This is a genomic window from Bacillus sp. FSL R5-0820 (assembly GCF_038593385.1).
In the GTDB taxonomy this organism is placed as follows: Bacteria; Bacillota; Bacilli; order Bacillales; family Bacillaceae; genus Bacillus; species Bacillus altitudinis.
Genome location: NZ_CP151991.1, coordinates 3,236,472 through 3,293,611, shown reverse-complemented (window position 1 = coordinate 3,293,611; position 57,140 = coordinate 3,236,472). Strand labels below are relative to the sequence as shown.

The 57,140-nt window shown below is 41.3% G+C and carries 61 protein-coding genes (2 of these 61 cut by a window edge); 27 read left to right on the top strand and 34 right to left on the bottom strand.

What is annotated here, in order from left to right; translation table 11 throughout:
• Positions 1–391, top strand: the 3' portion of a protein-coding gene (gene fdhD / locus NST15_RS17025) for a formate dehydrogenase accessory sulfurtransferase FdhD (RefSeq protein ID WP_017360031.1). 398 nt of this gene lie to the left of the window's left edge; only the last 391 of its 789 coding nucleotides appear in the window; its start codon lies off the left edge, out of view; the stop codon is at positions 389–391.
• Positions 392–401: 10 nt separating this feature from the next.
• A complete protein-coding gene (gene moaA / locus NST15_RS17020; protein WP_017360030.1) occupies positions 402–1,409 on the top strand; it encodes a GTP 3',8-cyclase MoaA in 1,008 nt (335 codons plus the stop codon).
• 254 nt (positions 1,410–1,663) lie between these two features.
• On the opposite strand, the gene rpsN is transcribed toward moaA, so the two are convergent.
• From rpsN to NST15_RS17000, 4 genes are all read right to left on the bottom strand, one after another.
• On the bottom strand, positions 1,664–1,933 hold the full coding sequence (gene rpsN, locus NST15_RS17015; RefSeq protein ID WP_008343369.1) for a 30S ribosomal protein S14: 270 nt from the start codon (positions 1,931–1,933) through the stop codon (positions 1,664–1,666).
• 16 nt (positions 1,934–1,949) lie between these two features.
• Positions 1,950–3,146, bottom strand: coding sequence for a GTP-binding protein (locus NST15_RS17010; protein WP_008343361.1), 1,197 nt, complete (start codon positions 3,144–3,146; stop codon positions 1,950–1,952).
• An 80-nt stretch (positions 3,147–3,226) separates the two neighbouring features.
• A complete protein-coding gene (gene rpmG, locus NST15_RS17005) occupies positions 3,227–3,376 on the bottom strand; it encodes a 50S ribosomal protein L33 (protein ID WP_003214771.1) in 150 nt (49 codons plus the stop codon).
• 140 nt (positions 3,377–3,516) lie between these two features.
• Complete coding sequence (locus NST15_RS17000) at positions 3,517–3,939, bottom strand: DUF5362 family protein (protein ID WP_058213515.1); 423 nt, start codon at positions 3,937–3,939, stop codon at positions 3,517–3,519.
• Between the two features lie 516 nt (positions 3,940–4,455).
• On the opposite strand from NST15_RS17000, the gene NST15_RS16995 reads away from it, so the two are divergent.
• Positions 4,456–4,854: a hypothetical protein gene (locus NST15_RS16995; protein ID WP_007497596.1), complete on the top strand. Its 399-nt coding sequence runs from the start codon at positions 4,456–4,458 to the stop codon at positions 4,852–4,854.
• Positions 4,855–4,902: 48 nt separating this feature from the next.
• Here NST15_RS16995 and NST15_RS16990 read toward each other — a convergent pair whose 3' ends face one another.
• Complete coding sequence (locus NST15_RS16990; protein WP_058213516.1) at positions 4,903–5,412, bottom strand: hypothetical protein; 510 nt, start codon at positions 5,410–5,412, stop codon at positions 4,903–4,905.
• Positions 5,413–5,510: 98 nt separating this feature from the next.
• On the opposite strand from NST15_RS16990, the gene NST15_RS16985 reads away from it, so the two are divergent.
• The 3 genes from NST15_RS16985 to NST15_RS16975 are packed head-to-tail and all read left to right on the top strand — an operon-like array spanning position 5,511 to position 8,408.
• Positions 5,511–7,310, top strand: coding sequence for an ABC transporter ATP-binding protein (locus NST15_RS16985; protein ID WP_058213517.1), 1,800 nt, complete (start codon positions 5,511–5,513; stop codon positions 7,308–7,310).
• A gap of 1 nt (position 7,311) precedes the next feature.
• Complete coding sequence (locus NST15_RS16980; protein ID WP_058213518.1) at positions 7,312–7,881, top strand: MauE/DoxX family redox-associated membrane protein; 570 nt, start codon at positions 7,312–7,314, stop codon at positions 7,879–7,881.
• Complete coding sequence (locus tag NST15_RS16975; protein ID WP_007497592.1) at positions 7,878–8,408, top strand: thioredoxin family protein; 531 nt, start codon at positions 7,878–7,880, stop codon at positions 8,406–8,408. The genes NST15_RS16980 and NST15_RS16975 overlap by 4 nt, the downstream gene beginning before the upstream one ends.
• Positions 8,409–8,441: 33 nt before the next feature.
• Here NST15_RS16975 and NST15_RS16970 read toward each other — a convergent pair whose 3' ends face one another.
• On the bottom strand, positions 8,442–8,939 hold the full coding sequence (locus NST15_RS16970; protein WP_008343345.1) for a GNAT family N-acetyltransferase: 498 nt from the start codon (positions 8,937–8,939) through the stop codon (positions 8,442–8,444).
• Positions 8,940–9,066: 127 nt separating this feature from the next.
• On the opposite strand from NST15_RS16970, the gene NST15_RS16965 reads away from it, so the two are divergent.
• Positions 9,067–9,963 carry a M23 family metallopeptidase gene (locus NST15_RS16965; RefSeq protein ID WP_008343344.1) on the top strand — a complete coding sequence of 299 codons (897 nt, stop codon included), beginning with the start codon at positions 9,067–9,069 and terminating at the stop codon, positions 9,961–9,963.
• 83 nt (positions 9,964–10,046) lie between these two features.
• On the opposite strand, the gene NST15_RS16960 is transcribed toward NST15_RS16965, so the two are convergent.
• From NST15_RS16960 to NST15_RS16940, 5 genes are all read right to left on the bottom strand, one after another.
• The gene (locus NST15_RS16960; protein WP_007497589.1) at positions 10,047–10,394 is read right to left on the bottom strand and encodes a P-II family nitrogen regulator; all 348 of its coding nucleotides are present in this window, start codon (positions 10,392–10,394) and stop codon (positions 10,047–10,049) included.
• An 18-nt stretch (positions 10,395–10,412) separates the two neighbouring features.
• Positions 10,413–11,621, bottom strand: a complete 1,209-nt coding sequence (locus tag NST15_RS16955) for an ammonium transporter (RefSeq protein WP_008343343.1) — start codon at positions 11,619–11,621, stop codon at positions 10,413–10,415.
• Between the two features lie 192 nt (positions 11,622–11,813).
• Positions 11,814–12,554: an amino acid ABC transporter ATP-binding protein gene (locus NST15_RS16950; protein WP_008343342.1), complete on the bottom strand. Its 741-nt coding sequence runs from the start codon at positions 12,552–12,554 to the stop codon at positions 11,814–11,816.
• A 10-nt stretch (positions 12,555–12,564) separates the two neighbouring features.
• A complete protein-coding gene (locus tag NST15_RS16945) occupies positions 12,565–13,242 on the bottom strand; it encodes an amino acid ABC transporter permease (RefSeq protein WP_081298176.1) in 678 nt (225 codons plus the stop codon).
• Between the two features lie 41 nt (positions 13,243–13,283).
• Positions 13,284–14,171 carry a transporter substrate-binding domain-containing protein gene (locus NST15_RS16940; protein ID WP_058213520.1) on the bottom strand — a complete coding sequence of 296 codons (888 nt, stop codon included), beginning with the start codon at positions 14,169–14,171 and terminating at the stop codon, positions 13,284–13,286.
• A 179-nt stretch (positions 14,172–14,350) separates the two neighbouring features.
• On the opposite strand from NST15_RS16940, the gene NST15_RS16935 reads away from it, so the two are divergent.
• Positions 14,351–15,742, top strand: coding sequence for an MFS transporter (locus NST15_RS16935; RefSeq protein WP_058213521.1), 1,392 nt, complete (start codon positions 14,351–14,353; stop codon positions 15,740–15,742).
• Between the two features lie 33 nt (positions 15,743–15,775).
• On the opposite strand, the gene NST15_RS16930 is transcribed toward NST15_RS16935, so the two are convergent.
• The 3 genes from NST15_RS16930 to NST15_RS16920 form a co-directional block, all read right to left on the bottom strand.
• Positions 15,776–16,375 carry an undecaprenyl-diphosphatase gene (locus tag NST15_RS16930; RefSeq protein WP_008343330.1) on the bottom strand — a complete coding sequence of 200 codons (600 nt, stop codon included), beginning with the start codon at positions 16,373–16,375 and terminating at the stop codon, positions 15,776–15,778.
• Between the two features lie 109 nt (positions 16,376–16,484).
• Positions 16,485–17,672, bottom strand: coding sequence for an MFS transporter (locus tag NST15_RS16925; RefSeq protein ID WP_007497577.1), 1,188 nt, complete (start codon positions 17,670–17,672; stop codon positions 16,485–16,487).
• Between the two features lie 15 nt (positions 17,673–17,687).
• A complete protein-coding gene (locus tag NST15_RS16920; protein ID WP_008343328.1) occupies positions 17,688–18,101 on the bottom strand; it encodes a MarR family transcriptional regulator in 414 nt (137 codons plus the stop codon).
• 347 nt (positions 18,102–18,448) lie between these two features.
• On the opposite strand from NST15_RS16920, the gene spoIIID reads away from it, so the two are divergent.
• The 4 genes from spoIIID to NST15_RS16900 all read left to right on the top strand — a co-directional run bounded on the left by spoIIID (position 18,449) and on the right by NST15_RS16900 (position 21,737).
• A complete protein-coding gene (gene spoIIID / locus NST15_RS16915) occupies positions 18,449–18,727 on the top strand; it encodes a sporulation transcriptional regulator SpoIIID (RefSeq protein ID WP_008343327.1) in 279 nt (92 codons plus the stop codon).
• A gap of 185 nt (positions 18,728–18,912) precedes the next feature.
• A complete protein-coding gene (gene mbl, locus NST15_RS16910; RefSeq protein WP_007497573.1) occupies positions 18,913–19,914 on the top strand; it encodes a cell shape-determining protein Mbl in 1,002 nt (333 codons plus the stop codon).
• Between the two features lie 134 nt (positions 19,915–20,048).
• Positions 20,049–20,888, top strand: coding sequence for a flagellar hook-basal body protein (locus NST15_RS16905; protein ID WP_017360018.1), 840 nt, complete (start codon positions 20,049–20,051; stop codon positions 20,886–20,888).
• Positions 20,889–20,918: 30 nt separating this feature from the next.
• The gene (locus NST15_RS16900) at positions 20,919–21,737 is read left to right on the top strand and encodes a flagellar hook-basal body protein (RefSeq protein ID WP_007497568.1); all 819 of its coding nucleotides are present in this window, start codon (positions 20,919–20,921) and stop codon (positions 21,735–21,737) included.
• A 14-nt stretch (positions 21,738–21,751) separates the two neighbouring features.
• On the opposite strand, the gene NST15_RS16895 is transcribed toward NST15_RS16900, so the two are convergent.
• Positions 21,752–22,807: a tetratricopeptide repeat protein gene (locus NST15_RS16895; protein WP_035389769.1), complete on the bottom strand. Its 1,056-nt coding sequence runs from the start codon at positions 22,805–22,807 to the stop codon at positions 21,752–21,754.
• A 219-nt stretch (positions 22,808–23,026) separates the two neighbouring features.
• Between NST15_RS16895 and fabZ the strand changes: the two genes are divergently transcribed.
• Both fabZ and mscL read left to right on the top strand, forming a co-directional pair.
• The gene (gene fabZ / locus NST15_RS16890) at positions 23,027–23,461 is read left to right on the top strand and encodes a 3-hydroxyacyl-ACP dehydratase FabZ (protein WP_007497564.1); all 435 of its coding nucleotides are present in this window, start codon (positions 23,027–23,029) and stop codon (positions 23,459–23,461) included.
• Positions 23,462–23,587: 126 nt separating this feature from the next.
• The gene (mscL, locus tag NST15_RS16885) at positions 23,588–23,983 is read left to right on the top strand and encodes a large conductance mechanosensitive channel protein MscL (protein WP_007497563.1); all 396 of its coding nucleotides are present in this window, start codon (positions 23,588–23,590) and stop codon (positions 23,981–23,983) included.
• 192 nt (positions 23,984–24,175) lie between these two features.
• On the opposite strand, the gene NST15_RS16880 is transcribed toward mscL, so the two are convergent.
• Positions 24,176–24,586, bottom strand: a complete 411-nt coding sequence (locus NST15_RS16880) for a YwpF-like family protein (protein WP_003215215.1) — start codon at positions 24,584–24,586, stop codon at positions 24,176–24,178.
• A gap of 117 nt (positions 24,587–24,703) precedes the next feature.
• Between NST15_RS16880 and NST15_RS16875 the strand changes: the two genes are divergently transcribed.
• From NST15_RS16875 to NST15_RS16865, 3 genes are all read left to right on the top strand, one after another.
• Entirely contained in the window at positions 24,704–25,060 is a 357-nt protein-coding gene (locus NST15_RS16875; RefSeq protein ID WP_008343305.1) for a hypothetical protein, read from the top strand.
• A 391-nt stretch (positions 25,061–25,451) separates the two neighbouring features.
• Positions 25,452–26,312, top strand: coding sequence for a Cof-type HAD-IIB family hydrolase (locus NST15_RS16870; RefSeq protein WP_029575441.1), 861 nt, complete (start codon positions 25,452–25,454; stop codon positions 26,310–26,312).
• Between the two features lie 153 nt (positions 26,313–26,465).
• Positions 26,466–27,254, top strand: a complete 789-nt coding sequence (locus NST15_RS16865) for an STAS domain-containing protein (protein ID WP_019743575.1) — start codon at positions 26,466–26,468, stop codon at positions 27,252–27,254.
• A 73-nt stretch (positions 27,255–27,327) separates the two neighbouring features.
• Here NST15_RS16865 and NST15_RS16860 read toward each other — a convergent pair whose 3' ends face one another.
• Together NST15_RS16860 and NST15_RS16855 are read right to left on the bottom strand one after the other, a co-directional pair.
• Positions 27,328–30,105, bottom strand: a complete 2,778-nt coding sequence (locus NST15_RS16860; protein ID WP_008343293.1) for a DEAD/DEAH box helicase — start codon at positions 30,103–30,105, stop codon at positions 27,328–27,330.
• A complete protein-coding gene (locus NST15_RS16855) occupies positions 30,092–31,699 on the bottom strand; it encodes an SWIM zinc finger family protein (RefSeq protein WP_008343292.1) in 1,608 nt (535 codons plus the stop codon). Before NST15_RS16855 ends, NST15_RS16860 begins: the two co-directional genes overlap by 14 nt.
• Positions 31,700–31,885: 186 nt before the next feature.
• On the opposite strand from NST15_RS16855, the gene NST15_RS16850 reads away from it, so the two are divergent.
• Together NST15_RS16850 and NST15_RS16845 are read left to right on the top strand one after the other, a co-directional pair.
• A complete protein-coding gene (locus NST15_RS16850) occupies positions 31,886–32,029 on the top strand; it encodes a hypothetical protein (RefSeq protein WP_003214884.1) in 144 nt (47 codons plus the stop codon).
• Between the two features lie 114 nt (positions 32,030–32,143).
• Entirely contained in the window at positions 32,144–33,463 is a 1,320-nt protein-coding gene (locus tag NST15_RS16845; RefSeq protein ID WP_255234111.1) for a UDP-glucose/GDP-mannose dehydrogenase family protein, read from the top strand.
• Positions 33,464–33,503: 40 nt separating this feature from the next.
• Here the strand turns inward: NST15_RS16845 and NST15_RS16840 are convergent, their stop codons facing one another.
• From NST15_RS16840 to alsS, 5 genes are all read right to left on the bottom strand, one after another.
• On the bottom strand, positions 33,504–34,037 hold the full coding sequence (locus NST15_RS16840) for a chromate transporter (protein WP_007497548.1): 534 nt from the start codon (positions 34,035–34,037) through the stop codon (positions 33,504–33,506).
• Positions 34,037–34,597 (bottom strand): chromate transporter, encoded by a 561-nt coding sequence (locus tag NST15_RS16835; RefSeq protein WP_041091499.1) that lies wholly within the window; start codon positions 34,595–34,597, stop codon positions 34,037–34,039. Before NST15_RS16835 ends, NST15_RS16840 begins: the two co-directional genes overlap by 1 nt.
• Positions 34,598–34,634: 37 nt before the next feature.
• Positions 34,635–35,111, bottom strand: a complete 477-nt coding sequence (locus NST15_RS16830; protein WP_017360010.1) for an Lrp/AsnC family transcriptional regulator — start codon at positions 35,109–35,111, stop codon at positions 34,635–34,637.
• 153 nt (positions 35,112–35,264) lie between these two features.
• The gene (gene budA / locus NST15_RS16825; RefSeq protein WP_024718720.1) at positions 35,265–36,017 is read right to left on the bottom strand and encodes an acetolactate decarboxylase; all 753 of its coding nucleotides are present in this window, start codon (positions 36,015–36,017) and stop codon (positions 35,265–35,267) included.
• A gap of 53 nt (positions 36,018–36,070) precedes the next feature.
• Positions 36,071–37,771 carry an acetolactate synthase AlsS gene (gene alsS / locus NST15_RS16820; protein ID WP_017368183.1) on the bottom strand — a complete coding sequence of 567 codons (1,701 nt, stop codon included), beginning with the start codon at positions 37,769–37,771 and terminating at the stop codon, positions 36,071–36,073.
• Between the two features lie 150 nt (positions 37,772–37,921).
• Here alsS and alsR point away from each other — a divergent pair, with 150 nt between their 5' ends.
• Both alsR and NST15_RS16810 read left to right on the top strand, forming a co-directional pair.
• Positions 37,922–38,809, top strand: coding sequence for an acetoin biosynthesis transcriptional regulator AlsR (gene alsR / locus NST15_RS16815; RefSeq protein WP_008343276.1), 888 nt, complete (start codon positions 37,922–37,924; stop codon positions 38,807–38,809).
• A 59-nt stretch (positions 38,810–38,868) separates the two neighbouring features.
• Positions 38,869–39,486, top strand: a complete 618-nt coding sequence (locus NST15_RS16810; RefSeq protein ID WP_173408354.1) for a flavin reductase family protein — start codon at positions 38,869–38,871, stop codon at positions 39,484–39,486.
• 36 nt (positions 39,487–39,522) lie between these two features.
• Here NST15_RS16810 and rbsB read toward each other — a convergent pair whose 3' ends face one another.
• From rbsB to NST15_RS16765, 9 genes are all read right to left on the bottom strand, one after another.
• On the bottom strand, positions 39,523–40,440 hold the full coding sequence (gene rbsB / locus NST15_RS16805; RefSeq protein ID WP_268432314.1) for a ribose ABC transporter substrate-binding protein RbsB: 918 nt from the start codon (positions 40,438–40,440) through the stop codon (positions 39,523–39,525).
• A gap of 13 nt (positions 40,441–40,453) precedes the next feature.
• Positions 40,454–41,407 (bottom strand): ribose ABC transporter permease RbsC, encoded by a 954-nt coding sequence (rbsC, locus tag NST15_RS16800; RefSeq protein WP_007497532.1) that lies wholly within the window; start codon positions 41,405–41,407, stop codon positions 40,454–40,456.
• 1 nt (position 41,408) lies between these two features.
• Positions 41,409–42,890, bottom strand: coding sequence for a sugar ABC transporter ATP-binding protein (locus NST15_RS16795; RefSeq protein WP_342498687.1), 1,482 nt, complete (start codon positions 42,888–42,890; stop codon positions 41,409–41,411).
• Positions 42,891–42,905: 15 nt separating this feature from the next.
• A complete protein-coding gene (gene rbsD / locus NST15_RS16790) occupies positions 42,906–43,298 on the bottom strand; it encodes a D-ribose pyranase (RefSeq protein ID WP_017360008.1) in 393 nt (130 codons plus the stop codon).
• A complete protein-coding gene (gene rbsK, locus NST15_RS16785; RefSeq protein WP_342498686.1) occupies positions 43,295–44,173 on the bottom strand; it encodes a ribokinase in 879 nt (292 codons plus the stop codon). The genes rbsD and rbsK overlap by 4 nt, the downstream gene beginning before the upstream one ends.
• Positions 44,170–45,156 (bottom strand): LacI family DNA-binding transcriptional regulator, encoded by a 987-nt coding sequence (locus tag NST15_RS16780; RefSeq protein WP_007497527.1) that lies wholly within the window; start codon positions 45,154–45,156, stop codon positions 44,170–44,172. Before NST15_RS16780 ends, rbsK begins: the two co-directional genes overlap by 4 nt.
• A gap of 117 nt (positions 45,157–45,273) precedes the next feature.
• Entirely contained in the window at positions 45,274–46,416 is a 1,143-nt protein-coding gene (locus NST15_RS16775; protein WP_058213526.1) for a Ger(x)C family spore germination protein, read from the bottom strand.
• Positions 46,406–47,503: an endospore germination permease gene (locus tag NST15_RS16770; protein WP_342498685.1), complete on the bottom strand. Its 1,098-nt coding sequence runs from the start codon at positions 47,501–47,503 to the stop codon at positions 46,406–46,408. Before NST15_RS16770 ends, NST15_RS16775 begins: the two co-directional genes overlap by 11 nt.
• On the bottom strand, positions 47,493–48,974 hold the full coding sequence (locus NST15_RS16765) for a spore germination protein (RefSeq protein ID WP_113746912.1): 1,482 nt from the start codon (positions 48,972–48,974) through the stop codon (positions 47,493–47,495). The genes NST15_RS16770 and NST15_RS16765 overlap by 11 nt, the downstream gene beginning before the upstream one ends.
• Positions 48,975–49,721: 747 nt before the next feature.
• On the opposite strand from NST15_RS16765, the gene pgsB reads away from it, so the two are divergent.
• The 5 genes from pgsB to NST15_RS16740 all read left to right on the top strand — a co-directional run bounded on the left by pgsB (position 49,722) and on the right by NST15_RS16740 (position 54,050).
• Complete coding sequence (gene pgsB / locus NST15_RS16760) at positions 49,722–50,903, top strand: poly-gamma-glutamate synthase PgsB (RefSeq protein ID WP_007497522.1); 1,182 nt, start codon at positions 49,722–49,724, stop codon at positions 50,901–50,903.
• Between the two features lie 15 nt (positions 50,904–50,918).
• On the top strand, positions 50,919–51,368 hold the full coding sequence (gene pgsC / locus NST15_RS16755) for a poly-gamma-glutamate biosynthesis protein PgsC (protein ID WP_007497520.1): 450 nt from the start codon (positions 50,919–50,921) through the stop codon (positions 51,366–51,368).
• An 18-nt stretch (positions 51,369–51,386) separates the two neighbouring features.
• A complete protein-coding gene (locus NST15_RS16750) occupies positions 51,387–52,553 on the top strand; it encodes a CapA family protein (protein ID WP_017360004.1) in 1,167 nt (388 codons plus the stop codon).
• Positions 52,550–52,720, top strand: a complete 171-nt coding sequence (locus NST15_RS16745; protein ID WP_008343253.1) for a hypothetical protein — start codon at positions 52,550–52,552, stop codon at positions 52,718–52,720. The genes NST15_RS16750 and NST15_RS16745 overlap by 4 nt, the downstream gene beginning before the upstream one ends.
• Before the next feature lie 106 nt (positions 52,721–52,826).
• The gene (locus NST15_RS16740) at positions 52,827–54,050 is read left to right on the top strand and encodes a C40 family peptidase (RefSeq protein WP_035702253.1); all 1,224 of its coding nucleotides are present in this window, start codon (positions 52,827–52,829) and stop codon (positions 54,048–54,050) included.
• Positions 54,051–54,106: 56 nt separating this feature from the next.
• Here the strand turns inward: NST15_RS16740 and NST15_RS16735 are convergent, their stop codons facing one another.
• On the bottom strand, positions 54,107–54,988 hold the full coding sequence (locus NST15_RS16735) for a Cof-type HAD-IIB family hydrolase (protein WP_342498684.1): 882 nt from the start codon (positions 54,986–54,988) through the stop codon (positions 54,107–54,109).
• 347 nt (positions 54,989–55,335) lie between these two features.
• Positions 55,336–56,301, bottom strand: coding sequence for an LCP family protein (locus NST15_RS16730; protein WP_035389731.1), 966 nt, complete (start codon positions 56,299–56,301; stop codon positions 55,336–55,338).
• Between the two features lie 271 nt (positions 56,302–56,572).
• Here NST15_RS16730 and NST15_RS16725 point away from each other — a divergent pair, with 271 nt between their 5' ends.
• Positions 56,573–57,140, top strand: partial view of a sugar porter family MFS transporter gene (locus tag NST15_RS16725; protein WP_100218329.1) — the start only. 797 nt of this gene lie beyond the right edge of the window; the window shows 568 of its 1,365 coding nt (coding positions 1–568); the start codon lies at positions 56,573–56,575; its stop codon lies beyond the right edge, outside the window.

The following is a 57,140-nucleotide window of genomic DNA, read 5'->3' as shown; positions in this document are numbered from 1 at the left end:
TGAAACTTGTATTCATTTAATGAAATGTTTACAGGAGGAAAGTCAGTTATTTCAACATACTGGTGGTGTCCATAATGCTGGACTATGTGATACAGAAAAGCTATTCATCACTAGGACGGATATAGGACGGCATAATGCGTTGGATAAAATCTATGGATATTGTTTACTTCATAAAATCCCACTGAGAGATAAAATCCTTGTATTTAGCGGCCGGATATCGTCTGAAGTTCTGTTGAAGGCAGCAAAATTAGGGGTATCAATTGTCATATCAAAATCAGCTCCTACTGAGTTAGCACTTAAAATGGCAGAAGAATTAAATATAACAACAGTTGGATTCGTAAGAGGAGAATCTTTTAATATCTATACTCATCATCAGCGTATTACAGAATAGGAGGCTAAGTATGGTCAGTATTTTGGATAAAAGACATCGACCATTGCGCGATTTAAGAATATCCGTAACAGATCGCTGTAATTTTAGATGTACGTACTGTATGCCTGCTGAAATCTTTGGACCAGATTATCCTTTTTTAGATAAAGAAGAGCTGCTTAGCTTTGAGGAAATTGAACGACTTGCTGCGCTTTTTGCAAAGGAATTAGGTGTGGTGAAATTACGTATTACGGGTGGTGAACCTTTAATGCGTAAAGATTTGCCCGTTTTGATAGAAAAACTCGCAAAAATTCCAGGTATTGAAGACATCGCGATGACAACCAATGGAACGCTGTTACCTTTGTACGCAGATAAGCTAAAGAAAGCAGGTCTGAATAGAGTCACCATTAGTTTAGATTCTTTAAATCCAGATCGTTTTAAGCAGATGAATGGAAGACACATTTCTATCCAAAAAGTATTTGATGGGATAGAGGCTGCAAAAAAAGCTGGACTTGCTATTAAGATCAATATGGTTGTCCAAAAAGGTGTGAATGATCAAGATATCTTACCAATGGCAGCCTATTTTAAAAAAGAAGGACACATTCTACGATTTATTGAATTCATGGATGTTGGCAATACGAACAAATGGAATCTCAAGCATGTATTGACGAAAAAAGAGATTATGGAGCTAATTCATTCAAAATACCCTATCAAACCAGAACCCCCTCGATATCAAGGTGAAGTAGCCAAGCGTTATTTTTATGAGGATGGGTCAGGAGAGATTGGCATTATTTCTTCCGTTTCAGATGCTTTTTGTGGATCGTGTAATAGAGCTAGACTATCTGCACGTGGCGAATTATTCACCTGTCTTTTTGCATCATCGGGTTTTGATCTGAGACGATTCATCCGTAATTCAGAAAATGATGAATATCTAGTGAACATATTGAAGGAACTTTGGTCAAACAGACAGGATCAATATTCAGCTGAGAGAGAGCAAAAGAAAGATCAGAAAAAAGTTGAGATGTCCTACATCGGCGGGTAATGACAACAAAGTATCATGATCATCGATTTTTGAAAAGAAGAGAAAATGCTATAATCACTGTTGAAAATCTTCTTTTAACATCAGGACAATCTTTCCTATAAGCTCATCCCCATAAAAAAACAGCAGAGATTCTGCTGTTTTTTTAAAATGCTATTTTGTACCTCAAAATTGACGGAGTAAGGATGAAAAAAAGATTTTTATTCATTTTGTCCTGCTTTACATTTACAGGAACTATGCTAAGATCAAATCAATCTTTACCAACTCGATTTTTTCACTCCTGGAATCTGTCCTTTATAGGCAAGCTCACGAAAAGCAATTCGAGACATTTTAAATTTTCTCAAGTAACCTCTAGGACGGCCAGTTAATTCACAGCGGTTTTTTAAGCGAGTGGGTGAAGAGTCTCTAGGTAGTTTCTGCAAAGCTTCATAGTCACCTTTTTCTTTTAGCTCTTTCCTTAATTGTGCATATTTCAAAACGAGCTGCTGCCGCTTTTTTTCTTTTGCTATTTTTGATTTCTTTGCCATTTAAAACCCTCCTGGTTTAAGTGTGTATGTTCCATTGAAAGGGGTCTTCAAACGTTGTCCAATCTTGATCAAATTCTTCAGGTGTGAGTAAGCATTGATCTAGTGTACGAATAATATCTGCTTTAGGTAAATCTACACCGATAAAGACAAGTTTTGTATGTCGATCACCAAACTCTGCATCCCACTCATCTAAAATTTCTGGTTCCTGATTTAAGATCCGTGATCGTTCTTGCTCAGGCAAGGCAGCAATCCAGTATGCGATTGGTTCAATTGCAACAGATTTTCCGGCTTGTGAAATTAAAATGGTTAAATCATGATGTGTCGCTAGCCATGTAAATCCTTTCGCTCGAACAATCTGCTCTGGCATTTGATCTAACCATGCATTCAGTCTGCCAGTATGAAAAGGAAGCCTTCTTTCATAAACAAAAGATGAGATTTGGTATTCTTCTGTTTCAGGCGTATGCTGAGAGTGTCCAGCATTAATTTCTTTGATCCAGCCCGCAGAAGCACTAGATTTTTCAAAATCGAATAAACCAGTATTCAAAATATCACTAGGCTGTACGTTACCTTTAGAGGTTCTAATAATGGCTGCTTCTGGTTGAAGTTTGGTTAACACGTGCTCAAGCCGATCTAGTTCTGATGCTGATACAAGATCACATTTATTGATAATGAGCACATCACAAAATTCAATTTGATCAATAAGTAAATCGGAAATCTCTCGTTCATCATCATCTGAAACTGCTTCTTTACGATCCAATAAACTTTCTCCTGACTGGAAATCTGTCCAGAAACGGTTTGCATCTACCACCGTTACCATCGTGTCTAATCTGCAAAAACGTGTCAAATCTATGCCCATTTCTTCATCAATGTAAGAGAAAGTTTGAGCGACAGGAATTGGTTCACTAATACCTGTAGATTCAATGACAATATAATCGATATTCCCAGCCTTACAAAGGCGTTCTACTTCAATTAATAAATCTTCTCTCAATGTGCAACAAATACAACCATTAGATAGTTCAACCAGTTTCTCATCTGATCGAGAGAGTTCTCCGCCTTGCTTAACTAATTCTGCATCAATATTTATTTCGCTCATGTCATTGACAATAACAGCTACTTTTAGCCCTTTACGATTCTGTAGAACATGATTTAATATCGTGGTTTTTCCAGCTCCTAAAAAGCCGCTTAGAACTGTGACAGGTATTCTCTTATCCATTTGGTTTAGTCCTTTTGAACATAATCATTTTGTATGCCGCCTCGCTTAAATAGTAATTGTTACGATTTGAATCCCAAAAATTATTTTGTTTCCCGATGAAGGGTGTATTTCTTTAATCGTGGAGAATATTTTTTTAACTCCAATCTGTCTGGGTTCGTTCGTTTATTTTTTGTAGTGATATAGTTTCTGTCACCTGTTTCTGTACAGGCTAAGGTGATTTTCACGCGCATAAGTGCTATAACCCTCCTTTATTCCGTAATGATTACGATTTGTATTTTAAAATGATAAAGGCTGATTGTCAAGTTTAGTATCAAGGCTATGCCAACTCAAATAAAAAAGGGGTATCGCATTTTATTGATACCCCTTTCTATTAATAAAAGTCACCAAGTTCTTCTTCGTAATAATCTTCGTACTGTTGGACATCGGTAGGAAGCTCTTGGAGAAAGGCTAGCCCGCCTAGTATAAACATCAAAACGATAGCGATGAATGAGAGAATAACTGCGGCAATACTTGAAATGGCAAAAAGTGTCTGCATTTTCATCATCTTAGCATATTGTTCCAATAATTCTTCGTAAGAAGTATCAGACGCTTGAATCAATTGTTCAGCTGCTTTCACGGATTTTTGGACATGAATTCCCATCATAATCAAAAAAACGCCAATGGCAGCAGGAAGAACAAGCCAAAATCCACTGAGGATGGATAGACCACCTGAAATATAAAGAAAGATGCTCCCAACCTTTCCCCACTTTGTTATTGAATGAAGAGATTGAATGATTTTCTCAGTTTGTTGCAATTGTGTTCACTCCTTTATGTATTCACTCTATATCATACTTGAGCAAGTAGTACTTTAGGAAGAGTGAATTGACCTTATTTCTATCTTTTATTTACTTTTTATGGATAAATAAATTATTTTCGAATAAGAAAAAAGTAACAATTACTACAATTATAATCGAAAAATTTTGTCATAAATAAGAAAAGTAGTTTGAAGTAATTAGAAAATTTATCAAAATATGTTGTTAGTTGTCTATCAATTGGTTATTATTGTATTGTATTACCATAAAAATTGGAAGGTGGAATTCATATGTTAGATCGAATTTTAAACAAAATGACCAATGTTCAACCTGCAGCTGCTAGATGTATTTTGCAAAGATTGGTAACTTCTTGCCAATCAGCACCAACTTGTTTCCTTCAAGGCGTTGGAACTTTCCGTTACTATGTGGATCGTGACACAGGTGAGATTTGTACTAGCCAAGAACGCGTTAAATGTGGCTGCTAAATTTAAGTATCTTATTTATTAGGGTGTGAACGCATGAGCATAACTCCAATTTCATTAGTAACAAATGCTATGCAGACGTCAAATAAGCGTCAAGCTGGCCATACATCAAATTCTTTTTTGACCCAAGCAGCGCAAATTGTTCAAGGCGACCATTCTCCAGAAGAGAGAAAGGCGTTATTTCAACAACTGACTTTAGTTCAGCAAGGAAAAGATTTAGAGCTTCATGTTTCTAAATTAAAGGAACTAGAGAAAGAGGTTCAAAAAGAGGGGTCTTCTTCCGTTACTGTGAATCAGCACGGTGATCAAGTTGACATTTCAAATGAAGCTCGCAGTGAGTTTGAACAAGCTGAGGAACAAACATCCGCTTCAAGCGAAGCTAATGAAATCGCTGCAGAGGAAAAAGGGAAGGATGTTCAGCCAAATTCACAGTAATAAAAAATGAGGCATGTGTTTGATGCTCTTCACATGCCTCATTTATCTTTAGTTTGCAGCTAGTCTTGAATAAAGACCGTCTGGAAAAGGTGCTGCATATGAGATGGTATCATTGTCTTCTACCATGATGTAGAACGGAAACTCCTGAATTTGGAATGCGTTTATCAATTGTTCGTCTACCAGAATAATTCGCAAGTTTGTTTCGTTATCACGATATAATTCTTGGTCCTTTTTTTGCCCGTTTTTCAACAAAATACTCAATGAAACGTTTAGTTTACGCTGCTTTTTTGTTTCTAGGAATTGTTCGAGTGATGGAATGCAGTGCGGACATGCTGTGTCAGTGAAGATCAGTAATTGTTGTGTACGATTTGTTTGCAGCAGATCATTCATGTGAATGGGTGATGGCTGTTCGAGAAGTGGATGCGCAAGTTTCTGCCCCACGTGTTCTATAGGTAAGATGATAAGCTGCATCTGTTGTTTTAAATAGATGATAATTCCAGCCGTTAATAGAAGACTGCAAATCATAAGAGCGAGCTGTATAAGAAAAATTGAATTCATCGTATATCGTCCTCTCAAAGTGAAGTTACGCAAAGCTATCATATTACAAATATCAAAAATATGTCAATTATACTAAATGGTGTAAGGTGGAGCATCTCATGAGTACAGTGAACCATTGTTTATATGCAATCTCCTATACTTGGAAAAAAAGTCGTTCTTATCTTCTTTTAACTTTGTTCATTCAAGTGATCGTTGGTTTTATGCCTTTGGCTAGTGTCTGGATTATTCAAACTTTGATTAATGAAATTATTTTATTTATGACGTCTTCAGGTGACATCCAAAAGGTTTTGTGGTTATTTGGACTGCAAATGGTCATTGTGATTTTAGGATATGGACTTCAATTCATTCTTCAGCTTAGTCAACAGAAAGCGACAAATCTGATTGGTCTGCATTTGAAAGGTGAATTGCTTCAAAAAGCGATAAGACTGCCGTTTATTACGTTTGAGCACCCGTCCTTTTACAATGAAAGTCAACGTGTGATGAACAGTCATCAGCATGTTCTCAGTATGGTGAGAAGTATTTTTACAATGATGAGCGCGTTGATTACTGTTGTATCACTTCTTATTTATATGATCGGTATTCATTGGGGCTTAGCGGTCATATTGTTCTTGTTTACCTTGCCTGTATTATGGATTGAACTTTTCTTTGGAGGCGCACGTTATCGATTAAATCGTTTGTTAACGGCTAATGATCGAAGAGAAATGTATGTATCTGATCTCGTCGCACAGCGAGATTCTTTAAAGGAAGTTCGTTTATATGGAATAGGGAATTATCTTCTTCAAAAGTGGAGAGGTCACTACATTAAAAGTGCAGATGAAAAATATAATTTGCTGAAACGCCAAGTGCGCTGGGAGATGGCAGGCGGGTTGCTCATGACATTGGCCTATGTGTGCTGTGGTTTATTGATTGTCTTTCTTATTTTTCAAAAAAAATTAGCTGCGGGTACGTTTGTTGCAGTGCTACAAGCTGTACAAAACATTCAAAGTGGGTTTCAAGATTTAACGAGGGAATGTTCTAGTTTATATGAAACGAGCCTATATGTTGATGAAATGAGAGCTTTTCAAAAGAGAGAAGAGGAAATGCATGAACAGACGGAAGAGGCAGCGTCGCTTCAGGGAATTGAGCATATCCAGTCCATTACATTAGACAATCTCTCTTTTACTTATCCGAATATGAAAAAACCAGCGATTGAGCATATTCATTTTCATATGAATAAAGGTGAACGAATTGCATTAGTAGGAGATAATGGGTCCGGTAAAACCACTTTAATCAAATGTTTAACCGGCTTATACGATCCAGATCAACAGAATATGCACAAAGTCAATGGAGAGGATATTTCCACCATCCATAAAAAGACCTATCATGCGAGAATGGCTGTTCTTTTTCAAGATTTTATGAAGTACGAGTTCACTGTGAGAGAAAACATAGGGTTTGGCCGTATTGATGATATAGAAGAGGAAGAGCGGTTGATTTCAGCCGCCCGTCAAGCAGGTATAGAGAAAAGAATTAATGAAATGGAAGACACATATGATGCGCAGCTAGGTCGCTTTTTTGAAGAGGGACATGAATTGTCTGGCGGACAATGGCAAAAGCTTGCGATGGCGAGAACCTTCTTTAGAGAAAGTGATTTTATTATTTTAGATGAACCGACCTCTGCTCTCGATCCATTGTCGGAGATCTCACTCATTCGAAAGTTGTTCGATCATACGCAGGATCAAGGTGTTTTGTTTATTACACATCGTATGGGAGCGGCCCGCTTAGCAGACCGTATCATCGTCATGAAAGATGGTGCTTTCATTGAAGAGGGCAACCATGATGAACTGATGGCATTACACGGAGAATACAGAAGGCTATACGAGGCACAATCTCAACTATTTCAACAAAAGGAGATGGTGTAAGGTGAGTGTCTTTTATTTCATAGGAGTCTATTTACTAGGAATCATTTTTGCAGGTGCATGGCTGGATAAAGCAAGGAAACAGAAGGCACATGTCCAGCAGATCAATGCTTATCGGCTGCTGCCGCCTTCTTTCGCGGCACCCATGTTTTATGTATTTTTGTTGATTGAGTTGGTTTGTACGATTCATTTGTTTATATGGAACATGTCTGTCCTGCCTGCAGTGGGCCTTACAGCTCTGTTATGTATTTACTCTGGAGCGGTTACGTTCAATTTAATGAGGGGGCATCGTGATATTTCGTGCGGTTGTGGAGGATTACTGGAAAATGATCGCCTGCATTGGGGGATTGTGATTCGTAATCTGCTGATGCTTACTCTTGTGGCAGGGTTATTTTATGTACATCCTAGTGTTGAAATGATTTCATTGCGGTTGAAAATGATTTGTTTTCTCATTGCAGCGGCTGTCTGTTTGATCATAGCGGTCAGCCAAGAAATTGTGCTATTGAAGCGAAAGTGGATCGACTCATTCCAGCTTGCAGATGGATCAATTATAGAAGGAGATAAAATGAAATGACAGATATTTTATTAATCATTGTGTTATTAATTGTCATTGCCCAGCTGGCTGTCGTGTTTTTGCTTGCCCGTTTTATCGGGAGATTTATGAATAAAATAAAATCTCTTGATGGAATTGAATTGAAGGAAGCGGATATTGGTGACCCGGCTCCGTTATTTCGCAGTTATTCGCATGTAGGTGAAAAGGTGATCTTGAAGGAGTATTTGCAAAATGGGCGAGCTGTGATGCTGTTATTTGTGAATTCTACTTGTATGACTTGTAAAAGTATTTTGTCTGATGTGCAGCCTCAAACTTCACATGATGATGCTCATGTGATTGTTATTAATGGAGATGAACAAGCCGATGATGCCTCGCTTCTTCAATTGCTGCCGGAGCAAGCTGTTTATATGCGCTCATCACAAATTATGGAGTTGTATGGAGTAACAGTTGTTCCGCAAGCGCTTCTGATTGATGAACATGGTATCATTCTGAAAAGAAAATCGCTTCAAAATGCGAAGCAATTTGAGCAGTTGGTGCATGCTTCATAAAAAAAGCGTCTCTTTCTTCAAGAGACGCTCAGTTTATAATTCTTTTCCTAAAATATCTAAGTCGTACCGATTGCCGTCCATTTCTGCGATGCGTGGCAAATGTCCCCAAGTCTCAAATCCGTGCTTCTTAAATAATTTGATGCTGGCTTCGTTGTGGCCGAAAATAAAGGCAAGTAACGTTCGGATGCCTAATGAGGGTGCCAATTCGAGCGCCTCTTGTAAGAACAGTGACCCTAAACCTTTTCCTCGATAGTTTTGGTTCAAGTAAATACTCATTTCAACAGTACCGTTGTATGCAGGTCTCCCGTAAAACGTTTCAAAACTGAGCCAGCCGTAGATATTTCCTTCCTCATCTGTTTTCACATAGAGAGGACGTTTCTCTGAATGATTCAAAAACCACTGACGGCGGTCTTCTACTGTAACAGGTTCTGTATCGGCCGTTACTTCTCTTGAAGCAATCGTTGAATTGTAGATATCGACGATCTCTTTGAGGTCATCTTCTGTTGCCATGCGGTTGAAAGTTTTCACCATATGTACCCCCATCTTTTTTCATTCATCATACATATTATTGATGCGATTGCGCAAAATAAAAAGAAAAATGATTTCGTGTGTATATATTTTTTGAAAAGTGTTCAGAATGTTGCTGAGGTGATGAAAAATGAGAGAGGAAGAAAAGAAACGTACTTCCAAAATCACAAAAGTTCAGCAATTTTTCCGTAAGCGCTGGGTATTCCCTGCTATTTACTTGGTCAGCGCAGCGGTCGTGTTAACAGCCGTTCTTTGGTATCAAGCTGTATCGAAAGATGTGAAAGACCAATTATCTGATGGAAATCAAACAGGACAAGAACAGCGTGATGATGCCGTTGAAGTTGGAAAGCCAATTGAAAATGTTGCTATGCCGGTCCAGAATTCTGAGAATGTTTCTGTCGTGAAAAAGTTCTATGAAGCAGATGCTGATCAAAAAGAAAAAGAAGCAGCACTTGTAAACTATAATAACACCTATACCTTAAGCAAAGGTATTGATCTTGCAGATAAAGATGGCAAAGTGTTTGATGTCACAGCTGCTCTTAGTGGAACAGTCGTTCAGGCGAAAAAAGATCCAGTTCTCGGTCACGTTGTTGAAATTGAACATGAAGATGGATTGTCTACTGTTTATCAATCATTGTCTCAAGTGAGTGTAAAAGAAGGCGATGAAGTGAAACAGAATGATGTCATCGGGGCTTCTGGTAAGAATCTATATGGTGCTGAAAGCGGCAACCATGTTCACTTTGAAATTCGTATGGAAGGTTTAGCGCTTAATCCACTTAGCTTCATTGATAAGCCTGTTTCTTCCATTGAAAAAGCAGCGCAAGAAGTGACGGAAGAAGCAAAAGAACCTGCTCAGCCAAAAGCTGATGACAAAATGAAGGAACCTGCTGCTGACGATAAGGCAAAAGAGCCGACTGAAGAAAAATCTGAAGATAAGTCTGATGAGAAGGGGAAATCCTCTGATCAAGAAAAGTCTTCAGATTCCTCTAAAGACCGCAGTCAGTCAGAAGAAACAAAACAATCTTAATGTCATGTCAGATCCTCTGTGTAGATAAATGCACAGAGGTTTTTTTCTCTTTAAAAAAACCTCCGCCATATGGCGGAGGGATGCTATAAGGCGGCAGGTCCTTCTTCACCTGTCCGAATGTTGATTGTATTTTCTATCTCATATATAAAAATCTTCCCATCCCCTGGTTCTCCTGTACGAAGTACCTTTTGAGCCGTTTCCACGACCTGTTCAACAGGTACTTTGCTTAAGACGATTTCGATCTTTAAACGTTCGTACACATTGCTTTCCTTTTTGACGCCACGGTATAGTTCCGTATGTCCCTTTTGTAATCCGCAGCCGTGCACATTGGAAAAGGTAATCGAGGTGACACCAATCTTTCCAAGCTCCACCTTTAATGTTTCAAAATTAGCTGGACGTGTGACAATCTCCACTTTATACATTTTGCTCATAGAGACACCCCTTTTTCTTTAATCTTGATATGCTTTTTCGCCGTGCATCGTTAAATCAAGACCGACTGATTCTTCTTCTTCAGTTGCGCGAATCTTGAAGAAGATGTTGACGACTTTGATGATCACATATGTGACAACTGCAACAAAGACGTATGTGGCCACGATGGCGACAACTTGTTTCCAAAGTAAGCTTGGATCGCCATAAAATAAGCCGTTGGCTCCGCCATCATTGACAGATGTAGTGGCGAAAAGGCCTGTAGCAATGCCTCCCCAAGTACCGCCGATTCCGTGGAGACCGAATGCATCCAGTGCATCGTCATAGCCGAACTTGGCTTTGAGTGAATAGACGCCCCAGAAACAAACGATCCCGCCGATGATTCCGATGATGATCGAAGCGAATGGTGTGACAAAGCCTGCGGCAGGTGTAATCGCTACTAGGCCTGCAATGGCTCCAGAGATTGCACCTAGCATCGTTGGTTTTTTGTTGATCATCCATTCGACTAACAGCCAGCCGATGATTCCTGCAGCAGCAGCTGTATTGGTGTTAATAAAGGCATACATGGCGACACTATCTAATGTGAGGGCACTTCCTACGTTAAACCCAAACCAGCCAAACCAAATCACAGCTCCACCAAGAAGTGTGTAGATCAAGTTATGCGGAGAAGAACTTGCCGCTTCTTTTCGCTTCCCGAGAACAATGGCTACGACTAGACCAGCCACACCGGATGATATGTGGACGACGTTTCCACCCGCGAAGTCAAGTGCTCCCATTTCTCCAATCCAGCCGCCGCCCCATACCCAGTGTGCGACTGGAGCGTATACAAATGTGACCCAAAGGAGTGTAAACACGACCACCGCTGAGTAACGAATACGTTCAGCGAAGGCACCAGAGATAATGGCTGTTGTGAGGACGGCAAAGGTCATTTGGAACATCATGAACAATGAATGTGGAATTGTATCACTATATGAACCAGGTTCAAAGCCAACGCCTTTTAGTCCAACCCAGTCAAAGCCTCCAATCCATGCATTGCCTGGCGCAAAGGCCAGTGAATAGCCAAACACGATCCAGACGATAGAGACAATGGCTAGTGAGGTTAAGCTGTGCATTGTCGTACTTAACACGTTTTTACTTCTCACAAGTCCTCCGTAGAATAAGGCTAAACCCGGTGTCATTAACCACACGAGTAGTGCGCAGAAGAACATAAATACTGTATCACCCATTTGCATGCTGCATTCCCCCGAATCATTCAGAATTAATAGATTTCTTAATTCTTCATTATAGAGAGAAAAGTCATATATAACATATTCATGTAAGTTTATCTAACATGGTTTTTGGTCATTATCAATATAAATGGATGAAAAGTTCGTAAAAAATGAGAATAAACGTGCATGAATCACGAAAAATAAAGGGCGTTTGACCTATAAAATCGAACTGAGAAACAATTTGGTTCGCTCCTCTTGAGGAGAATCAAATAATTCTGATGGGGTACCTTGTTCGACGATTCGTCCTTCATGCATATAAACAACTCGGTCAGCTACTTCTTTTGCGAAGCCCATTTCATGAGTGACGATGACCATTGTCATGCCTTCTTTGGCAAGACTTTTCATGGTTTGCAGCACTTCGCCTACAAGCTCTGGGTCCAGCGCAGAAGTAGGCTCGTCAAATAACATGACATCGGGCTTCATGGCGAGAGCTCGTGCGATGGCAACGCGCTGTTTTTGACCGCCTGATAGCTTTGAAGGGTACACTTTTGCTTTATCCGCTAGTCCGACTTTCTCTAATAAGACATTGGCTTCAGTTATCGCTTGTGCTTTCTTTGTTTTTTTCACCATGACTGGTGCTTCGATGATGTTTTCAAGCACGGTTTTGTGCGGAAAGAGATTAAAATGCTGAAACACCATGCCTATTTTCTGCCTCATTTCGTTTAATTGATCTCGTTTTGGATGAACGGGACTGCCATCAATGATGATCTGACCGTCATTTTTTATTTCTAAAAAATTCATACAACGGAGCAAGGTGCTTTTCCCAGAGCCGCTTGCACCAATTAAGACGACGACATCATTTTCATATACAGTGAGATCGATATCTTTTAAGACATGCAGCTCTCCAAAGTATTTATTCAGTTTTTCAACACGAATGATCTCTTTTGATTCTGTCATGCTTCTCCTCCTAATGATCACTGATTGAAAGTTTCTTCTCAACGGTTTGCACAGCGAATGTTAACAGCAGGACAAGAACTAAGTAATAGACAGCCACGACAAGTAAGTACGTCATGTTGTCAAAACTGTTGGAACCTTGAGTGGTGGCTATGTTAAAGAGTTCATTGACGCTGATGAAGGCGGCAAGTGATGAATCTTTTAAGCCGATAATAAATTGATTGCCAAGAGGGGGAAGGGCACGCCGCATCGCTTGCGGGAGAATGATACGTCTCATGGTTAGAAATCGCCCCATGCCAAGAGAACGTCCTGCTTCTTTTTGACCTTGATCGATTGATTGAATCGCACCTCTAAATATTTCTGCTATATAGGCACCGTTATGGAAGGCAAGCGCAATAGAGGCTGCCCAAAAGTCTGGTATATTTAATTCTGTAAGCCCAAAATACAGGATAAAAATCTGCACAATGAGTGGTGTTCCGCGTACAAGGAAGATATAGGCATTTGCGATATAACCGAAAACGGCCACGCGGGATATTTTTAGTAAGGCAAAGAAAAGCCCGATGAACATGCCGATGAAAATGCTGATGACAGTGAGTTGTAAGGTGAGCAGCATTCCTTCTAAGAAAACGCCTCTAGAATCAATCAGCGTTTGAAAAAAGTGTGATAAGGTAGGCAAAACAATCATCTCCATTTGAAGAAAGTGCGCCTAGAGAAAGGCGCACAATCGTGGTTTTAATCCTGTTTGACGGTAATATCTTCGTCAAAATACTTTTCGCTAATTTGTCTTAATGTTCCGTCTTTTTTGAGTGCATCAATCGCATCATTGATCTCTTTCATGAGCTCTTTATTGTCTTTAGAGACAGCGATTGCTTGCTCACTTTGCCCGAGTCTTTCTTGTGCTTCAATTTTAAGTTTTTTCTTCATGGCTTCTGCACCTGTGGCAAAATCAGTGACGACCGCATCGTGTTTGCCGTTGGCTAGTGCTTCTAAAGCGACAACATCACTGTCGTAATATTTTGGTTCCTGCCCGCTATGTTCTTTGGCAATATCCGCATAGGACGAACCTTTAGAGACAGCGATTTCCTTGTCTTTTAAGTCATCTGCACTGTGAATGTTTGCGCCGGGTCTTGTGAAGATTTGCGGACCGGAGTAGTAATACGGTTGAGAAAAAAGGACGTGTTTTTTTCGTTCCTCGTTGATGGTATGACTTGCAATGGCGGCATCAAATTTACCTGCTTTGACGCCTTCGACGATGCCTGCGAATTTATATTTTTTCTGTACAGGCTCGAGGCCCATCTTGTCACTAATCGCGTTGCCGACATCAATATCAAAGCCGGACATCTGGTTTCCATCCATGTAACTGAATGGGTGGAATTCACCTGATGCTGCAAAAATAAATTTCCCATCCTCCAAAATCGGCGACCCTTTCGCTGTAGAATTACGTTTATCTCCGTTCCCATTTGTTTCATTTGAACCACACGAAGACAGAAGTAATACTGCAACCGAGAAAAGGGCTGGGACCCAAAACCGTCTTTTTTTAATAATAAGCTTCTCCTCCTTTTCAGCCGTTCTCCGTATAAGGAGAAAGTAGGCTTTTAAATATGTGTAGCATCTTACCATTTGTTCCTCATATTCTCAATTTTATATGCGCTTTTCCAACACTTGCCCTTTTTAAAATGTATGTCTTGCTTTTCGGAGAGAGAACTTGAATTGATTAGGGTAAAAAAGGGAAATGAATCTCATAATAACGAGGAGATAGACAAAAAAGAACGTGTATGTCAAAAGAAGGGGGCGGGTGTATGATCAAATGGAAAAACAACCGAAAAGTCTTTTTAACGGCGATTGCTTTTGGCACGATGTTAAATCCATTGAATTCCTCAATGATTTCTTTAGCCTTGCATCAAATTCAGCATGAGTTCGGTTTGTCGTTTACGACGGTATCTTGGCTCATTTCAACCTTTTATTTGGCCAGCGCGGTCACGCAGCCGGTGAGTGGACGAATTGGAGATCATGTGATGAGCCGGAGAACCTTATTTTTATTTGGACTAGTTCTAGTGGCAGTCTCAGCCATTTGTGCGCCGTTTGCCCCGACTTTTGCGGTGCTGATTGTGATCCGGCTTCTTCAGGCGATTGGAAGCAGTGCGATCTATCCTTCAGGTGTTGGACTGATTCGGGATCATGTGAAGGAACGACAAGCTTCTGCTTTAGCGGTATTGTCCATCTTTGCTTCAGCGATGACAGCACTCGGGCCGACACTTGGCGGGTTTTTGATGACGATCGGCAGCTGGCCGGCGATCTTTTTAGTGAATCTGCCATTCATATTGATCAGTTTTTTTCTAGGATTCTCCTTATTTCCTAAGGAGAAGAAGAAGAAATTGCGTATAGGAGACACTGTCCGAAAGCTTGATTTGCCAGGGATGTTGCTATTTACAGTTTGTATTGTCCTTTTGCTTTCTTTTTTATTATCACTTTCTGATGGTATTCAGTATGTACAGGGCATTCTCTGTCTTGTGAGTGCGGGTGCTTTTATATGGTGGGAGCATCAGGTGGATGAGCCATTTATCCAAATTCGGATGTTCAGGCAGGAGAAACGGCTTTCACTTGTGTATGTGCAATTTATCATTTTAAATATTTTCTTCTATTGTCTCTTTTTTGGCTTGCCAAGTTATTTTCAGGATGAATTGGGCTGGCGTGTGGAGATGACGGGTCTCTTTATGCTTTGCATGTCTGGCGTGAGCATTATGGTATCGCCGCTGACTGGCAAGTGGGTAGATCGCGGCGATGAACGGCATCCTGTTTTGGCAAGTGCTGTGCTCATGCTGGCCGGCGCTTCCGCCATGACTTTCTTTTTTATTCCTGCGCCATTCTGGGGGAAAGGACTGGTTCTTGCTTTGCTTGGACTCAGTTACGGGATTGGAAATGTTGCGCTTCAAGCTGCGATGTTAAAAGCGAGCCCTCAACAAATGATTGGCACGACCTCTGGGCTTTTTCAAACATGCAGGTACCTTGGTTCTATTCTGTCGTCTGCTGTGCTTGGCATGCTGTTTGGTGAGGAAATTGCAGGTTCTCATTTTGAACAATTAGGCTGGACGTTGATCATGATTTCTCTTGTCGGCATTAGCGTCAGCCTTTATTTTTCGAGTATGGTCAGAGGAAAACAAACAATGAAAAAAGCGACTGGGATAAAGTAGAAGAGAGGTCTTCTATACTTTATCGCAAGCCGCTTAAGAGTTGGACAGGTCTGATCCTTGGTCCTTTTGCTTCCTTCTGAAAATTTTGCCCACAATGTTCTCGTAAAATGTCACGATACGATCAATAGGAGAGTCAAAGAACTTCCATAATTTATTCATGATAAAGACAACCACAATCGATACGATCAAGCTGCCTAATACATCAAATGGATAATGATGACCGACCCAGATGCGGGAGAACCCTGTCAGTAATCCAAAAACAAGCAAAATATTGCCGAGTTTTTTATTACGGGATCGAATGGCTAGTGAAAGAGCCAGTGCACCTGTTGTGTGGTCACTTGGGAAGGAAGCGTCTGCTGAGTGCGGGATGAGTGTGTCGACTTTGTGCGCCACAAACGGCCGCTCTTCATAATAAAACAGCGTAATGGCAAAATTGACGATGAGTGCCACGATGCCTGTTACACCAGAAAAGAAGACATGCTTCTTAAATTTGTGATTACCTAAAAACCAACAAATCAATAAGACGAGGGCATATACGAGAATGGCCTTTTTCGTAATGAAAATCATGGCCTGATCTAAAAACTCAGAATGATGAGCCATCCCGTGTATGACTTTAAACAATTCGTAATTCAAAACATCACCTATACTTTCGCTTAACGCCAACTATTTTTCAAAAGACCTATCTGTTCATTTGAAATATCCTATATTTTAGCATGTTTTCAGTGAAGTTTAAAACAGTATCCTATTCTGATAGGGAAACCTTTTGTGCTTTTGCTTCTTGCGGTTTTCGTTCGCTCCAATAAAAAACGCCCATGCTGAGTAACACGACAACGCCAGCAATGAGATATACATTTGAAAAATCTGTGAAGCTGACAAGCAGTCCGAAGACAAAGGATCCAGCGGCAATCCCCGTATCATACAAGGTAAAGAAAGTTGCTGTGGCGTAGCCTGTACGGTGTGCTGGTGAGTGCTGTATCGCAAGTGTTTGTAGACATGGCACCAAAGAGCCGTAGCCAAGGCCGATGACAGCGCCGGATAAAAGAAGCATGGTGGCTGTTTGGGTAGCGGTCAGCATCCATAAACCAATCGCAAAGAGAGCAATCGATGGATAGATCACAATATGAGGCCCGACTCGGTCAAACAGTCTTCCTGTAAATGGACGTGATCCAAGCATCGCAGCTGCAAAAACAATGAAGAAATAACTGCTTGCACCCATTAGGTTCAGGGAATTGGCATAGACTGAAATAAATGAAATGATCGGCGAGTAACAGAAGGAGATAATGATTCCAACTGCTGCCGTTTTTAAAGCACCTTTTTCAAACAGGTGAGAAAAAGTGAATCGAAAGATGACACTTCCGCCGTTTTCAGGCTCTGGCTGTCTAATCAGCATCGTGAAAGCTGCGCCGATGGAGACGATGATGGAAAAGAGCAGAAATAAAGAATGGAATCCTACTTTTCCGACTTGATTCAGTGCGATAAACGGACCGATGACCACGGCAAGGTTCATCGACATCACAAAGTATCCAAGACCCTCTCCTCGTTTATGTTTCGGAATCATATCAGCAGCAATGGCACTTGCTACGGTTGTCAAAATGCTGAAGAAGATTCCTTGCACGAAACGCAGCATGAGAAGTGTTTGGAATTGATCAATTGGAATGTATAAATAAGTGAGCAGGGCAAAAGCCGTTGAAGAAAAAATCGCCATGCGTTTCTTGCCGAATTTCTCAATAATGGCCCCTGAAAATGGCCTTGTCACAATTGCTGATAATAAGAAGACCGTCACAAGGAGGCCGCCCTGTGATTCTGTTCCATTTAATTCATCCATTGTGTAAATGGGGAGTAGTGTCAAAAGGGCATAAAAAGAGGTGAATGTAAATAAATTCACCAGGACAATCATGATAAAGTCTTTTGTCCAAATGCGTTCGTTCATGGTGTATGTCACTTCCTATTCAGTTGATAATTTGTGTAAAAGTGTATGGAGGAGTTGTTTTTCTTCGTAGGTGAAATCTGAAAGACATTCTTCTTCAAATTGTTCCATCGTCTGTTTGATTTTTTGAAACTTTGCTTTTGCATCGTCTGTCATGACGATGAGATTCTCACGTTTGTCTTTTCCTTGGACTCGTTTCACCCAGCCGTTTGCTTCTAGACGCGTCACGGTTCTGGTAATCGTCGGTGCTTCGACGTTCAAATAGGTCCAAATGTCTTTTTGCGTTTTAGGGCCGAATGTATCCAAACAAAAAAGTACAGTCCACTGGGACATGTACAAGTCATAAGCAGCAAGCGCTTCGTTCGCTTTTTTAGACAGCAGCCGCGCGCTTTGATGTATTTGATGTAAACACTCTCTGTTTAACGTATCCATAGGCTCACCTTTATTCATTATTTATCTAGGTAAATAAAATCACCTTTCCTATTTTACGTGTTACACCGATGCTTGTAAAGTGAAAATTTTCGCCACTCGAAATGATTTTTTGTTTTGTCTTTTCTGATAAATCCCTTGTCCCATCTTCATTTTTAGCATATTCCCTATGCAATGCTAATACACTGTTACAAACCTGACAAAGAGAGTGTTTGAGGTGAGGGATCGTGTTTGGCATTTGCTACCTAATGGATGAGAAATTAAGACGAACAAGCGCCGCTGAAAATGGATAATATTGATACGGATCTCATTTCACACTTCTCACATCCATTTTAGGGAGGTCGAGTGGTGTGCACGATTACATCAAAGAGCGAACAATCAAGATAGGAAAGTATATCGTGGAGACAAAGAAAACCGTTCGTGTAATTGCGAAAGAATTTGGAGTCTCTAAAAGTACTGTACACAAGGATCTAACAGAAAGACTGCCAGAAATTAATCCAGATCTGGCTAACGAAGTGAAGGAGATACTGGATTATCATAAATCAATCCGTCACCTGCGAGGGGGAGAAGCCACAAAGTTAAAGTATAAAAAAGAAGAAATTTTAGAAGGTGAGCCTGTAAAACAGTAAGCTTTAGTTCTTTGTTCATAAACATGATATATATATCTTCCTCTTATCGGTAGTTTCTAACCACAAATTTTGTAAAGACTTTTGTAAAGAAATATCTTTTTTTCTGCAAATTATGATAGAATATATAATTAGGGCAGAATGTGGTATTTGCTATGGAAACAGATTTTCAAGGAGGATATATATAGATGTTTGCTAGGGATATTGGAATTGATCTTGGTACTGCAAATGTACTGATTCATGTCAAAGGAAAAGGAATTGTGTTAAATGAACCATCTGTTGTCGCTCTTGATAAAAACAGCGGGAAAGTATTAGCTGTTGGAGAAGAAGCGAGACGTATGGTTGGACGTACGCCTGGGAATATTGTTGCGATTCGTCCATTAAAAGATGGCGTAATTGCTGATTTTGAAGTAACTGAAGCGATGCTCAAGCATTTTATTAACAAATTGAATGTGAAAGGGCTGTTCTCTAAGCCGCGTATGCTCATCTGCTGCCCGACAAACATTACATCTGTTGAGCAGAAGGCAATCAAAGAAGCTGCTGAAAAAAGCGGCGGGAAGCATGTATTTCTTGAAGAAGAGCCAAAAGTAGCAGCAATTGGTGCTGGTATGGATATTTTTCAGCCAAGTGGAAACATGGTCGTAGATATTGGAGGCGGAACGACAGATATCGCTGTCATCTCGATGGGTGACATTGTAACCGCCTCTTCTATTAAAATGGCTGGAGACAAATTTGACCTGGAAATTCTAAACTACATTAAAAAAGAGTACAAGCTGTTGATCGGTGAGCGAACTGCAGAGGACATTAAGATCCAAGTTGCAACGGTATTCCCAGACGCACGTCACGAAGAGATTTCGATTCGTGGACGAGACATGGTGACAGGATTACCAAGAACGATTACCGTCACAAGCAAAGAAGTAGAAGAAGCATTACGTGAATCTGTATCTGCCATTGTTCAGGCTGCGAAACAAGTTCTTGAAAGAACACCACCTGAATTATCAGCTGATATCATTGACCGCGGCGTCATCATTACTGGTGGCGGAGCGCTTCTAAACGGGCTTGATCAATTGCTTGCAGAAGAGCTGAAAGTACCAGTTTTCGTTGCAGAAAATCCAATGGATTGTGTAGCAGTTGGTACTGGCGTGATGCTTGATAATATGGACAAGCTGCCAAAGCGTAAACTCAGCTAATGATTTCCCTCATTCTTTTTAGAAAGAATGGGGGATTTTTATTAAAGAAGCCTGCCAATATGCCGATATATTTCATAGAAGATTGTGTACTGATGATTTTAGGTCATGTGAAAGAATTTGAATGAGGTGAGCACGTGTTAAAAGGACTATACACCGCAACATCTGCCATGATCGCTCAAGAGCGGCGGACAGAAATGCTTTCAAATAATATCGCAAATGCGAATACTCCAGGCTATAAAGCAGATGAAGGGGCCATGCGCGCATTTCCAGAAATGTTGCTAAGCCGAATGGAATCAGGACGTTTCCAAACATCTTCAGGCAAAGGCTTTAGTATCCCGCAGCAAACGGCGATTGGCGGAATTAATACGGGAACATACATGCAGGAATTGATTCCCCAATTTACACAAGGAACATTAAAAACAACGGATCAAACAACTGATATCGCATTAGTAGAAAATAATGTACCCATCAACCCGGAGACAAATCAAAAGTCAGCGCTTTTTTATGCTGTGAATACACCAGAAGGCGTTCGTTATACGAAAAGCAGTTCCATTACATTGAATGATCAAAATCAGCTGACGATCAATGGACGTGCCCTTCTTTCCGTGACGGGCCAGCCGATTACCGTTCAAAGTGAGAATTTCAAAGTGAACGCAGATGGAACCGTGAGTGAAAACGGACAAAACCTTGGACAAATTGATGTACGTGTTGCAATGGATACAAGAAACCTTGCGCGTGAAGGAAATGATTTATACCGTACAGCTGATAACCAGCCTCTTCCAAGTGCGGTCAATAACGGTCAAATGTCCTATACATTAAGCCAAGGTGTATCAGAGCTGTCGAACGTTGATGTGACGAAATCATATACAGAAATGACAACAGCCTACCGCGCATTTGAAACAAACCAAAAAGTGGTTCAGGCATATGATAAAAGTTTAGAAAAAGCAGTGAATGAAATCGGAAGAGTGTATTAATGAAGAAATGAAAGAGAGAGGAGGATTCTCATGCTTAGAACGATGATCAATGCAGCTGTGTCGATGAACGAGGTGCAAAAGCAGCTTGATATCATTAGTAATAACATCGCAAACAGTGAAACAACAGGGTATCGCGCGAAAAACACCCGTTTTTCAGAGCTGGTCAGACAACAGTTTAATCAGGTAGATGAAAAAAATGAGCAGGTGGCAAACAGTCGTCTGACACCTGCTGGTTTAAGGCTTGGAACTGGTACGATGGTCAATGCATCCATTAACTCATTGCAAGGGTCTATTAAAGAAACAGGCCGTGACCTTGATGTTGCATTTGGTGCGCCATCTCAGTATTTGCAGGTCAATGCTGGCGGTAACATCCGGTATACAAGAGATGGCTCTCTTTATTTACAGCCAGGAAATAATCGGAATCAAGTCCAGCTGGTGACAAGCGAAGGCCATCCGATTCTTGACGAAAACGGGAATGAGATTGTCTTAAATGCGAATTTCCGTGATATTTCTATCGATAAAAATGGCCGGCTTACAGCTATTTCTCGAGGCAATCAACCGAATCAGCAGGTGAATCTTGGGGTTGTTCAAGTGAATAATTCTTCAGCACTCATCTCTGAAGGAGAAAATTTGTTCTCAGTCGACGGCAACTATCAAGGCGCTTTAACGGCACTGAATGGGGCAAACCGTCAGGCCATTCAACTTCAGCAAGGTGCACTTGAAACGTCGAATGTGGACATGTCTAAAGAATTAACAGACCTCATGACAACACAGCGTTCGTATCAGATGAACTCAAGAACCATTACGATGGGCGATCAGATGCTAGGACTCATTAATACCATTCGATAATGAGCAGGCGGATGTCAGCCTCTCATGATAAAAAAGGCGGCTCGCTCAAAGTCGCCCTTTTTTTTATAAAAATCTGAGACATCTGCAAGCAGATCTTCAAGATCAATCCAGGCTTCTTTTCGTTCAAGACATGTGACGAGTGTAGCAATCTGTTCATCTGCCTTGGGCGTTTGGCTGTAGAGAAGGAATAAAATTTGGAACTTGATTCTTAATAGATCAAATTGGGCATCAACGGCTTCTTTTAGCCCTTTTTGAATATATTTCATTCCTTCATCAGTTAAATTCTCTTTAAAGCAGGAACGCACAGTTTCATAGAGACACGATACATAGGAGTGGGCAGACTTCCGGTATGCTGGGAGCCGAAGCGCTTTTTTAAAGTATTCTAGTGCTTCCTTATGACGATTCTGTCTCGACTTGATAAAACCAGCGTCATAATACACGATACCAAGCAGTTCTTGGTCATCAATCATTTTCACGTATTCAATAATTTCAATAAAAATAGCTTCTGCTTCTTCATATTTTTTTTGGTCACTAAAGTTAAGTGCGAGCACAATTTTGCACCGATAAATGCTGTGGATATCCCCGTGCTTTGCAAAGATATTCATGGCTTTTTCAACATGTCGAATGGATAACAGTGAATAGCGGTTGTTATAATAAACACCACTTGTACGGAAATGAAACTCTGCTTCCTCTAGCTCATCGTCTAGCAGGGGCAGTTTCTCTTCTGCTTTTTCAAGATAATGAATGGCATCATTTTGATCGCTCTTCAAAGATTCGTATAAACCGAGAAAAAAGTAAAAATAATATTGTAGTTGATCGTTCATTCGATCTTTGTGGAGCATGAGTTCATGCTTCAGTTTTTCTAAGTCTTCTGTTTGGTTCATCCAGAGCTGATGGCGAAAAAGCATAAGCTGATAATGTAAATGAAGCTCCTGTTTCTTTGACAATCTACGTTTATATTTGGTTAAGGACGTTTTGATCTCTTCAGCCTTCGAAAAGTGTCGATGTTTTAGCATTGTATACCACGAATGGAGAAGTTTTTTAATGGATTTATCGCTTATAAAATTCATTTTTACCCTCTTATTCAATCAATGATGTAATATATATTACCATATTTGTGAAAAAACGATGAGTGTAGAGTGGATTATATTTCATGACAATAGGTAATAATAGATGTTATTTTTTACCATAATTGTTGGCTAGACATTGAAAAATGACTGCATTCATAATATACTTCAATAGGAATCAAATGAAGATTAGCGATATAGAAAAGAAGGAGAGATCAAGACATGCTTGATGCTCAGCAAATTCAAGACATTATTCCACACCGTTATCCATTTTTATTGGTTGACCGTATTTTAGAAGTTGATGGTGAGAAAAGAGCGGTTGGAATCAAAAATGTCACAGTAAATGAAGAATTTTTTAATGGCCATTTCCCAGGATACCCCGTCATGCCAGGTGTGCTTATTGTAGAAGCGCTCGCTCAAGTTTTTGGGGTCATCATGTTAGGTAAAGAAGAGAACAAAGGGAAAATTGGTTTGTTTGCAGGGATTGACAGCTGCCGATTCAAAAGACAGGTCAAGCCCGGCGATCAGCTACGTTTAGAGGTTGAAGTCACGCGTCTTCGCGGTCCAGTTGCCAAAGGAAAAGCAGTTGCAACAGTAGATGGCGAAGTGGCATGTGAAGCAGAACTGACATTTTCTATCGGTCCGAAAGTATCGTAATGTGTCTGACGGTTCATCATGTATGAACCGTTTTTTATATGGAAACATTCAGCCAGAGCGGATGAGGACTTGCTTTTTTGACAAAAAAACGTCATATTAGACAAAAAAAGATGAAGGTGATAAACAATGCTGAAAGAATTTAGAGAGTTTGCCGTCAAGGGGAATGTGATTGACCTGGCTGTCGGTGTCATCATCGGGGGAGCATTTGGCAAAATTGTCACTTCTCTTGTGAATGATTTAATTATGCCGCTTGTTGGTATTATTGTGGGGGGGCATGATTTTAGTGGATTGTCTATTAAAATCGGTTCTGCTCAAATTTTGTATGGAAGTTTCATTCAAACAGTGGTCGACTTCTTGATTATCTCCTTTTCCATTTTTATCTTTATTCGTTATTTAAATAAATTAAAACGGAAAAAGGTAGAGGAAGAAGAAGTGGTTGAAACGCCAGATCAAACGGAAGTGTTGTTAACCGAAATTAGAGATTTATTGAAAAATCAAAGCCAATCGAAAGATGTGCAATAGAAAAAGAGCGGCTCATCCCGCTCTCAGCGTGTAGACAAACCCTCGCATTCTTTGTCAGGGCTGTGCTCCGGTGCTCGCCCTTCCTTGACTTCAAAGGTTTTCTATCACGCTGAAAAGGAAGACAAAGGGCTAAAATAAAGTTCATTTTAGCCCTTTGTCAACCATCTAAGAGCGGCTCATCCCGCTCTTTTTTTATGTGTTCTGTTTAAAAGCATCCAGCAGTTTTTCTCCTGACAGCCCCTCTTTGACGAGGTCTTTTAATACTTCTTCGGTTTCTGTTCTGTAACGATTTGTGATCATTTTACCGTCGAGTAATACAGATATGTTTTCTTCTAAGGCAACGATGTTTTTGACTTGGACCGATAGATGAACAGGGCGGTTGTTTTCTTTTGTAATCGTCACGAGAATCTTTACTTCTGTATGCTGCTGGAAGAGCACCTCAAACACTTGTCTATGCTTCTTTGGAATCAGTGCCTCGATCATCCAGTGGTTTTCGCCATCTTCTTTATTAATGATTAAGCCGTCACGAAGGGGAATGCTGGACATTTTATCTTGCTTTGGATCAAGTTCAATTTTTAAATCAATCAGCCTAAAGGTTTTCATATTTATCACCTCACAAGCGTTCATTATTCGTAAGTATCATTATAGCATACAACATCTGTATAAATGAAACCGCTACCTACTCAGAACTAGCTGCATATAAGTGAAAGGAGATGTTTTATGGAGTCCTATCAACTTCGAAACATACATATTGGTGAGGAAAAGGAAAGCAATGTGAGGGTCTATACATGGGGAGATATTCTCTCATTTTGTGATGTGTATATGGAAGAAGGGGAGTCCCTCACTTTTCAATACGTGACAGACGATCAAATGGACTGTTTTGAATTTCAATTGTCCATTCATGATGGAAGGCTTTGTTTTTATTGGTTTGCGTGGGACGGGTCTGACTATATTCACATGCCTTCTAGTAATTGGATTCATTCAGATGTTTTTTATCAATTTATGAAAAATAAGTATTTCGTCAAACAAAATAAGATGATGTTTTATACGCAAGCGGTAAAAAGTAAAAATGATTGAGGAAATAAAGAATTTGAAGAACGATTTTGTCATTTTCGTTTTTTGTCTCTTGTGCTATTTCTCAGTAGACTAGGGTTAGCTGAAAGGAAAGGAGGCAAAAGGCAAAGGTCTAGCATCTCGCGGCCCCCCTCTAGCTATAGCTGATAGACTTTGCCTTGTACACATATTCACTGCGTAATAGTAGAACCAAGGTTTATTTGTATCAGTCATGTGTCCCCTGTGAATCCCCTTATGCGTATCCGGTCATGTAGAGTGACCGGGTACTCTTATATTCATTGATAAGCCGATCATCCCTTGCAAATAGTGGATACTCATTTCATAATGATGATGGATTTGATAAACGGAAGGTCAACTGAAAATGAAGGCAAAAAAGGAGAGACCGATGACAAACATTCAATTAATCGCAACGGATTTAGACGGAACTTTATTGAACAGTGAGCACAAAGTGAGTCAGGAAAACGAGCAGGCGTTAAAGGAAGCAGCAGCGAGCGGGATTGAGGTTGTCGTTTCAACAGGCAGAGCGTATTTTGATGTGAAATCTATTTTTGATCAGCTTGGGATGAATACGTGGGTCATTAGTGCAAATGGAGCTGTGATTCATGATCCAGAAGGTCAAGTATATCATTCGGCTGTTCTAGAAGAAGAAAAAGCAAAACACATCTTATCATGGCTTGAAGAGCGTGATTATTACTATGAAGTGTTTACGAATGAAGCCATTTACACACCAAACCGCGGCAGGGAGCTTCTGGCGATAGAAATGGACCGCTTAAAGAGTGCAAATCCAGAAACGGATCAGCGTGTTCTTGAGCAAGCGGCTGAAGTTCAATACAGCCAGTCAGGTTTTGCTTATATTGATACATATCAAGAATTGTTTCGTGAGGATCAGAATCTTTCGTTTTATAACATCTTAGGTTTCTCATTTTTTCAAGACAGATTGAAAGCCGGATGGGAGGCGTTTGGACATGATTCTGAATTAACATTGGTTAGTTCGGCTGATCATAACTTTGAAATTGGAGCAAAGGAAGCGTCGAAAGGGCAGGCGTTAACCAGGCTGGCAGAAAAGCTCGGTATTCCATTAAGCCGAACAGCGGCTGTAGGAGACAGTTTAAATGATGAATCGATGATTCGGGCAGCTGGGGTTGGAATTGCAATGGGGAATGCGAGAAAGGATATAAAAGAATTAGCTGATCACGTCACGTTAACAAATGATGAACATGGTGTGGCACATATGATTCAACATCTTTTGAAATAATTGAATCGTATGTATTTGTATAAATGACATAGGGTGAAGCGCATTCTACAAAAGAGGAATTCAGAACTACTTCTATTTACACCTGCTATGGAACATCATATAATTTAATTATGAATATAACCCGCTTGTAAGGAAGTTAAGGAGAGTAAACGAATGGCGCTGGAATCTTATAAGTCCGACAATCTGCATTTAATCAAGGAAGCCTTAGACTATACTCAGGTTGGCCTGACGGTGACGGACCCGTCTTTACCTGATAATCCTTTAATATATGTGAACAAGGGCTTTTTAGATATGACAGGCTATCAAGAAACCGAAGTATTAGGAAAGAACTGTCGTTTCCTTCAAGGAGATGAAACTGAACAGATTGCTCTCAAACAAATTAGGACAGCCATTGAAAACAAAGAGGCTGTCACTGTTCAGTTGAAAAACTATAAAAAATCTGGTCAAATGTTTTGGAACGAGTTAAGTGTGGCGCCTCTATGGATTGATGAAAATGAAGGGAAACGCCTTTATTTCGTTGGTCTGCAAAAGGATGTTACGAAAGAGAAGGAACAGCAAGAGCTTCTTGAGCAATCCATTGATGAAGTATTGAATATTTCTGTCCCGATTGTTCCGGTGAAGGATGGTATTTCTGTCCTGCCCATCATAGGTACGTTAACAGCGCCAAGATTTGATAAAATCATCTCAACGGTTTCCACTTATATCTCTCAATCCAAAGACGATTACTTCATTGTGGATCTGTCTGGTTTATTAGAGGTGGATTCATTTGTGGCGGATGCGATCTTTAAGCTAAATGATTTGATTTTAATGACTGGCACTGAACTTATCGTGACAGGTATTAAACCAAATCTTGCGATGAAAATGGGAGAAATGAGAGAGGACTTCCGTGAGTTGAACACGTATATGAATGTGAAATCTGCATTGAAAAAGCTGCAAATTTAAGCATTCCTTTAGATGAGATTAAAAAAAGAGGACTTTTCATCACGCCCTGAGAAAAGTCCTCTTTTTGCTGTCATTACGATGATTGAGCGGCTGCACTTAACGTGAATAAATCTTCTAGTTCGTTCGTTGACAGCTCTGTAATCCAGCTTTCACTTTGGATAATTTGATCATTTAACGTTTGTTTTGTTTCTAGCATTTGATCAATTTTTTCCTCTATCGTGCCGGTTGTGATCATCTTATGGACGTGAACAAACCGCTTTTGCCCGATGCGGTAAGCACGGTCTGTTGCTTGGTTTTCTACAGCAGGATTCCACCATCTATCGTAGTGAATGACATGATTGGCGGCGGTTAAGTTTAGTCCGGTTCCTCCTGCTTTTAAAGAAAGAATTAAGATGTTGAACTCTTTTTTCTGGAAGCGTTCCACCATTTTGTCCCGATCATGTTTTGATAAGCTCCCATTTAAAAATTGAACTGGTTCTCCAAACATCTTTTCGGCCAGCTGTTTGATCATGTTGCCCATTTCAATATACTGCGTAAAAATGAGACAGCTTTCTCCTTGTTCATGTATGGCTTTTAACAGCTCTGCTAATTTATCCATTTTTAATGAACGTTTCAACAATTTCACATCTGTTCCGCTCTCTTTTAAATAAAGAGCAGGGTGATCGCAAATTTGTTTGAGTCTGCCAAGCATACTTAAAATGATGGCTTTCCGCTGCATCCCTGTTAATGAGGCCATATGTTCGAATGTATCTTTGACCAGCTGTTCATATAAAGATGCCTGCTCTGCGGATAACGGGATGAATTCTTTTTCTTCTAGTTTCTCTGGCAGATTGAGTGCGACTTCTTCATCTTGTTTTGTTCGTCTTAATAAGAATGGCTTGATCAGCTGCTGCAGCTGTTGGATTCTTTTTTCTTCACGGTCTTTTTCAATCGGAAGGACGAACTTTTTATGAAAACTGGTCAGGCTGCCGAGATATCCTTTGTTCACGAAGTCGAAAATAGACCAAAGCTCTGTCAAACGGTTCTCCATCGGTGTCCCGCTGAGGGCAATGTGGTGCTGTCCTTTTAATTGCCTAATGGCTCTCGATTGTTTCGTATGGGCATTTTTAATGTTCTGGGCTTCGTCTAAGCAAATGGTATTCCATTTGGCTGCTGTTAATTCATCACGGTCAGAATGTGAGAGACCATACGAAGTGAGGACGATATCTGTTGACTCGTATGCTTTTGTAAAGTTCTCACCTTGTGGACGTGACGGTCCATAATGCAGAGCGACATTTAAATGTGGTGCGAATGTTTCAAGCTCTCTTTGCCAGTTCCCTAATACGGAAGTCGGTGCAATGATGAGAGATGGAGCGGCGTCTTGTTGATGCTCCTTCAAATAGGTGAAATAAGCGATCATTTGAATCGTTTTTCCAAGACCCATATCATCTGCTAAACAAGCCCCGAATCCATGAGACCTTAAGAACAGAAGCCAGTTGACACCGTGCTGCTGATACGGGCGCAGTGTGCCCTTAAAGGACTCACTCATCTCGTAGGATGGCAGCTCTTGTGTATCATTTAACTGATGAACAAGCCCTCGTAATTGAGACGAAAGTTCAAATTGAATATGGGCAAAGGCCGAACTGTCTAGTAGCTCAGGAATCGACTCAGAAGAGGCCTCTTGGTCTGCGAGTTCACGCGACAAAATATCCGACATATGAAGTCCTTCGTTCTCAGCGCGCTCCATCCATTTCTTCATTTGCTGGATAAAGGTCGGATCGATTTTAATCCATTGTCCACGAATGTTGACAAGACGACGTTTACTTTGAACAAGCTCGTTGAACTCATCTTCTGTCAACTCAATACCGTTTGTGGCAAAGCGCCAATTAAAGTCCATAAGGGCATCCATTCCAACGTGCGATTCGCCTCGTGGTGTGGAGGAAATCCGTGCTTTTAGCATCATGGTGCTTTCTTTGACGATCTGCCACCATGATGGGAGCAGGATCTCAATCCCCATGTTCACAAGTGTTTCACTCGCTTCAGATAGGAAGAGCCACGCTTCTTCTTCTGACATGAGGGTGGTACCAGATGTGAATGAGAGCCAAGGGACAATCTGACCGAACCGCTCCAGCTCTCTGGTGATTTTTTCTTGAAACGGACGCCATGATTTTTTTAAAGAACGGATGCCTTCAAAGAAATGCAGATCACTGTTTTTCTTATCACGCAAAAACAATTCAATTTTCCAATCATCCCCGTCGAAATCAGGCTCATTTAAACGCAAGCCGACAGTGAAAGGCGTCTCATCATCAATCCAGCCGATCGTTTCCAAGAAATCCTGTTCATCTAAAAAATGTCCTTGGAAGGAGGAAAGAGCAGGCGATTGTGCAGTCATTCGGTTCCATTTGTGCTGCAGGGCATCATCATACTGAATGTAATCCTGTACGGCAAAGGAGAACCAATCAGCTGTGTAGCCATCTAACAGACCTTCTTTGTCTTTAAAGCGAAGCATGCCTTGTGTCCATGCCTCGAAATCTGGGACAAAATCTTCATCCTCGATGAATTCGTAAATGGTTGAGGCTGTTTTCATAAGCGGCTCTGTTTCATCCGTTAACGTCACATGGCTGAAAGTATTGAATGAATTTTTCCCTAGCAATTCAACGGTCATCCAAGGACTTAACAGGAAGGCAGGTGTGCCAATAAAGCTCACATCTTCTAAGAATGTTCCGTAAAAAGATGATTCGTGCCATTGGAAAAGCTGCCTCTTCATTTCATTTAGCGGTACAGGCTGTCCGTCCTCTGCTTGCGCTGAAATGGTGAAAGAGAAATCTTCGGTTTGTTCTGCATGAATGACAATTTGTTTATGGCGTGTCATCAATTAATTTTCCTTTCTTCATTTCCTCTTGGAACGCACGCAGCCGTTTTGTTGAATCTTGCAGCTGCTGTACATATCTTTCCCACACCGCGTTTTTTTTCGTTTTATGATAAAGCGTACGCAGTTTTTTGAGCATTTTCACAGATTCCCGGTAAGCACTTCGATTCTTTTGATCGAGAAGCAGTGAGATTTCCCGGTGGTACGAAGGAATGAGTGCTTCAGGCTCTTCCTTTGCAATCTGTTTGATCAGTTCTTTCTCCAATTCACTGATGGAGAAACCAACGAGGCTGTGTATTTCAATCCATTCTGCATAGCGTTCTTGTGCATATAAGAGCTGACTATATTCAGTAAAGGCATAAGGCATACAGATTTGGAGATAGCGTTCATACAAGAAATGATCTTTCGTCTGTTTAAAGTACGCGTCTAAATAAAAGAAGAAATCGCTGACGGCTCCACGCAGTTCTCTATAAGATAGGTCAAGCTGGCAATATTCTTCTAATACATATGTGATCTCTTGATACCAAAGTTTGAGACGCTTCCAGTCCTTGCGGTTTGTGAGATCCTTTAGCCAATTGAGCACATTTGGCAGCATATCTGCATTGAGCAATTTTAATTGCTGGAAGAGTCTTTCGTCTTCTTTTAGCAAATAATCCATATGCATCAGCCCAATGGTGCGCTCAACCGTTTGCTCCTGCTGTTGGGCGCTCTTGAGTAGTTCTGTTTCTTTTTTGACCCATTTCCCTCTATTTAATATAGTTCCCCACATTTCCATAAAGACCGCAACTCGTTCATGCTGGAAAGGTCCGCTGATTTGAAGAAGTGTCCGAACGGCAGTTGGTGTGTTTTCAAGAAACGGATCGAGGGAAAAGGAAAGGGCGTATGTCCTCAAATGATCCACTGAATCAAAAATGGTGTTCATGAGCTGTTCTACATATGGATTCATCGAATAAAAGTCTTTTTCGGCATCAAGACGGCCGAGATCGATTAGCTCATGGAGCCTTAACCACACATCGATGGACGTATGAATCGCATATAAACTCTTGAATTCAGGTGAAGTGGGTGCGTGTTTTTTCAGGATCGATAAATAGCCGTAATACAAATGCTGTGGTGTTTGCTGGTGCTTCGGTGTCCGTTTCAGCCAGAGGTGAAATTCCTCCTGGAAAAAATTCAGCCAGCTCTGAAGTGATTGTTCATCTGGGCGCTTCACTTGGAAGTGCTGACGAATGAGTTCTTTGCTGCGCTGTAATTCATCCTTCTCTGACCAATTTTCTGTAAAGCCGGTCACACTCTCTACTTGAGCGTATAGCGAAAAGAAGACAGCGAGGATATGTTTACATAGTCCATCAGCTGGACATGAGCAGCTGCTTCTCACTGGAAACAGCACATGAAGGTGGACTCTTGCTGCCACGACATCATGTACATAAGCTGACCATTCGGTATCAGACTCTTGCTTGAGCCGATATACGCTGTCCTGTCTATAAGTAATCAATGCTTTTTTGATGAGTTGCTTGTTTTCATCTGTTGCAGGAAGAAGTTCTTTGATCTGTTCGGCTGTTTGTTTGATTTCTTCTTCGTTGATGTTGTGCTGAAGCATTTGATCCGCTCCTAACCAAGTAAAAGATTCCAATTCTTTTATTATAGCTCAATGGTGATTTATAAAAAAGTTTTTCATGAAAATGGTCATAAATTTCAAAAGCTGTCGAATGATGTATTAGAGTATTGCATAAACCAACCATACAGCATATAATAATGAAATTAGTGGAATCGAAAGGATACAGACATGGATAATAAGGGTTTAAATCAAGAAGAGTTTTTAAAGATTTTGATGTACGCTCATGATATTGGTGAAAATTCAAATGATGTCACAACAAAAGAAATGCTTGAAAATTTGATTGCTCATATTCGAAATGGCCTTGTTTCATAAAAGTAGCCCCCTGCTCTCTCAGCAGGGGGTTTTTGTATGCTTTTATGAATGGAACGAAAATCCCCGGCATACGATGACATTACAAGCATAAGGAGTATGGGGAGCTGATGTGACATGAAGGTTGCGATTGCAGGCTGTGGGTATGTAGGGCTTGTCACAGGTGTGTGTTTAGCAGAGGCGGGTCACGACGTGACATGTATGGATATTGACCGGCGGAAGGTCATGCAGCTGAAGCAAGGGAATCCTCCGATGTACGAGCCGGGATTAAAAGAACTGCTCAAACGGAATATGGAGCAAGGACGCATTCGTTTTCATATTGATGGAGCGTCAGCCTATTCGCAGGCTGACGTGTTAATGATTGCTGTCGGTACCCCGCAACAGGCAGACGGTCAAGCTGATTTGCAGTATGTCTTTCAAGCGGCAAAGGAGATGGGCTTACAAGCAAAGCCAGGCGCAGTGCTTGTCGTGAAAAGTACAGTGCCTGTCGGAACGGGCGATCAAATTGATCATTTGATTCATCACGTGTTAGGTCGTAAGGAGCCATTATCTATCGCATCTAATCCAGAATTTTTACGAGAAGGGTCTGCTATCTCAGATACGCTGCGAGCGGATCGGCTGGTGATTGGAGCCGAAACAAAGAACGGATTAGATCAGCTAGAGTCTATGTATGCGGATTTCCACATTCCATTCGTGAGAACAGATCGGAAAAGCGCAGAGATGATCAAATACGCATCAAATGCATTTCTTGCCACAAAAATCAGCTTTATGAATGAAATTGCTTCGATTTGTGGAAAAACGGGAGCTGATGTTGAGAGAGTTGCAGAGGGGATGGGACTCGATCAGCGGATTGGTGCTTCGTTTCTTAGGGCAGGCATTGGTTACGGAGGTTCCTGTTTTCCGAAGGATACAAATGCCCTTGTTCAAATTGCAGGGCATGTGTTCCATGATTTTGAGCTATTGAAGGCTGTCATCAAAGTCAACAATGAGCAGCGGGCAACTTATATTCGAAGTGTGAAGGAGCGGATGGGAGAAAACTTGAAAGGGAAGAGAATGGCCCTTCTTGGCCTTTCATTTAAGCCGAATACTGATGACATGAGAGAGGCGCCGTCGATCCCAATCGCTCATCAGCTCCATCAATTAGGAGCGGAGATCGTGGCCTATGATCCTGCTGCCGCTCGCAATGCGGCTCAAGAACTGCCTGATCAAGTCTTTTTTGCTAAAACGATTGAAGAGGCGATAAAGGATGCTGATGCTGTCTGTATACTAACAGAGTGGGCGGATATTCAGTCCTTTCCACTTTCAGCTTATAAAGATTTCATGAGGCAGCCGATCATTTTTGATGGTCGGAATTGTCATACGCTTGAAGCGGCAGAAGCAGCTGGTGTCGAGTATCATTCTATTGGGCGCAGGCCTGTTTCTCCTATTTATATGTAATGAGAAAAACCGATAACTTCACGTGTTATCGGTTTTTGCGTTAATGCGGAAGAATGAATCCGCCATATAAAAATGCAGCCACTATTAGAAAAGCAGGGTGCAATTTGAATTTGGTCATAAAGAAAAATGAAATGGCGGCAATGGCAAGTGATTGCGTCCAGCCAATGGCTTTCACGGCATCTCCGCCAATTTCCCATGTTAATAAAAGCATCATCATCGCAATGACAGGCTGTACAGATAGAGTCATGCCTTTGACGACAGAAGATTGGCGAAAACGATCAATGAGTTTTAGCAATAAAATCAATCCAATAGCAGACGGCAGGACCGTCGCAAGCAGTGCAACGATAAAGCCTGGCCATCCCATGACATCATAGCCTACATAAGCCGCAATTTTCGTAGCGATTGGACCTGGAAGTGCGTTGGCTAATGCGAGCATATTGGAGAACCCTTCGTTTGTCATCCAATGAAAATGATTGACGATTTCTTCATAATTGAGTGGAATGGAGGCAGGTCCTCCACCATACCCTAACAGATTGGATAAGAAGAATGCCCAGAATAAAAAGAGAATCAGCATCACGAAGACACTCCTTTCTCTTTATTTGTTCGATTCCAGCGATCTTTCAGTCTAAAATGAAAGGCACCATAACATAAAAAGATGATGACAATGATTCCTGGATGAATCGAGAGTACTTGAAGACCGACAAATGCCAAAAGGAATAGGGCGATTCCGAAGATCATGCCGAAGCCCTTCAACGCTTTTTGTCCAAATTCATATGCCATCATTCCTAACAGAACGGCAATCACTGGTGTCACAGCACCGATCATATTTTGAATGATGACTGAAGAGCTTAAGACGCTGACAAGTGTAACAAGTGCCACCATAGCGAGACATGTCGGTAAAATATGTGCAGCTGTTGCAACAATGGCGCCAGATACACCTTTTAATCGATAGCCGAGGTATGCCGACATTTTCGTAGCAATTGGTCCAGGTAATGCGTTGGCGATGGCGAGTGTTTCTCCAAATTCGTCATCATTGATCCATTTGTATTTGACGACCGCTTCATGGCGAATGAGCGGGATCACAGAAGGTCCTCCGCCAAATCCCAGAATACCGGTTCGCACCATGGCGATCATGAGTTCAAGATATGATTGCAAGTGGTTCAACTCCTATCTACAATTTCATGCCCATTCGGCTTTTGTATCGTTTAATGAGCATTTGACAGTCAACACTGACGACGCCTTCAAGCGGGTACAGCTTCTTTGTCAGGAACGTCTCCATTTCCTGTTCATTTTGAAAAATGCCATGCATATGCAGCTTGCTTGGTCCTGTCATATGATAAAGGCTTGTGACGGCTGTTTCCTGCTCAAGCTGAAGGGCGACTGTTTCTAAACATTTCGGCTCAACCTCTACGTTAAAAAAGACAGAGACATGAATGCCGATCTTTGCTGGATTAATGACAGCGGTGAATCGTTCAATGACACCTGCTTCAATGAGCTGCTGAATACGGGCTTGTACAGCAACACGGGAAAGGCCGACTTGTTTCCCTAGATCTGTATAGGACATACGCCCGTCCTCGTGTAATAAGGAAAGAATTTGTTTATCTCTTTCATCTAATGTTAAGTTTGGAATGCGATATTCATGTGCCACCGTATAACCACCTTTCTTCTGTTGATATTCTATCATATTTTATTACGAATAGAATGCCTGATTTTTAATTGAATAACGAAATGAAATAATAAAGGAATATAAAGCATCTTTTTGCATAAAAAAACACCCCGGCATCACCGGGGTGTGTTCATTTTATTTTTCTGGGCTGCTTTCCGCACTGGCAATTTGTTGTGCAAGGTCAGCACGATCAATGTCTGCTTGGAAGAACTCCTGCGTATTTGGAAGGTGTAAATTCATGTGACGTTTTTGGGAAATTCGGATGGTCACTTGATCCACAGTGTAATCAAATACGTGCCCGCCGACACTGCGATCATCATCAATAAAGTGGAGATGATATCCGCTTACCGCAATGCCATGTGCGTACTGCGGTGTTCGGAATCCTGCGATTGTCCCGCGAATATTTTCGAAATCGAAAATAGGCTGTGACTTAACTGCTTCTACCATCGGAACGTAAGGTTTTTCCTGTTTTTCAACCGTACGGGTTTGAACCTTTTTGAATGACCCATCGATGCGGATCGCATAAAAGACATTTTTGCTCGGTAAGATTCGGTCGATTTCTTCCTCTAGCTCTTTGGACGTCATCGGTGCATCAATTCGATGAACGATGTCCGTTTCAAAGAATGCTAGAGAGCAGAATGGTGAATAATCTTGATCGGTTACTGGTGTGGCTGTTCCATCAGAGCGCAGTCGATAAAAAGCGCCATCAAAGCCGATTAGTTCCCCATCTAATTGATTGAATGTGCCAATGCCAAAATCACCGTGCTCGGGAATATGTGATAGGGAGAAATCTCCATCGTATACGGCTTCCAGCAAGGAGGTCATGGTTGATACTTGATAGACCTCTTGCTTTTTGTCCTGCGGTATTGTGTTGTTTTGTTGATTCATTGGGTGCATCATACCCATATCCGCTCACTCCTTTAAAGTAATGTATCGAAGTCTTATCTGACGTTCGTTGTGTGTTTTTCACGAAAGACTTCTGGCCATTTTTGACTGGCGAGGTCTGGGTTGTCTTGATAGTCTATCGGAATATCAATAATAACGGGTCCTTCTATGTTTATACCCTTTTGAAGGACAGTTGAAAGCTCTTCAGGTGAGTTGACACGTAATCCAGTTGCTCCAAAGCTTTCTGCATATTTCACTAAGTCGATCTGACCGAACTCAACACAAGACGTACGGTCATACTTCATTTCCTGCTGGAATGCCACCATATCGTATGTGCTGTCGTTCCAAACGAGATGAACGAGATTTGTTTTCATGCGCACGGCTGTTTCTAATTCCATGGCGGAGAAGAGAAAACCGCCATCACCTGAGACTGAAATGATCTTTTCATCTGGATTCAATATGGAGGCTGCAATTGCCCATGGTAAAGCCACGCCAAGTGTTTGCATTCCGTTACTCACTAGGAACGTGTTCGGTTCATAAACACGGAAGTGGCGAGACATCCAAATGGCGTGAGATCCGATATCACATGTCACTTTCGTGTCATCTGGGATGATACGTCTCAACGTATGAATGACATCCAGCGGGTGTGATAAATGACTTTCTCTTTCTGGTGCTTTTTCGATATCACTTAACAGCTCTTGTAATTCTGTGACGAGATCTACGTTCTTTTTGCATAATGAAAGTGGAACGCTGTCGTGGGCTAGATGTTGCACCGTTTCAGATATATTGCCCACAAGCTCAAGCGTCGGTTCATAGAAATGGTCAATATCTGCCTGCATGTCATCCACATGGATGATGTGACGCTGCTGCGGTTTCAAATTCCAATGCTTCGGATCGTATTCGATTGGATCAAAGCCAATAGTTAAAATCACATCCGCTTTCTCAATGAGAAGGTCCCCTGGCTGATTACGGAATAAGCCGATTCTGCCCACATATTGAGGCTCAAGCTCTCTTGAGAGAACGCCGGCTCCTTGGTACGTTTCGACAAATGGGATACCAAGTGTTTTTAATAATGTTCTTGTCGCATTTGCCGCAGCTGGACGGCTAGCTTTCATTCCCACAATTGCAACAGGTAAGTGCGCATTTTGAATTTTGGCGATGGCCGAACTGATGAGAGCATCCGGTGCAGGACCTAGTTCTGGAGAAGGGTGAGCAGACACTGGTGTTTGTGTGGTGTGTTCGGTCACGACATCTTGTGGAAAGCTGATAAATGCTGCTCCAGCTTGACCTCTTTGTGCCGCGCGAAAAGCATTTGTTAATGCTTCTGGTATATTGTTTACGTCTTGTACTTCAACGCTATATTTTGTCACTGGTTTGAATAATGCCGCATTGTCGAGTGATTGATGTGTTCGTTTGAGCCGATCTGCACGGATGACGTTTCCAGCGATTGCAACAACAGGGTCACCTTCTGTATTGGCTGTTAATAGACCTGTCGCTAAATTGGATGCGCCAGGACCTGATGTGACGAGACAAACGCCTGGTTTGCCAGTTAAACGACCGACAGCTGCTGCCATGAATGCCGCATTTTGTTCGTGTCTGCATAGCACAAGCTCTGGACCTCTGTCTTTTAATACATCAAATACTGCATCAATTTTTGCACCTGGAATCGCAAAAACATGGGTCACACCTTGGGCAATGAGCGTATCGACAATCAACTCTGCTCCTCGTTTTGTTAGGGGTTGTGTTTGAGAATTCATTTACCCCGCACTCCTTTCGGCAAGTAAAATTTTTTATGAAAATATATTTTCATGATATGATTTACTATACATTTCACAAAATAAATTTTCCAATATATGTTTAACGTAGTTTTAATATGTTTCACGAATAAGTGTTTGAGGAGTGAAAGGATGGAACTGAGACATTTGCAGTATTTTGTCACAGTCGCGGAGGAGCTGCATTTCGGCAGAGCGGCCGCACGATTGAACATGACACAGCCTCCACTTAGTCAGCAAATTAAGCAGTTTGAGGAAGAATTGGGATTTCCTTTGTTTCACCGGTCTAAACGGGTGGTGGAGTTAACAGCTGCTGGAAAGGTTTTTTTACATGAGGTCCGGGGGGTGCTGCATCAGCTTGATAAAGCCGTTGATCATGCCCGGCATACGGCAAGAGGGGAGCTTGGGAAGATTATCATCGGTTTCGTTGGTACAGCGACATATGATATTCTGCCGCCAGTTGTCCGTGAATTCAGAGAGCTGTACCCCTCTGTCAGTATTGAGCTGCAACAGCTCTCTGTCCCGCAGCAACTTGAGGCGCTTTTGAATGGTGAGATTGATATTGGTTTTTTGCATCCTACATCACCGCAAGAAGAATTGGTCAGTCGTTTAATGAAGCAAAGTGAATGTATTTTTGCGATTCCGAAAAACCATCCGCTGGCGGAAAAAGAAGCGGTCACGATTGAAGATATTCGTGATGAGCCGATTATTTCTTTATCAAAGGAATCATGGCCGTCCCTTTATCAGCATTTTGTCCTACTTTGTGAAAAGTACGGATTTTCACCCAATATCGTGCAGGAAGCAGCAGAATATCAAATGGTCATTGGTCTTGTCACAGCGGGAATCGGAATTGCTATCATTCCAACATCGGCCCGGCGTTTATTTAATTTAGATGTGGTGTATCGGTCAATTGAAGGTGAGCAGCTACTCGCGGAATGGACCATTTCTTATAGACGAGAAAATCATAATCCGGCATTGTTTCATCTTGTCCATCATATTCTCCATCGTGCTGAGCCGGAATAAGGGAAGAGAGAACGGGGTATGGTATGATGTCGTTACATACAAGAGGAGGCATGTCTGAAGTGATTACATTACAAATGGATCAGTTGTCACGAAAAGAAGCATATAAAGTATTATCTGGTTCCGTCGTTCCAAGACCCATTGCATTTATTACAAGCCTTTCTAAAGAAGAAATCGTCAATGCTGCACCATTTAGTTTCTTTAATGTCATCAGCGGTCATCCTCCGCTGATCGCTGTTTCTATTGGACGTCGTCAAGGAGAGATGAAAGATACAGCAAAACATATCATCGACAGGGAAGAATTTGTTGTCCATGTGAGTGATGAAGCGATGATTGAAGATATTAATGAAACAGCTGCTACTTTGCCAGAGGAAGAGAGTGAGCTGACTCGTACCGGTCTTCATCAAGTGAAGAGCAGCGTGGTGTCAGTGCCAGGAATCAAGGAAGCACGCATTCGCTTTGAATGTCAGCTGGAAAGACATCTGACCTTTCAAAATGATGAAGGGGAGGTCACAGTCGATCATATCATTGGCCGGGTGGTGTGTGCGCATTTAGATGAGTCTGTCTATGATGCGGAAAAAGGATATATTTTTACGAATGAATTAAAGCCAGTCGCGCGCCTAGCAGGTAATGATTATGCCCATTTAGGCACGCCATTTGTACTGAAGAGACCGGAATAACATCTAAAACCCCCGAGGCTATCGGGGGTTTAGTGTTTATTTCTTTTGTTCTAGTTTCAATGGTGCGGCGATATTTTTTTCTACCTTTTTGCCTTTTAATACATCGTCAGCAGCGCCGACTGCCAGTTGACCGATCAGCTCTGGCTGCTGCGCGACTGTTGCAGATAGTTTTCCTGCTTTGATCGAGTTGAGTGCATCTTCGTTACCGTCGAAACCGACGACAAGAATGTCTTTTCCAGAGCTTTGGATGGCCTCTAGTGCGCCAAGCGCCATTTCATCATTGTGGGCAAAAACGGCTTTGATGTCAGGGTTTCCTTGAAGAAGGTTTTCCATCACGTTGAGCCCTTTTGTCCGGTCGAAGTCAGCGGCTTGTTTTGCTGTGACATCTAACTTTTTGTCTGCAATTTGATGGAAACCTTTTCCTCGTTCACGTGTCGCAGAAGCACCTGGTACACCTTCTAGTTCAGCCACTTTTGCGCCTTTACCAACCTTGTCGATGATAAAGTTAGCGGCCATTTCGCCGCCTTTGATGTTATCGGAAGCAACGAGCGCTTCAACCTTTCCGCTTTCTGCGGAGCGGTCTAATGTGATGACCGGTATGTCTGAAGCATTCGCAGATTCGACAGCCGTTGATATGGCAGAGGAATCGGCTGGGTTAATGAGTAATGCATCAACCCCTTGTTGAATTAAATCTTCTACATCACTCGTTTGTTTCGCTGAATCATTTTGTGCATCGGCAATGACAACTTCGATGCCAAGCTTTTTCGCTTCTTTTGTCACGCCGTTTTTAAGAGAAACGAAGAATGGGTTATTTAAAGTCGAGATCGACAGTCCGATTTTAATGTCTTTTTTCTTGCCATCCTTTGTTGATTTGGCCCACTCTGGCGGTTCAAGCGAGCAGGCAGAAAGCATGAATAATGAGAGGGTCATGATCAGGATTACATATTTTTTCATAGCAGCTGCCTCCTTAAGCAGATTTCTTTCTGTCTAATAGGACTGCAATTAAGATGACAATCCCTTTCACAACAGATTGATAAAATGATGAAACACCAAGTAAGTTCATACCATTGTTCAAGACCCCAATAATGAGTACCCCGATCAGTGTGCCGACAATTCGCCCTCTTCCACCGGATAGGCTTGTCCCGCCAAGTACAACGGCAGCAATTGCATCAAGTTCATACGACGTACCAGCTGTTGGCTGGGCTGAGTTGAGACGAGATGTTAAGATCGCACCTGCTAAAGCAGACATAAAGCCCGCTAATGAGTAAATCATGATTTTGACGCGTGGTACTTTAATGCCTGAGATGAGGGCTGCTTTTTCATTTCCGCCAATGGCATACGTTCTTCTGCCAAAAGGTGTTTTATGAAGCAAGACCCAAAGTACGATAAAGGTGAGAAGCATGGTGATCGCTGGAACAGGAATGCCTAAGAAATATCCACGGCCAAATAGCTGAAATGCATAGTTAGAGCCAAGCCCTGTAATTGGATTTCCGTCTGTATAAACAAGCGTCAATCCTCTGAAAATCGTCATCGTCGCAAGTGTTGCGATAAAAGGAGCCATTTTTCCTTTTGTGATTAAAAGACCGTTGATCATTCCAAGGATGGCACCGATGATACATCCAACAATGATGGCAAGAATCGGGTCCAAACCAGATACAATAAAGCCGGCAGTCAGAGCACTAGACAGCGCTAGAATGGCACCGACAGACAAATCAATTCCTCCGGTTAAAATAACAAACGTCATGCCAAAGGCAATGAGGGCGTTAATGGAGATTTGTCTGAGTAAGTTTAAAATGTTTAATGGTTCTAAAAAGGCCGGATTTAAAATAGAAACAATGGCAACAAGGATGATGAGTCCTAAGAATGGCCCAAGCTTTTGCATGATGTTGTCAAATCGTCCATTTGAAGTAAGTGGTTTCATGTTACTTCCCTCCTGTAGCTAATGTCATAATTCGTTCTTGTGTAGCTTCTGTTTTACTTAATTCGCCGCTGATGGTTCCTTCATGGATGACAAGCACTCGATCGCTCATCCCAAGAACTTCTGGGAGTTCAGAGGAGACCATCAAAATCGCAACGCCTCGATCCGTCAGCTCGTTCATAAGCTGATAAATTTCTCGTTTCGCCCCGACGTCGACACCTCTTGTCGGTTCATCTAAAATCAGTACCTTCGGCTGAATGCCGATCCATTTGGCGATGACGACTTTTTGCTGATTTCCACCGGACAGGCTGCGTGCAGAAATTTCAGATGAAGCGGTTTTGATCGTGAGTCGTTTGATGAGCAGGTCAACAAAATCCTGTTCGTTTTTCTTATCAATCAGCCCCTTTGGAGAGAAGCTGTCTAAGTTAGGTAACCCGATGTTTTCCCGAATGGATGCATCCAGCATCAGTCCTTCATCTTTGCGATCCTCTGTGATAAAACCGATGCCAAGCTTGACCGCATCACTTGGTTTTTTAATGACAGCCTTTTTCCCATGAACCCAAATTTCTCCTTGATCCAGGGGATCGAGTCCAAAGAGCGACCGCATCATTTCCGTCCGGCCAGCGCCCATTAAGCCTGCAACACCGACAATTTCCCCAGCTTTGACGGAAAAACTGACATCTTGAAAGCGGCCTTTCCTTGTTGCTTGCTTCACCTCTAGTGCGATATCACCAGTAGAAGGTGTGCGCTCAGGGTAACGATCGGTTAATTCGCGGCCGACCATTTTTTTGACGACTTCATGGAAATTCGTGTCTGGTATCGCTTTCGTATCGACCGTTTTTCCGTCACGCATGATGGTAATCCGGTCACAGATGGCAAAGATTTCTTCCATCCGGTGAGAAATGTAGACGATGGAAACGCCTTCTTTTTTGAGTGATTCAATGACCTGAAATAGCTTTTCAATCTCACGGTCTGTGAGAGCGGCCGTTGGTTCATCCATAATGATGACCTTCGCATCGGTCATTAACGCTTTCGCAATCTCAATCATCTGCTTTTGTCCGACAGAACAGCTTCCTGCCTCTTGATCGAGCGAGAGGTTGACAGACAATCGGTCGAGCTGCGCTTGGGCGAGGGTTTTCATTTTCTTGGTGTCTAGGAGACCAAGTTTTGTATAGATTTCTTTCCCGATAAATAAATTCTCTAGTACCGTCATATCAGGCCATATATTCAGCTCCTGATGAATGAAGGCAATCCCGTTCTGCTCGGCTTCTTTCGGATTCTTGAAAGCGTTTTCTTTTCCGTCGATTTGAATCGTTCCTTGATCCAGCGAATAGAGTCCTGTCAGCAGATTCATTAACGTTGATTTTCCTGCCCCGTTTTCACCCATTAGTGCATGGACTTCACCTGTGACGAGGTCAAAGGAGACCCCGGCGAGAACGGTGTTTTTTCCAAAGGCCTTATGGATGTTATGCATTTCAATGTTCATAAGTGGCTCCTCCTTTTAAAAGATGACACCGGCATGAAGAATACAGTTTGCGTATGGGGTGGCTTCACCCGTTCGAATCACTGCTTTTGCCTGTTTGGTCATGTCTTTGAACGTCTCGTGATCGACTTCATCTAACGGATGTGAGAACGCTTTCTTTAGAAATAAATGATCTCTCTCATTGGCTTCTTTGATTTCACTGGCGATTGTGATGTGTTCAACGGCCATTTCCTCAAGAAGGAGGGAAGTAACCTCCTGAAAGGATGGTGTGCCGATGGATAATGCAAGGTCGATCTTGACCGGGCCTTCTGGAATGGGCAGGCCACAGTCTGCGATGACAATTGTATCTGTATGACCGAGGTCAGCAAGCACCTTGGCGATATGACTATTTAAAATACCATTTTTCTTCATTTCTTATTCTCCAATTCTTCTCTTGCTGGCATGCCGCCTTGGGCACCAAATTTTGTGACTGAGATAGATGCAGCTAAGTTGGCAAAGGCAAGTGCGTCGTATAGCGATTTTCCTTCTGTTAGTGCTACAGCTAGAGCGCCGTTAAAAGTATCGCCAGCCCCTGTTGTGTCAACGGCTTTCACAGGATAGCCCGGCACCAACACTTCTTTTGATCCATCAAAGTAACGAACACCATTTTTTCCTTCTGTAATGAGTAATTTGTTTGGATATTGTCGCAAAGCTTCTGCTATGGTGAGTCCATCAAACATAAGAGCTGCTTCGTGTTCGTTTGGCGTGATATAGGCAGCTTGATCTAATATTTGCTGAGAGACTTTGCGAGCTGGTGCGGGATTTAAGATGACTGGAATCCCTTTTTCGCTGCAAATGGCGCAGACGGCTTCGACTGTTTCTTCAGGAATTTCCTGCTGGATAAGGACGATTCCGATATCTTCAATAGAAGAAAGAGCATCTTTTACATAGTGAGGTGTTACCTCATTGTTTGCTCCTTTGACGACAACAATGCTGTTATCTCCTTCAGCTAAAATGATATGAGCTGTTCCGCTTTCCATTTCGGTAACCGGTTTCATATAGGTGGTGCGAACACCTTGTGTTTGAAAATTGCGCATAATGTCCTGACCATACGCGTCATCCCCAACCCGGCCAATCATATATACATCTGCACCGAGCCTTGCGCTGGCCACTGCTTGATTGGCTCCTTTTCCTCCAGGAACCGTTTTAAATGATTCGCCTAGAACGGTTTCTCCTGCATTTGGACGCTTATTCGATGTGACAACTAGATCCATGGAACAACTTCCTACGACAACTATTTGACTCATTGTGAATCCACCTTTCTTGTGGTCTCTCGTTCAATAAAAGAGACGGGCATTTGAATAACTGCTTGATCTATTGGCTGTTTTTGAATGGCTTTAATGATCAGCTTTGCGGCTTCTTTCCCCATATCATAGGCAGGCTGCCGGATCGTTGATAAAGAAGGGAAGAGCAGTTCGCTTTGCGGAATATCATCAAATCCAATGATTTGGACGTCTTCTGGAATGGCTTTTCCAATACGAAGCGCTTCGTGTACGACGGCTGCTGCGACGATGTCATTGCTGGCAATGATGCCATCTGTTTCAGGGTACAGCTTGAAAAGAGCCTTGGCGCTTTTTCGTGCTTCCTGAAAAGAAAAAGAAGCGTTAGACATCACATGAAAGTTAGCACCTTCTTCAGTCAGAACATCAAGTGCGCCTTTGAATCTTTGCCGCGCCGTTTGAAGATGAGCGGGCCCTTTTAGCAATGTGATCTGCTGACTGCCGCGTTTGATTAATTCCATTGCAGCCATTTTCCCGCCTGCCGTAGCATCTGCAAACACAGAAGGCGCATTTGGAACGGTACGATCTAAGAAGACAACAGGCAGTTCATCATCATTGTACAAATCTGATTCAGGTTCGTTTGTGACAGCGATGACACCGACCACCTGGTTTTGCTTAAAGGTTTGTAAATAGGCCATTTCCTTCTCCCGATCTTCATCACTGTTTCCGAATAATAACCGAAAGCCGTGTGCATGAATCTCATCCTCAACACCTCTAGCCAGCTGAGGGAAGAAGGGGTTTGTGATATCAGGTAAGATGAGACCAACTAATCTTGATTCTCTTTTAAAAAGGGATCGTGCCACTTCATTGGGGAAGTAGTTCAGCTCCTGCATCGCTTGTGTCACACGGGTTTTCGTATCAATATGGACGTATCCAGTATCATTGAGCACGCGTGAAACAGTTGCAACAGACACTTGAGCAGCTTTTGCAACATCTTTAATTGTAGCCAATGGAGTGCCTCCCTTCTTTGATGTGTAACCGTTTACACAGATAGATTATCACGAAAGCATTGAAAAGACAATCTTAAAAAAATAAAAAAAGAAAAGAAAGAGGACGTCTTCCTTTTCTTAACTAATAATGCCTGTTTGTGTAATGTTTACTTTGATTTTTGGAATGATTTTCACTTTTGGATAATCGGTGACCCAATTCATTTTCATATACTCATCATAATGTCTGACCCGGTATTTTCTGCCGAGGCTTAAGACGTCAGAATTTGCTTCTTGTAATGTAGCAACAATTTTTTCTGCTTCTTTTGTCAAGATGGTTGAAAGTCTTTTATTGAGCATTTCAATTTTTTTGTCTGTATCTAGATTATCTTTTGGGTACTCAAGGACAGAAGTATTAAATTCAAATTTGAGTGAGTATGTTAAGTTTCGATGATCAGGATTCAGAATCTCGATGTCTCTCTTCACATCAGTGACTTGGATGGTGATGTAATTGTTTTCTTTTGAATTCATGTCGCTTCTCACTTTTTTTGTGAAGTTGGCATACTTGCCCATTTTTCCGTCCATGACGGTGAGCAAGATCGCGTCTTGACCGTACAACTCGCCTTTCTTCTTCTCATTATCAAATAGAGCAACCCCTTTTACACTAATTAATTTCTTCGATTGATCAAAATAGATTAACGGTAGTGTGAAGTCCTCTCCAGTTTGAAGCATTTTAGATCGAATACTTTGAATGTTTTTAGGTGCTACTTGGGAGGAGCGTGATGCGGTTGTGATCAAGTTATTTAAATAGTCACTCACGATGAGTTTTTCCTTCAGCAGCGAGTTAATCACTTCTTCACAGGTCCCCCCTTGAACAACGGCAAGATTTGCGAGGAGGGGACTTTTTGGATCACGATAAAACATATCTAAGTAGGGCAGAAGACGATTTTGGGCAAATTCATCACCGATCAGCATCACCCGCATTTTCGACATGTCTATTTTTTGATCCACTATCCGGCTGAAGTTGGTTCTCGCTTTTCTTAAAGTAGGGGCTTCAGTTGTGAGAAGAGTGGTTAAAAAGCTACCTGTATTTCCTTGTTCCATACTTTGAGACTGCTGCACCTTTCGATAAGTAATCGAGTATCTTGCATTTTCATCCTCTCCCTGATCAACAGCGGAGGTTAACACAAGAGAGATGTTCTTTAATAAATTTTGATCCCAGCAGCCAGGCATGAATATGAGAGAAACACACATGAGCAACGTCAGTATGTACTTATGACGCATGTGATTTCACCTTCCCTTTGCGATGTTTGATAAAGATGATAATGGCCATAAAGATTGGGAGTGTGTAAATAAATGAATATTGAGCGATGGTGGTAAAATCATTAAAACGCTGAATTCTAAAATTATCGGTTGCAAGGTAACAGCTAGCCGCATAAATCAAAATGGCAAAATATAACACATATTTTTTGTGTTCTTTTTTCTTAAGAATACTTGCCACGCCATTAGCGCAAAAGTAAAGGTAATTACTGAGAGTAGCTAAAATGACAAATACCCAGAAACTAAGAAAAATTAAATCCGTCCGCTCAATCACACCGAACGAAATGGTTTTTAACAGATACAGAACAGGGTTGGGAATGATTTTAAGCTCAATCGGACTGAAGAACATAAAACAAATCAATGTAATAAATAGGTAGTAAAGCGTCGTGCATATATTGGCAATGGTCATGACTTTATATCGTTCCTTAATGGTTCCTTTCATCAATGGAGAGATAATGAGGATCATCTCGAACCCATTCATAGATAGAACGACGTCCTTTAATCCGAGTGAAACTTGAGAAACGTCCACTTGGAAAAAGGGCATGAGGTAGTCGATATTGGTTCCTTTTAATGAATAGAGCATTAAGAGAGACAGCATGAGCAAAAAGGGCGTCAAAATGAAGTTAAACCTGACAATCGCCGTAATTTGCTCCTTTGCAATGTAAATGATGGAGATCATCAGTAATAGATTAATGACCCAATTTGGTGTGAGCGGCAGCACCCAAATGCCAAGAATTCTTGTGAAAATGGATAAGACAACAATACAGACGGAGGCGAAGTATAACGTATAAAGTGCCACCAATGTCCGGCCGATCCATTTTCCGAACACTTCAATTAAGGCTTGGAAAAATGATGTATCAGGATACTTCTGAATGATGTAAATAAAAATGGTGTTAATGATTTGAATGAAAAAACAGGCTAAGATAATCGCCATCCACCCATCGTGTCCCATGTCTTTCATCAGCAAATGGGGGAGAGCTAAAATACCGACACCAATTTGAGATTGAATGATAAAAAAGACAGCTTGAGGTGGAGATATTTTATTTTTCATCTTTATTTTTCCATCCTCTCAAATTTTCAATTTGCTCTTTCTTTTTTGGATTTAAGTAAACAGGGCGCTTTTTGTACATCCACATCGGTAATCGGATCACAGTATCTTTTAAGTCCTGCCAGTTAAATGGAGCCACTGGTGATAAGTACGGGACACCTAGTGATTCGAGGCGGCATAAATTCATCAATACGATCGACAGGCCGAATGAAATGCCAATAAACCCAAACATCGATGCCATAAACATGAGAGGGAAACGAAGCATACGAATGGTGGACGTCATTTCAAAGGATGGGAGGACAAAGGATGCAACAGCTGTCACGGCAACAACAATGACAAGGACATTCGAAATGAGTCCAGCTTTTACCACAGCGTCTCCAATCACCAAACCGCCTACAATCCCAATCGTCTGACCAATTGGCTTTGGCAGTCGCACCCCTGCTTCTCGTATGAGCTCAATCGTAATTTCCATCAGCATTGCTTCAATTAACGGCGGAAAAGGAATGCCGATGATGGAATTTTTCATCGTAATCGCTAATTCATCCGGGACCACCTCATAATGAAAACCAATGACCGCAATATAAAAAGAAGGCAAAATCACAGCGATGATACAGGCAAGATAACGAAGAATACGAATAAATGTAGCCGGAATCCAGCGGCTATTATAGTCATCTGGTGATTGAAAGAAGCTAAAGAACGTAATAGGCAGAATGATAGCCATTGGACTGCCATCCATCAGCACAACAATTCTTCCTTCAAGAATGGCGGATCTCACTTTGTCAGGTCGTTCTGTGTCAATAAGCTGCGGGAAGATGGAATACGAATCATCCTCAATCGCCTCTACAATAGAACCGGGGCTAAGCAGCGTGTCTACTTTAATAGAAGAAATTCGTTTGTTAACCTCATCTATCTTTTCTTGATTGGCAATATCAGAAATATAAACCGTCGCAACCTTTGTTTCAGATTTTGTACCGACCTTATGATACTGGATTGCAAGTTTTCGATCATTTAAGTGTGAACGTAGCAAATATAAATTGGTATCTAAACTCTCAACAAACCCATCATGTGCGCCTGCAATAATACTTTCAGAAGAAGGTTCAGAAATGGAACGCAGTGGCGGCTGTCCAACAGCAAATATTTTGATCTGTGCGGATTTTTCATCAAGGAAGGCAATACTTCCGGCAATAATGCTGTCGACAATCAGCGTCAAGTCACCTGTTTCGAGTGAACTAAGAGATTTTGCATAGTCCTGCTTTCCAGGAGGGCCAAGCAAGTTGCCAATAATGAAGTTGTTTAATTTACTTTCATCCACTCTTGTTTTAATAAAAAACAGCACTGATTTCGTTTCATTCACCATCAATTCCCGGTATTCAAAATCAGCGCTTTGTTGAAATGCTTTTTTCATAATCCGAATCTTTTCCTCAAAACCGCCTGATAAAAAGTGTAAGCGTGTTTGCTCATTCGTATTTGGCATCTTTAGCCTCCTCTCACAGATTTTTTAACCATAGTGTAAGCCGAGAAGATGATTTTATGCGTCATCTTTGGGGAAAGCATGACACGCACCGACAACTTTCAACTAAAATCACATTAAAAATGTTAAGAAATGATGAATCTTGATAAAAAGAAATGAATAATGTTTCATTGTTTAGGTCATAAGGAGCGAATATCGTAAAGAGAGTCTATAACAAAATGATTAATTTTTGACATCTTATCCCAATTTTTTGTGACCTATAAATAAGCAGATGACTTGATTTTTTGATAGGTGACCTTTGTCATAGGTCAACACATAGCGTTCTGACCAATGAGGATGACTTTCTAACCTGTTCATTTAAAAATATAAAATATTCTAAAACACGCACTATTCATTTAAAGCGCTGATATGACTGATTTCGTAGAGATGAAAGGGCTTTAAAACATTGATTCAAAATACATCTTAATAATTGTCGAAAAATTTAGGGAGAAAAGGACAAAAGATTTTTCACTGTTTGATGGTAACGCTTTCTCTTGTTCTGAGCAGAAAATCAGGCGTCATTTTGTCCGTCTTTTGGCCTTTTCATTTGAGAGTGAGATAGGCAATTACGCCTTCTGTTTAGAGGAATTTGGCATACGAGGAAGTGAAAGATTATGTTACATAATACCGATTGTGATTTTATGCTGAACCTATATACTGTTGATTGAATTTACATATCACACTCATAAAAAAAGGAGATGTAGATAAGCGATGTGGTTAATCGTTATAGCCTGTGTCATCATGTTAGGGATTGGCTTTATTGAAAAGAAGCGTCATCAGAAAAATATCGATGCCCTGCCGGTACGCGTCAATATTAATGGTATACGCGGAAAGTCTACCGTTACAAGATTGACAACCGGTATCTTAATGGAGGCAGGTTATAAAACTGTCGGCAAAACAACAGGAACGGATGCAAGAATGATTTATTGGGATACGCCAGAAGAGAAACCGATTAAAAGGAAACCGCAAGGACCAAATATCGGAGAGCAGAAAGAAGTTATGAGAGAAACAGTTGAAAGAGGAGCAAATGCCATCGTCAGTGAATGTATGGCGGTGAATCCAGATTACCAAATTATCTTTCAGGAAGAGCTGCTTCAAGCGAATATTGGCGTGATCGTAAACGTTCTTGAAGATCATATGGATGTGATGGGGCCAACTCTTGATGAAATAGCTGAAGCCTTTACAGCGACAATTCCTTACAATGGGCACTTGGTTATTACGGATAGTGAATATACAGATTTCTTTAAAGAGATTGCGAAAAAACGCAATACTGAAGTGATTGTTGCAGATAATTCCAAGATTACCGATGAGTATTTACGGAAATTTGAGTATATGGTGTTCCCGGATAATGCTTCACTTGCACTTGGTGTCGCACAAGCATTGGGAATTGATGAAGATACGGCATTCAGAGGCATGTTAAATGCGCCGCCTGATCCAGGAGCGATGAGAATTCTTCCATTAATGGATGCAAAAACACCTGGACATTTTGTAAATGGATTTGCGGCTAATGACGCAGCATCTACGTTGAACATTTGGAAGCGTGTGAAGGAAATTGGGTATCCAACAGATGAACCGATTATTATCATGAACTGTCGTGCGGATCGTGTAGATAGAACGATCCAGTTTGCGGAGGATGTACTTCCTTATATTGAAGCAAGTGATCTTGTCTTAATTGGTGAAACGACAGATCCAATTGTGAAGGCATTTGAGGATGGAAAAATTCCGGCTGACCACTTACACAACCTTGAATATCAATCTACAGAACAAATTATGAACATGCTTGAGAAAAAGCTTCATAATCGAGTGGTTTATGGAGTCGGCAATATTCACGGCGCCGCTGAACCTTTAATCGAAAAAATTCAAGAATACAAAATTAAGCAGCTTGTCAGCTAGGAGGAAATATAGAAAATGTTCGGATCAGATCTTTATATCTCGTTAATTTTAGGTGTTCTACTCAGTTTAATTTTTGCAGAAAAAACAGGAATCGTACCAGCTGGGTTGGTTGTTCCAGGTTATCTGGCACTCGTCTTTAACCAGCCAGTCTTCATTTTAGTTGTTTTATCTGTCAGCTTGCTGACATATGTGATCGTTCGTTTTGGTCTATCGAAATTTATGATTTTGTACGGACGCAGAAAGTTTGCGGCGATGCTGATTACAGGGATTGCCTTAAAGCTCATATTTGATTTCTTCTATCCAGTGGTTCCGTTTGAAATAGCAGAATTCCGCGGAATCGGAATCATCGTGCCTGGATTGATTGCGAATACGATTCAAAAGCAAGGTCTTACGATTACCCTTGGAAGCACATTACTTCTAAGTGGTGCAACATTTGCCATCATGTATGTTTACTATCTATTTTAAGATAAGGTGTGTCCAATGATGAATAAAAAATTGAGCTTTCAGGAAAAGCTGCTGAAAATCACAAAGAACCAAAAGAAAAAGACGAATAAACACGTACTGATTGCTTTACCGATTGTCATTGCTTGTACATTTCTATTTACATTTATCGGGAAAGCACAAGTACCAACTGTAGAAAAGAATCCAGAAAACATCCTGACCGCTTCGTTTGTCGGAGATATTATGTTTGGAAGAAATGTAGAGAAAGTAACAGACCGTTATGGAAAGCAGCACCTGTTCCGCTATGCGAAGCCGTATTTTGATGTTTCAGATTATGTAACAGGGAATTTTGAGCATCCAGTGGCTTCAGATAAGGAACAGGCAGCACAAAAGAATATTCATTTGAAAACAGATGAAGATTCTGTACAAGCGTTAAAGGATTTGAATTTCTCTGTACTAAACTTTGCGAATAACCATGCAGCAGACTACGGTGAAAAAGGCTTAAATAACACGATTGATGCCTTTGAAAAAGCTGACATGGATTATACAGGGGCAGGGCGCAACGTCAATGATGCGAAGCAGAACATTTCATACAAAGAAGTGAATGGCGTTAAAATCGCTACCCTTGGTTTTACAGATGTATATGGAAAAGATTTTAAAGCAACAAATCGCAAGGCAGGTATTCTACCAGCTGATCCATCTATCTTTATTCCGATGATTTCACAAGCTGCTGAAAAGGCAGATATCGTTGTTGTTCATGCGCACTGGGGACAGGAATATAACAATGAAGTAAACGACAGACAAAGAGAGCTGGCAAGAGCGATGTCAAAGGCTGGTGCTGATATCATTATCGGTGCACACCCGCACGTTCTTGAGCCGATGGAAGTCTATAACGGAACAGCGATCTTCTATAGCTTGGGGAACTTTATTTTTGACCAAGGCTGGTCAAGAACACGTGATTCTGCTATTGTTCAGTATCATCTGAATGAAGATGGAAAAGCGACATTTGAAGTGGTTCCAATGTACATCAAAGAAGCGACACCTGCTCCAGTCAAAGCAGGATCTCTTGAATCAAAATCGATTATCCGTATGCTGACAAATGGCACGAATGCGGATTGGAAAGAAAAAGACGGACATATTTTCTTTGAAGTCGATCATTCTGATAAAGTTCAAACATTAAAAGAAAACGAAGGGAAGGATAAAAAATGAAATTCCTTAAAGCAAGCTGGCCGTTTGTTGCGTTAATTTTAGTCTTTGTCTTTATGTCTGCTTTTAAATTCAGTGACAGCCTCACAGATCATGAGAAACAAAAGATCTCGGTTGAAATGCAGAAAATTGAACAGCAAAAGCAGTCAAAAGCGGAAGCGAGTAAATAAAGAAATGATGATGAAAAGAGCACGCGAGGCGTGCTCTTTTTTGACGGAAAAAGGTGTAAAATGAAAGGGGTCATGTCGAAACTATAAAAGAAAGGGGGAAGAGAGGATGAAATGGAAAGGAATACTGCTTGGAGGATGTGCCATTGTAGGACTCATGTTTATGTCCCAAACAGAGGTGTCTGCTCAAACAACATCTCCTTTAAAACAAGCGGAAACGCTGATAGGCACGCCTTATCATAAAGGAGGAATCGATCCGAAAACGGGCTTTGATGCTTCTGGCTTTATACAATATGTATACAAAACAACAGGTGCATTTGATTTGCCGCGAAAGGTGATCGATCAATACCAAATCGGTGAAAATGTATCATGGGAAAAAGCAAAGCCCGGAGACCTTGTCTATTTTCGCAGTCTTGAAGAAACAAAAGACATCCCGACACACGTTGCTTTGTACGCTGGAAATGATCAAGTGATCCACATCACACTCAGTCAAGGGGTGGTGAAAACAGATGTCAGCAAAAGTAAATATTGGACCGATCGGTTCTATGCGGTCAAACGGCTGCCTGTCTCCCAAGAGATGTCGGATGATCAACTGGTGAAAGATGCGATGAAATATTTAGGAATCCCTTATGTATTCGGGGCATCAGATCCAAAAGTAGGATTCGATTGTTCAGGTTTTTTACAATATTTATTTGAAAAATCACTTGGGATTTATTTACCAAGAAGTGCTGAGCAGCAATGGATGGTTGGAGAGAAAGTAGCACGAGACGATATTCGCCCTGGAGACTTTGTTTTTTTTAGCAACACGTATAAAAAAGGAATTTCACATGTAGGCATGTACATCGGAGGAGACCGCTTTATTCATGCGAGCCGTTCGGAAAGTGTGACGATTTCTTATTTGTCTGAATCGTATTGGCGTGAGAAATGGACAGGTGCGAAACGATTAACTGAGCTGAAACTAGCGAAAGAAGACCCAGTCGTATCAAAAGCTGCCACGTATATTGGAGAAGTACCCTATGTAAAAGGTGGTGCGAGCCCAAAGCAAGGCTTTGATACAGCAGGATTCACGCAGTATATCTATCAAGAAGTGCTTGGAATGGAGATGCCTCGCTATGCGCAGGGACAAGTTAAAGCAGGTACACCTGTGAAACGATCGGAACTAAAGCCAGGAGATCTTGTCTTTTTTAAAGGGACTTCGTTGATGCCAGCCATTTATGCTGGTTCAAATCAAGTCATTCATGTGACGGTTTCAAATGGCGTTGTCATTACCAATATGAAAACAAGTACGTATTGGAAGGATAAATATGAGACGGCTGTTAGAATTAAAAAATAAAGAAAAAGCCCGATCAATGCTCAGATCGGACTTCTCGACTTCTCACTAGGCGCTGATCAGACAAGCGTCTTTTTTTCTTGAAATTGATTCTGCAAAAGCAGATCAATAAAATAGGCGACGCCATCTTCATGGTTGCCTTTTGTGATATAGGTGCTTTTTTCTTTAATGACATCCACCGCATTCCCCATCGCTATTCTGTGTCCTGCTTCATCGAACATGGATAGATCATTAGGGCTGTCACCGATCGCATAAATATTGGATCGGTCAACGCCATAATGGGCTGCAAGTTTCTTGAGGGCATGTCCTTTGCCTGACTCTTTTGGCAGTACCTCAATGATATGTTCTCCAGATGAGGTCAAGGAGAGCTCAGGCATCTTAGAAAGAAGATCTCGTGCTTCTTGCAGCTTATTCATATCAAATGAGAAGCATAGTAATTTATAAGTTGGTTCATTCGACTCAAAAATTTGACGGATGTCATCGACAGGTTTGATGCCAAACTGTTTAAATTGAGTCATCGCTCCTTCCCATAAATCAGCTACATCCTCGTTAGGATTGGCGCTTTTGATCATATCAAATTCAGCTTTGAGCTTATCTTTTCCATCAAATGGGGAAAGGAGGGCATCGTCTGTATAGACCTCGAAATAAATGTTCCGTTCCACTAATTCCTTTGCGGCACGTCTACCAGCTTCTTGATCAAGGGTGATTCTGCTGAAGAGCTTGTACCCTTCTGTATGGACAGTTCCTCCATTTGCCGCAATAATGGGAATGTCAAAATCCCCAAGAAGCTCTTTTACATCAAAAGTCGCGCGCCCTGTACAAATGGTCACAATATATCCAGCTTCCTTCGCAAGAATCAATGCTTGCCGGTTTTGAGCGGATATTTCACTTTTCGTATTTAAGAGTGTACCGTCTAAATCAATCGCAATCATTTTTTTCATTGCTGTTATATCCTCCTTCATTCATGCAATAGCCTCTTCAAAGTATGTACGATTTCCTTCATTCTCATGAAAGAGTCGGATCGTGGATTCCTCTCTTTAAGGCTAAACAAAAATGGTCAATTGATCAAGGATATAAGAAAAAGCGCCCAAAAGGACGCTTTTAGCGTGTAGACAAACCCTCGCATTCTTTGTCAGTCCTGCGCTTCGGTGCTCACGAATGTCAATTCGCTCTGCTCCGGTGCTCGTCCTTCCTAGACTGCAAAGGTTTTCTATCAGGGTGAAAAGAAGAAAAAGGGGAAACACCTTTTTCAACACATAAAAAGCGCCCAAAAGGACGCTTTCTGTTTTTATGATAATTCAAGCTGTTTCTTCAATTCCGTTTTGACTTCGTTCAGTTGGTTTTGATCCAATTGGTAATAATAAACGCCATTTGGCTGGTAATCAGATCCTTTTAGTTGAATCGTATCAACAGATTTCAATGAAGTGAGTAGTGGGAAAAGACCGACTAGTTCTTTCATTGACAGGTTAGTTGAGACGTTATCACCTAGAGTATCTATGATATTGTCATAAGACGGAATGGACGTTACTGATTTTGATTTATCGAAAATGGCTTTTAAAACTTCCATTTGACGCTGTCCGCGCATGAGATCACTGTCTGCTTTTCTTGTTCTCACATAAGCGAGAGCTTGATTACCATCTAGTGTGTGAGTACCCGTTTGCAGCTGAACTTTGCCCTTTGTATCTTTAAGAATCTGTTTCACAACATATTCATCTTTAATGTTAACGGAAACACCGTTTAATTCGTTCACAATTTCCTTAAACGCTTTGAAATTACTTTCAATTACAAAGTCGACAGGGATATCTAGTAAATTCTCAACTGTACTCACCGTGAGGTCTGCATCACCAAATGCGTGTGCATGTGTAATTTTGTCATAACCATGACCTGGAATATTAACATATGAGTCCCTTGGAATACTTAATAATTTCACGGTTTTATTCGTACGATTTACTGTCGCTAATACCATTGCATCGCTTCGTGCTTGTTTGACGGTTTCGCCTGGTCTGCTGTCAATGCCAAGCAGCAAGACAGAAAAGCTGTCTTTCCCAGGATCAAATGCTTCAATCCGTTTGACAGATTGTGCACCGCGGTCTAGAGAGACTTGTGCTTTTTTAGCAGCTGTTGTCACTTTATAGTAGGCATAGCCGGTGACAGAAGCGGTTGTCAGTAAAAGAATACCAAAAATAAAAAGAGTGACTTTCACCCATGGTTTTAAACGCTTTTTGCCTTTGCGTTTACTTCTTGTTTGATCCATATATTTTAAACCCTCGCTATGATTTTATAGTAAAGATGTCCTTCTTCATGCTTACAAACTAAAACAAATATACCTTAAAACGGGATATAGTGCGACATTTTTTTCACTAACGCTTAATTGACGTTTCCTTATCTAAAAAAGTTTCAATGATACGCAAATGAAATATATTTGTCATAAAACATCGAAATGTTTGAAATGACAGGAAGTGAGGAAAATGATTTTTCATAGAGAAACATCCAGTCATTACATAGATAAAAGAGGGGTTATGATCATGAAAAATCGGAATGGGTGGCTTTATTTCTTCGGCGCACTTGGCGGCGCCTTATATGGTTACGATACAGGTGTCATTTCTGGCGCTATCTTATTTATGAAAGAGGATTTAGGTTTAAATGCATTTACAGAGGGACTTGTGGTCAGCTCGATTTTAATCGGGGCGATGCTCGGGTCTTCTCTTTCTGGAAAACTGACAGATCAATTCGGACGGAAAAAAGCAATTATCGCCGCAGCCATTTTATTTATTATCGGCGGATTTGGAACAGCCCTTGCACCGAATACGGAGGTCATGGTCTTATTTCGAATCGTGCTAGGACTTGCTGTCGGATGCTCGACGACGATTGTTCCATTGTATTTATCTGAACTTGCGCCAAAGGAATCAAGAGGGGCACTTTCCTCATTAAACCAACTCATGATCACATTTGGTATTCTTCTTGCCTATATTGTGAACTACGTTTTAGCAGATGCAGAGGCATGGCGTCTGATGCTTGGAATTGCCGTTGTTCCTTCTGTGCTCTTGTTATGTGGTATTTTGTTTATGCCAGAAAGTCCTCGCTGGCTGTTTG

Bases quoted from the DNA above. Each gene is read 5' to 3' on its own strand.
- moaA (WP_017360030.1), top strand. From the start codon at position 402: ATGGTCAGTATTTTGGATAAAAGACATCGACCATTGCGCGATTTAAGA.
- rpsN (WP_008343369.1), bottom strand. From the start codon at position 1,933: ATGGCAAAGAAATCAAAAATAGCAAAAGAAAAAAAGCGGCAGCAGCTC.
- NST15_RS17010 (WP_008343361.1), bottom strand. From the start codon at position 3,146: ATGGATAAGAGAATACCTGTCACAGTTCTAAGCGGCTTTTTAGGAGCT.
- rpmG (WP_003214771.1), bottom strand. From the start codon at position 3,376: ATGCGCGTGAAAATCACCTTAGCCTGTACAGAAACAGGTGACAGAAAC.
- NST15_RS16995 (WP_007497596.1), top strand. From the start codon at position 4,456: ATGAGCATAACTCCAATTTCATTAGTAACAAATGCTATGCAGACGTCA.
- NST15_RS16990 (WP_058213516.1), bottom strand. From the start codon at position 5,412: ATGAATTCAATTTTTCTTATACAGCTCGCTCTTATGATTTGCAGTCTT.
- NST15_RS16985 (WP_058213517.1), top strand. From the start codon at position 5,511: ATGAGTACAGTGAACCATTGTTTATATGCAATCTCCTATACTTGGAAA.
- NST15_RS16975 (WP_007497592.1), top strand. From the start codon at position 7,878: ATGACAGATATTTTATTAATCATTGTGTTATTAATTGTCATTGCCCAG.
- NST15_RS16970 (WP_008343345.1), bottom strand. From the start codon at position 8,939: ATGGTGAAAACTTTCAACCGCATGGCAACAGAAGATGACCTCAAAGAG.
- NST15_RS16965 (WP_008343344.1), top strand. From the start codon at position 9,067: ATGAGAGAGGAAGAAAAGAAACGTACTTCCAAAATCACAAAAGTTCAG.
- NST15_RS16960 (WP_007497589.1), bottom strand. From the start codon at position 10,394: ATGAGCAAAATGTATAAAGTGGAGATTGTCACACGTCCAGCTAATTTT.
- NST15_RS16955 (WP_008343343.1), bottom strand. From the start codon at position 11,621: ATGCAAATGGGTGATACAGTATTTATGTTCTTCTGCGCACTACTCGTG.
- NST15_RS16950 (WP_008343342.1), bottom strand. From the start codon at position 12,554: ATGACAGAATCAAAAGAGATCATTCGTGTTGAAAAACTGAATAAATAC.
- NST15_RS16945 (WP_081298176.1), bottom strand. From the start codon at position 13,242: ATGGAGATGATTGTTTTGCCTACCTTATCACACTTTTTTCAAACGCTG.
- NST15_RS16940 (WP_058213520.1), bottom strand. From the start codon at position 14,171: ATGGTAAGATGCTACACATATTTAAAAGCCTACTTTCTCCTTATACGG.
- NST15_RS16935 (WP_058213521.1), top strand. From the start codon at position 14,351: ATGATCAAATGGAAAAACAACCGAAAAGTCTTTTTAACGGCGATTGCT.
- NST15_RS16925 (WP_007497577.1), bottom strand. From the start codon at position 17,672: ATGAACGAACGCATTTGGACAAAAGACTTTATCATGATTGTCCTGGTG.
- NST15_RS16920 (WP_008343328.1), bottom strand. From the start codon at position 18,101: ATGGATACGTTAAACAGAGAGTGTTTACATCAAATACATCAAAGCGCG.
- mbl (WP_007497573.1), top strand. From the start codon at position 18,913: ATGTTTGCTAGGGATATTGGAATTGATCTTGGTACTGCAAATGTACTG.
- NST15_RS16900 (WP_007497568.1), top strand. From the start codon at position 20,919: ATGCTTAGAACGATGATCAATGCAGCTGTGTCGATGAACGAGGTGCAA.
- NST15_RS16895 (WP_035389769.1), bottom strand. From the start codon at position 22,807: ATGAATTTTATAAGCGATAAATCCATTAAAAAACTTCTCCATTCGTGG.
- fabZ (WP_007497564.1), top strand. From the start codon at position 23,027: ATGCTTGATGCTCAGCAAATTCAAGACATTATTCCACACCGTTATCCA.
- mscL (WP_007497563.1), top strand. From the start codon at position 23,588: ATGCTGAAAGAATTTAGAGAGTTTGCCGTCAAGGGGAATGTGATTGAC.
- NST15_RS16880 (WP_003215215.1), bottom strand. From the start codon at position 24,586: ATGAAAACCTTTAGGCTGATTGATTTAAAAATTGAACTTGATCCAAAG.
- NST15_RS16875 (WP_008343305.1), top strand. From the start codon at position 24,704: ATGGAGTCCTATCAACTTCGAAACATACATATTGGTGAGGAAAAGGAA.
- NST15_RS16865 (WP_019743575.1), top strand. From the start codon at position 26,466: ATGGCGCTGGAATCTTATAAGTCCGACAATCTGCATTTAATCAAGGAA.
- NST15_RS16860 (WP_008343293.1), bottom strand. From the start codon at position 30,105: ATGACACGCCATAAACAAATTGTCATTCATGCAGAACAAACCGAAGAT.
- NST15_RS16855 (WP_008343292.1), bottom strand. From the start codon at position 31,699: ATGCTTCAGCACAACATCAACGAAGAAGAAATCAAACAAACAGCCGAA.
- NST15_RS16850 (WP_003214884.1), top strand. From the start codon at position 31,886: ATGGATAATAAGGGTTTAAATCAAGAAGAGTTTTTAAAGATTTTGATG.
- NST15_RS16845 (WP_255234111.1), top strand. From the start codon at position 32,144: ATGAAGGTTGCGATTGCAGGCTGTGGGTATGTAGGGCTTGTCACAGGT.
- NST15_RS16840 (WP_007497548.1), bottom strand. From the start codon at position 34,037: ATGCTGATTCTCTTTTTATTCTGGGCATTCTTCTTATCCAATCTGTTA.
- NST15_RS16835 (WP_041091499.1), bottom strand. From the start codon at position 34,597: ATGATCGCCATGGTGCGAACCGGTATTCTGGGATTTGGCGGAGGACCT.
- budA (WP_024718720.1), bottom strand. From the start codon at position 36,017: ATGAATCAACAAAACAACACAATACCGCAGGACAAAAAGCAAGAGGTC.
- alsS (WP_017368183.1), bottom strand. From the start codon at position 37,771: ATGAATTCTCAAACACAACCCCTAACAAAACGAGGAGCAGAGTTGATT.
- alsR (WP_008343276.1), top strand. From the start codon at position 37,922: ATGGAACTGAGACATTTGCAGTATTTTGTCACAGTCGCGGAGGAGCTG.
- rbsB (WP_268432314.1), bottom strand. From the start codon at position 40,440: ATGAAAAAATATGTAATCCTGATCATGACCCTCTCATTATTCATGCTT.
- rbsC (WP_007497532.1), bottom strand. From the start codon at position 41,407: ATGAAACCACTTACTTCAAATGGACGATTTGACAACATCATGCAAAAG.
- NST15_RS16795 (WP_342498687.1), bottom strand. From the start codon at position 42,890: ATGAACATTGAAATGCATAACATCCATAAGGCCTTTGGAAAAAACACC.
- rbsD (WP_017360008.1), bottom strand. From the start codon at position 43,298: ATGAAGAAAAATGGTATTTTAAATAGTCATATCGCCAAGGTGCTTGCT.
- rbsK (WP_342498686.1), bottom strand. From the start codon at position 44,173: ATGAGTCAAATAGTTGTCGTAGGAAGTTGTTCCATGGATCTAGTTGTC.
- NST15_RS16775 (WP_058213526.1), bottom strand. From the start codon at position 46,416: ATGCGTCATAAGTACATACTGACGTTGCTCATGTGTGTTTCTCTCATA.
- NST15_RS16770 (WP_342498685.1), bottom strand. From the start codon at position 47,503: ATGAAAAATAAAATATCTCCACCTCAAGCTGTCTTTTTTATCATTCAA.
- NST15_RS16765 (WP_113746912.1), bottom strand. From the start codon at position 48,974: ATGCCAAATACGAATGAGCAAACACGCTTACACTTTTTATCAGGCGGT.
- pgsB (WP_007497522.1), top strand. From the start codon at position 49,722: ATGTGGTTAATCGTTATAGCCTGTGTCATCATGTTAGGGATTGGCTTT.
- pgsC (WP_007497520.1), top strand. From the start codon at position 50,919: ATGTTCGGATCAGATCTTTATATCTCGTTAATTTTAGGTGTTCTACTC.
- NST15_RS16750 (WP_017360004.1), top strand. From the start codon at position 51,387: ATGAATAAAAAATTGAGCTTTCAGGAAAAGCTGCTGAAAATCACAAAG.
- NST15_RS16745 (WP_008343253.1), top strand. From the start codon at position 52,550: ATGAAATTCCTTAAAGCAAGCTGGCCGTTTGTTGCGTTAATTTTAGTC.
- NST15_RS16740 (WP_035702253.1), top strand. From the start codon at position 52,827: ATGAAATGGAAAGGAATACTGCTTGGAGGATGTGCCATTGTAGGACTC.
- NST15_RS16735 (WP_342498684.1), bottom strand. From the start codon at position 54,988: ATGAAAAAAATGATTGCGATTGATTTAGACGGTACACTCTTAAATACG.
- NST15_RS16730 (WP_035389731.1), bottom strand. From the start codon at position 56,301: ATGGATCAAACAAGAAGTAAACGCAAAGGCAAAAAGCGTTTAAAACCA.